This window comes from Nocardiopsis alborubida (assembly GCF_012396365.1).
Taxonomy (GTDB): Bacteria; Actinomycetota; Actinomycetes; order Streptosporangiales; family Streptosporangiaceae; genus Nocardiopsis; species Nocardiopsis alborubida.
In genome coordinates this window covers 1-56,502 of the sequence record NZ_JAAXPG010000037.1, presented here as the reverse complement: position 1 = coordinate 56,502, position 56,502 = coordinate 1, and the positions used below count along the sequence as shown (strand labels likewise).

55 protein-coding genes, 1 pseudogene and 3 CRISPR repeat arrays are annotated in these 56,502 nt (G+C 69.5%); of the genes and pseudogenes, 19 read left to right on the top strand and 37 right to left on the bottom strand.

What is annotated here, in order from left to right; all coding sequences use genetic code 11:
- Nucleotides 1-88: 88 nt before the first annotated feature.
- Both HGB44_RS27975 and HGB44_RS27970 read left to right on the top strand, forming a co-directional pair.
- Complete coding sequence (locus HGB44_RS27975; RefSeq protein WP_082768589.1) at nt 89-1,723, top strand: BCCT family transporter; 1,635 nt, start codon at nt 89-91, stop codon at nt 1,721-1,723.
- Nucleotides 1,724-2,446: 723 nt separating this feature from the next.
- Nucleotides 2,447-3,028 carry a hypothetical protein gene (locus HGB44_RS27970; protein ID WP_231972622.1) on the top strand — a complete coding sequence of 194 codons (582 nt, stop codon included), beginning with the start codon at nt 2,447-2,449 and terminating at the stop codon, nt 3,026-3,028.
- A 228-nt stretch (nt 3,029-3,256) separates the two neighbouring features.
- Here HGB44_RS27970 and HGB44_RS27965 read toward each other — a convergent pair whose 3' ends face one another.
- The 4 genes from HGB44_RS27965 to HGB44_RS27950 all read right to left on the bottom strand — a co-directional run bounded on the left by HGB44_RS27965 (nt 3,257) and on the right by HGB44_RS27950 (nt 8,548).
- On the bottom strand, nt 3,257-4,708 hold the full coding sequence (locus HGB44_RS27965; protein WP_061083000.1) for an aldehyde dehydrogenase family protein: 1,452 nt from the start codon (nt 4,706-4,708) through the stop codon (nt 3,257-3,259).
- A gap of 142 nt (nt 4,709-4,850) precedes the next feature.
- Nucleotides 4,851-6,032, bottom strand: coding sequence for an oxygenase MpaB family protein (locus HGB44_RS27960; RefSeq protein WP_061082999.1), 1,182 nt, complete (start codon nt 6,030-6,032; stop codon nt 4,851-4,853).
- A gap of 136 nt (nt 6,033-6,168) precedes the next feature.
- On the bottom strand, nt 6,169-7,530 hold the full coding sequence (locus HGB44_RS27955; protein ID WP_210752260.1) for an MFS transporter: 1,362 nt from the start codon (nt 7,528-7,530) through the stop codon (nt 6,169-6,171).
- 70 nt (nt 7,531-7,600) lie between these two features.
- Entirely contained in the window at nt 7,601-8,548 is a 948-nt protein-coding gene (locus HGB44_RS27950) for an SDR family oxidoreductase (protein WP_061082997.1), read from the bottom strand.
- 380 nt (nt 8,549-8,928) lie between these two features.
- Between HGB44_RS27950 and HGB44_RS27945 the strand changes: the two genes are divergently transcribed.
- The gene (locus tag HGB44_RS27945; protein WP_061082996.1) at nt 8,929-9,768 is read left to right on the top strand and encodes a helix-turn-helix transcriptional regulator; all 840 of its coding nucleotides are present in this window, start codon (nt 8,929-8,931) and stop codon (nt 9,766-9,768) included.
- A 22-nt stretch (nt 9,769-9,790) separates the two neighbouring features.
- A CRISPR array of direct repeats spans nt 9,791-11,284; the repeat unit is 29 nt; unit sequence GGGACCATCCCCGCGTGCGCGGGGAGCAC.
- Nucleotides 11,285-11,539: 255 nt separating this feature from the next.
- Here the strand turns inward: HGB44_RS27945 and HGB44_RS27940 are convergent.
- The 9 genes from HGB44_RS27940 to HGB44_RS27905 form a co-directional block, all read right to left on the bottom strand.
- Nucleotides 11,540-11,815, bottom strand: a complete 276-nt coding sequence (locus HGB44_RS27940) for a hypothetical protein (protein ID WP_168444183.1) — start codon at nt 11,813-11,815, stop codon at nt 11,540-11,542.
- A 208-nt stretch (nt 11,816-12,023) separates the two neighbouring features.
- Complete coding sequence (locus tag HGB44_RS27935) at nt 12,024-12,350, bottom strand: hypothetical protein (RefSeq protein ID WP_061082994.1); 327 nt, start codon at nt 12,348-12,350, stop codon at nt 12,024-12,026.
- A 346-nt stretch (nt 12,351-12,696) separates the two neighbouring features.
- Nucleotides 12,697-13,464 carry a class I SAM-dependent methyltransferase gene (locus HGB44_RS27930; protein ID WP_061082993.1) on the bottom strand — a complete coding sequence of 256 codons (768 nt, stop codon included), beginning with the start codon at nt 13,462-13,464 and terminating at the stop codon, nt 12,697-12,699.
- A gap of 79 nt (nt 13,465-13,543) precedes the next feature.
- Entirely contained in the window at nt 13,544-14,734 is a 1,191-nt protein-coding gene (gene lhgO / locus HGB44_RS27925) for an L-2-hydroxyglutarate oxidase (protein ID WP_210752259.1), read from the bottom strand.
- Nucleotides 14,734-15,825, bottom strand: coding sequence for an Ldh family oxidoreductase (locus tag HGB44_RS27920; protein WP_061082991.1), 1,092 nt, complete (start codon nt 15,823-15,825; stop codon nt 14,734-14,736). Before HGB44_RS27920 ends, lhgO begins: the two co-directional genes overlap by 1 nt.
- Nucleotides 15,822-15,944: a hypothetical protein gene (locus HGB44_RS32575; protein WP_267909150.1), complete on the bottom strand. Its 123-nt coding sequence runs from the start codon at nt 15,942-15,944 to the stop codon at nt 15,822-15,824. The genes HGB44_RS27920 and HGB44_RS32575 overlap by 4 nt, the downstream gene beginning before the upstream one ends.
- 146 nt (nt 15,945-16,090) lie before the next feature.
- Nucleotides 16,091-16,354, bottom strand: a complete 264-nt coding sequence (locus HGB44_RS27915) for a hypothetical protein (RefSeq protein WP_061082990.1) — start codon at nt 16,352-16,354, stop codon at nt 16,091-16,093.
- A 2-nt stretch (nt 16,355-16,356) separates the two neighbouring features.
- Nucleotides 16,357-17,703 carry a TRAP transporter large permease subunit gene (locus tag HGB44_RS27910; RefSeq protein WP_061082989.1) on the bottom strand — a complete coding sequence of 449 codons (1,347 nt, stop codon included), beginning with the start codon at nt 17,701-17,703 and terminating at the stop codon, nt 16,357-16,359.
- A 106-nt stretch (nt 17,704-17,809) separates the two neighbouring features.
- Nucleotides 17,810-19,159, bottom strand: coding sequence for an RraA family protein (locus HGB44_RS27905; protein ID WP_061082988.1), 1,350 nt, complete (start codon nt 19,157-19,159; stop codon nt 17,810-17,812).
- A 157-nt stretch (nt 19,160-19,316) separates the two neighbouring features.
- Here HGB44_RS27905 and HGB44_RS32760 point away from each other — a divergent pair, with 157 nt between their 5' ends.
- A complete protein-coding gene (locus HGB44_RS32760; RefSeq protein ID WP_061082987.1) occupies nt 19,317-20,075 on the top strand; it encodes an IclR family transcriptional regulator in 759 nt (252 codons plus the stop codon).
- Nucleotides 20,076-20,303: 228 nt separating this feature from the next.
- Here HGB44_RS32760 and HGB44_RS27895 read toward each other — a convergent pair whose 3' ends face one another.
- From HGB44_RS27895 to HGB44_RS27885, 3 genes are all read right to left on the bottom strand, one after another.
- Nucleotides 20,304-21,191: a glycoside hydrolase family 19 protein gene (locus tag HGB44_RS27895; protein ID WP_061082986.1), complete on the bottom strand. Its 888-nt coding sequence runs from the start codon at nt 21,189-21,191 to the stop codon at nt 20,304-20,306.
- 615 nt (nt 21,192-21,806) lie between these two features.
- Entirely contained in the window at nt 21,807-22,247 is a 441-nt protein-coding gene (locus HGB44_RS27890; protein ID WP_082768588.1) for a hypothetical protein, read from the bottom strand.
- A 403-nt stretch (nt 22,248-22,650) separates the two neighbouring features.
- On the bottom strand, nt 22,651-23,247 hold the full coding sequence (locus tag HGB44_RS27885; protein ID WP_013152366.1) for a TetR/AcrR family transcriptional regulator: 597 nt from the start codon (nt 23,245-23,247) through the stop codon (nt 22,651-22,653).
- 126 nt (nt 23,248-23,373) lie between these two features.
- On the opposite strand from HGB44_RS27885, the gene HGB44_RS27880 reads away from it, so the two are divergent.
- From HGB44_RS27880 to HGB44_RS27860, 5 genes and pseudogenes are all read left to right on the top strand, one after another.
- Complete coding sequence (locus HGB44_RS27880; protein WP_013152365.1) at nt 23,374-24,159, top strand: SDR family oxidoreductase; 786 nt, start codon at nt 23,374-23,376, stop codon at nt 24,157-24,159.
- Between the two features lie 324 nt (nt 24,160-24,483).
- The gene (locus HGB44_RS31655; RefSeq protein ID WP_210745680.1) at nt 24,484-24,639 is read left to right on the top strand and encodes a hypothetical protein; all 156 of its coding nucleotides are present in this window, start codon (nt 24,484-24,486) and stop codon (nt 24,637-24,639) included.
- A gap of 317 nt (nt 24,640-24,956) precedes the next feature.
- Nucleotides 24,957-25,874, top strand: coding sequence for a phosphotransferase (locus tag HGB44_RS27870; RefSeq protein ID WP_061083083.1), 918 nt, complete (start codon nt 24,957-24,959; stop codon nt 25,872-25,874).
- A 282-nt stretch (nt 25,875-26,156) separates the two neighbouring features.
- Nucleotides 26,157-27,851 carry a polyprenyl diphosphate synthase gene (gene uppS, locus HGB44_RS27865; RefSeq protein WP_061083082.1) on the top strand — a complete coding sequence of 565 codons (1,695 nt, stop codon included), beginning with the start codon at nt 26,157-26,159 and terminating at the stop codon, nt 27,849-27,851.
- A gap of 227 nt (nt 27,852-28,078) precedes the next feature.
- Nucleotides 28,079-28,366, top strand: a pseudogene (locus HGB44_RS27860) (IS5/IS1182 family transposase); the annotation flags it as partial.
- Between the two features lie 161 nt (nt 28,367-28,527).
- Here the strand turns inward: HGB44_RS27860 and HGB44_RS27855 are convergent.
- Entirely contained in the window at nt 28,528-28,962 is a 435-nt protein-coding gene (locus HGB44_RS27855) for a winged helix-turn-helix transcriptional regulator (protein ID WP_210752258.1), read from the bottom strand.
- Nucleotides 28,963-29,087: 125 nt separating this feature from the next.
- On the opposite strand from HGB44_RS27855, the gene HGB44_RS27850 reads away from it, so the two are divergent.
- The 3 genes from HGB44_RS27850 (at nt 29,088) to HGB44_RS27840 (ending at nt 34,132) form a co-directional block, all read left to right on the top strand.
- Nucleotides 29,088-29,960, top strand: coding sequence for an aldo/keto reductase family oxidoreductase (locus tag HGB44_RS27850; RefSeq protein WP_061083081.1), 873 nt, complete (start codon nt 29,088-29,090; stop codon nt 29,958-29,960).
- 305 nt (nt 29,961-30,265) lie between these two features.
- Nucleotides 30,266-31,269: direct repeats of the CRISPR family, unit length 29 nt; unit sequence CGGTCCATCCCCACGTGCGTGGGGCTCAC.
- Between the two features lie 929 nt (nt 31,270-32,198).
- Nucleotides 32,199-33,464 (top strand): sensor histidine kinase, encoded by a 1,266-nt coding sequence (locus HGB44_RS27845; protein WP_082768599.1) that lies wholly within the window; start codon nt 32,199-32,201, stop codon nt 33,462-33,464.
- Nucleotides 33,461-34,132, top strand: a complete 672-nt coding sequence (locus HGB44_RS27840) for a response regulator (protein WP_269458491.1) — start codon at nt 33,461-33,463, stop codon at nt 34,130-34,132. The genes HGB44_RS27845 and HGB44_RS27840 overlap by 4 nt, the downstream gene beginning before the upstream one ends.
- 81 nt (nt 34,133-34,213) lie before the next feature.
- On the opposite strand, the gene HGB44_RS27835 is transcribed toward HGB44_RS27840, so the two are convergent.
- The 19 genes from HGB44_RS27835 to HGB44_RS27745 form a co-directional block, all read right to left on the bottom strand.
- Nucleotides 34,214-34,414, bottom strand: a complete 201-nt coding sequence (locus HGB44_RS27835) for a hypothetical protein (protein ID WP_168444179.1) — start codon at nt 34,412-34,414, stop codon at nt 34,214-34,216.
- A gap of 288 nt (nt 34,415-34,702) precedes the next feature.
- Nucleotides 34,703-35,071 carry an SdpI family protein gene (locus HGB44_RS27830; protein ID WP_168444182.1) on the bottom strand — a complete coding sequence of 123 codons (369 nt, stop codon included), beginning with the start codon at nt 35,069-35,071 and terminating at the stop codon, nt 34,703-34,705.
- A gap of 237 nt (nt 35,072-35,308) precedes the next feature.
- Nucleotides 35,309-35,692, bottom strand: a complete 384-nt coding sequence (locus tag HGB44_RS27825; protein WP_168444181.1) for a hypothetical protein — start codon at nt 35,690-35,692, stop codon at nt 35,309-35,311.
- Between the two features lie 459 nt (nt 35,693-36,151).
- Nucleotides 36,152-37,643: direct repeats of the CRISPR family, unit length 29 nt; unit sequence CGGTCCATCCCCGCGTGCGCGGGGCTCAC.
- Between the two features lie 142 nt (nt 37,644-37,785).
- A complete protein-coding gene (locus tag HGB44_RS27820) occupies nt 37,786-40,341 on the bottom strand; it encodes an OmpA family protein (RefSeq protein ID WP_061083076.1) in 2,556 nt (851 codons plus the stop codon).
- A gap of 34 nt (nt 40,342-40,375) precedes the next feature.
- Nucleotides 40,376-40,789, bottom strand: a complete 414-nt coding sequence (locus HGB44_RS27815; RefSeq protein WP_061083075.1) for a hypothetical protein — start codon at nt 40,787-40,789, stop codon at nt 40,376-40,378.
- Entirely contained in the window at nt 40,789-41,301 is a 513-nt protein-coding gene (locus HGB44_RS32185) for a TadE/TadG family type IV pilus assembly protein (RefSeq protein WP_231972629.1), read from the bottom strand. Before HGB44_RS32185 ends, HGB44_RS27815 begins: the two co-directional genes overlap by 1 nt.
- Nucleotides 41,298-41,639: a TadE family protein gene (locus HGB44_RS27805; RefSeq protein WP_267909146.1), complete on the bottom strand. Its 342-nt coding sequence runs from the start codon at nt 41,637-41,639 to the stop codon at nt 41,298-41,300. The genes HGB44_RS32185 and HGB44_RS27805 overlap by 4 nt, the downstream gene beginning before the upstream one ends.
- Before the next feature lie 113 nt (nt 41,640-41,752).
- Entirely contained in the window at nt 41,753-41,956 is a 204-nt protein-coding gene (locus HGB44_RS27800; RefSeq protein WP_061083072.1) for a hypothetical protein, read from the bottom strand.
- Nucleotides 41,957-42,089: 133 nt separating this feature from the next.
- Complete coding sequence (locus tag HGB44_RS27795; RefSeq protein ID WP_061083071.1) at nt 42,090-43,031, bottom strand: type II secretion system F family protein; 942 nt, start codon at nt 43,029-43,031, stop codon at nt 42,090-42,092.
- Nucleotides 43,028-43,873 (bottom strand): type II secretion system F family protein, encoded by an 846-nt coding sequence (locus tag HGB44_RS27790; protein ID WP_061083070.1) that lies wholly within the window; start codon nt 43,871-43,873, stop codon nt 43,028-43,030. The genes HGB44_RS27795 and HGB44_RS27790 overlap by 4 nt, the downstream gene beginning before the upstream one ends.
- A complete protein-coding gene (locus HGB44_RS27785) occupies nt 43,870-45,195 on the bottom strand; it encodes a CpaF family protein (RefSeq protein ID WP_061083069.1) in 1,326 nt (441 codons plus the stop codon). The genes HGB44_RS27790 and HGB44_RS27785 overlap by 4 nt, the downstream gene beginning before the upstream one ends.
- Entirely contained in the window at nt 45,192-46,025 is an 834-nt protein-coding gene (locus HGB44_RS27780) for a hypothetical protein (RefSeq protein ID WP_061083068.1), read from the bottom strand. Before HGB44_RS27780 ends, HGB44_RS27785 begins: the two co-directional genes overlap by 4 nt.
- A 38-nt stretch (nt 46,026-46,063) precedes the next feature.
- Nucleotides 46,064-46,681, bottom strand: a complete 618-nt coding sequence (locus HGB44_RS27775; protein WP_061083067.1) for an SAF domain-containing protein — start codon at nt 46,679-46,681, stop codon at nt 46,064-46,066.
- Between the two features lie 43 nt (nt 46,682-46,724).
- Entirely contained in the window at nt 46,725-47,516 is a 792-nt protein-coding gene (locus HGB44_RS27770) for a hypothetical protein (protein WP_231972628.1), read from the bottom strand.
- Nucleotides 47,510-48,028: a hypothetical protein gene (locus tag HGB44_RS27765; protein ID WP_061083087.1), complete on the bottom strand. Its 519-nt coding sequence runs from the start codon at nt 48,026-48,028 to the stop codon at nt 47,510-47,512. Before HGB44_RS27765 ends, HGB44_RS27770 begins: the two co-directional genes overlap by 7 nt.
- Before the next feature lie 265 nt (nt 48,029-48,293).
- Nucleotides 48,294-48,824, bottom strand: a complete 531-nt coding sequence (locus HGB44_RS27760; protein ID WP_061083086.1) for an ATP-binding protein — start codon at nt 48,822-48,824, stop codon at nt 48,294-48,296.
- A gap of 5 nt (nt 48,825-48,829) precedes the next feature.
- Nucleotides 48,830-49,327, bottom strand: a complete 498-nt coding sequence (locus tag HGB44_RS27755) for a hypothetical protein (protein WP_061083066.1) — start codon at nt 49,325-49,327, stop codon at nt 48,830-48,832.
- A 130-nt stretch (nt 49,328-49,457) separates the two neighbouring features.
- On the bottom strand, nt 49,458-49,682 hold the full coding sequence (locus HGB44_RS27750; RefSeq protein WP_061083065.1) for a hypothetical protein: 225 nt from the start codon (nt 49,680-49,682) through the stop codon (nt 49,458-49,460).
- 10 nt (nt 49,683-49,692) lie between these two features.
- Nucleotides 49,693-50,223: an ATP-binding protein gene (locus tag HGB44_RS27745; RefSeq protein WP_231972627.1), complete on the bottom strand. Its 531-nt coding sequence runs from the start codon at nt 50,221-50,223 to the stop codon at nt 49,693-49,695.
- Between the two features lie 253 nt (nt 50,224-50,476).
- Here HGB44_RS27745 and HGB44_RS27740 point away from each other — a divergent pair, with 253 nt between their 5' ends.
- The 3 genes from HGB44_RS27740 to HGB44_RS27730 are packed head-to-tail and all read left to right on the top strand — an operon-like array spanning nt 50,477 to nt 51,920.
- Nucleotides 50,477-51,319 carry a helix-turn-helix domain-containing protein gene (locus HGB44_RS27740; protein WP_061083064.1) on the top strand — a complete coding sequence of 281 codons (843 nt, stop codon included), beginning with the start codon at nt 50,477-50,479 and terminating at the stop codon, nt 51,317-51,319.
- Nucleotides 51,316-51,534, top strand: coding sequence for a DUF397 domain-containing protein (locus tag HGB44_RS27735; protein WP_082768597.1), 219 nt, complete (start codon nt 51,316-51,318; stop codon nt 51,532-51,534). Before HGB44_RS27740 ends, HGB44_RS27735 begins: the two co-directional genes overlap by 4 nt.
- The gene (locus tag HGB44_RS27730; protein WP_394327828.1) at nt 51,495-51,920 is read left to right on the top strand and encodes a DUF397 domain-containing protein; all 426 of its coding nucleotides are present in this window, start codon (nt 51,495-51,497) and stop codon (nt 51,918-51,920) included. Before HGB44_RS27735 ends, HGB44_RS27730 begins: the two co-directional genes overlap by 40 nt.
- 78 nt (nt 51,921-51,998) lie before the next feature.
- On the opposite strand, the gene HGB44_RS27725 is transcribed toward HGB44_RS27730, so the two are convergent.
- Complete coding sequence (locus HGB44_RS27725) at nt 51,999-52,415, bottom strand: NUDIX hydrolase (protein ID WP_061083062.1); 417 nt, start codon at nt 52,413-52,415, stop codon at nt 51,999-52,001.
- A 541-nt stretch (nt 52,416-52,956) separates the two neighbouring features.
- Here HGB44_RS27725 and HGB44_RS27720 point away from each other — a divergent pair.
- The 4 genes from HGB44_RS27720 to HGB44_RS27705 all read left to right on the top strand — a co-directional run bounded on the left by HGB44_RS27720 (nt 52,957) and on the right by HGB44_RS27705 (nt 56,106).
- Complete coding sequence (locus HGB44_RS27720) at nt 52,957-53,490, top strand: DUF6879 family protein (protein ID WP_168444180.1); 534 nt, start codon at nt 52,957-52,959, stop codon at nt 53,488-53,490.
- Nucleotides 53,490-54,323, top strand: coding sequence for a helix-turn-helix domain-containing protein (locus tag HGB44_RS27715; RefSeq protein ID WP_082768662.1), 834 nt, complete (start codon nt 53,490-53,492; stop codon nt 54,321-54,323). Before HGB44_RS27720 ends, HGB44_RS27715 begins: the two co-directional genes overlap by 1 nt.
- A gap of 318 nt (nt 54,324-54,641) precedes the next feature.
- A complete protein-coding gene (gene fxlM / locus HGB44_RS27710) occupies nt 54,642-55,880 on the top strand; it encodes a methyltransferase, FxLD system (RefSeq protein ID WP_061083757.1) in 1,239 nt (412 codons plus the stop codon).
- 34 nt (nt 55,881-55,914) lie between these two features.
- The gene (locus tag HGB44_RS27705) at nt 55,915-56,106 is read left to right on the top strand and encodes an FxLD family lanthipeptide (RefSeq protein ID WP_017564549.1); all 192 of its coding nucleotides are present in this window, start codon (nt 55,915-55,917) and stop codon (nt 56,104-56,106) included.
- Nucleotides 56,107-56,502: the final 396 nt, after the last annotated feature.

Below are 56,502 nucleotides of genomic sequence, written 5' to 3'. Positions count from 1 at the left end.
GGCGAACAGCGGTGAAGCGATTCTGACTGGTTGATTAGTCAAGCGCAACACAGTAGTAACTGGATAGTCCACGCCCTCGACCCCGGAGGTGACCCGAGCCATCCGCTGGAACATCGACAACAAAGTCTTCTGGCCCGCGCTGATCATGGTGATCGGCTTCAGCGCGCCGTTCGTGATCGCGCCGCAGACGGGTGAACGCCTGCTCGGCAACGTCCTGTCCTGGCTCCAGTCCGATCTGGGCTGGGTGTACATGTGGTTCGTCGTCGGGCTCGCGGTACTGCTGGTCTGGCTGGTCTTCAGCAGGTACGGCCGCATCAGGATGGGCAGTCCCGACGACCGCCCCGAGTTCTCCACCCCCACCTGGCTCGCGATGATCTTCACCGCCGCGATCGGCGGCGGCCTCATGTACTGGGGGATCATCGAGTGGGCGCACTACCACGTGGATCCCCCGTTCCAACTCGAACCGCACAGCGCCGAGGCCGCCGAGTGGTCGGCCACCTATCCCCTCTTCCACTGGGGCCCCACCGCCTGGGCGGTCTTCTGCGTCCCGACCCTCGCCCTCGCCTACGCCTACCACGTGCGCAGGATCCGCCGCCTGCGCCTCAGCGAGGCCTGCCGCGGGGTGCTCGGCGACCGCGTCGACCGCTGGCCGGGGCGCCTGATCGACGTCTTCTTCATCCTCGGGATGATCGGGGCGGCGGGGACCTCGCTGGCCCTGGCCGTGCCCACCGTCGCGGAGGGCGCCTCCCGCATGCTGGGGTTCGAGCCGGGCGCCACCCTCAACACCATCGTCATCGGCCTGTGGACCCTGCTGTTCGGGGGCAGCGTCGCCCTGGGCCTGCACCGCGGCCTCAAGCGCCTCGCCAACCTCAACCTCTACCTGGCCGCCGCCCTGGGCGCCCTGGTCCTGGTGCTGGGCCCTGCGGTCTTCGTCATCGACACCTTCACCAACAGCGTCGGCATGCTCGCCCAGAACATCGTCCGGATGAGCACCTACACCGATCCCGTCGGCGGGTCCGGCTTCGAGGAGATCTGGACGGTCTTCTACTGGGGCTGGTGGATCTCCTACGGACCCTTCGTCGGCATGTTCTGCGCCAAGATCTCCAAGGGCCGCACCGTCCGGCAGATCATCGTCGGCATGTGCGGCTTCGGAAGCCTGGGCTGCTGGCTCTCGTTCGCGCTGCTCGGCAACTCCAGCATGGCGTTCGAGCTGCGGGGCGAGGCGCCCATCGTCGACACCCTGGAGTCCGAGGGCGCGGTCCCGGCCATCTTCGCCACGCTGGAGGCGTTCCCGCTCAACTGGATCATCACCCCGCTGTTCCTGCTCCTGCTGCTGGTCTTCCTGGCCACGACGCTGGACTCCGCGTCCTACATCATGGGCGCGGCCACATCCCGTGACCTGCCGAACGACGTCGAGCCCTCGCGGGCCAACCGCGTGCTCTGGGCCCTCGTCCTCGCCGCGGTGTCGGTCTCGGTGATGTCCGCCGGAGGCACCGACGCGTTGCAGACGCTGTCGGTCGTGACCGCCTTCCCGCTGATCATCATCCTGACCCTGGTCGCCGCCTCCCTCGTGCGCTGGCTCCGCGAGCACGACAGCTACCGCCTCGACGCTCGGAGCCCCGACCCCGCCGGGGCCGGGTCCGGGCCCGACCTCCGCCCCGACCAGGGGGAGGAACCGGGACTGGACACGCCTCCGTCCCCGCCTGCGGCGGCTGCGAGGTGACCCCCCGCCCGCGGTGACGCGCGGAGCGGTCCGGTGCTGGCGGCGGGCCCCCGCCCGAGGGATCGTCGGTGGTGCGGGGGCGGCGGCCGCCCCCGCACCCGCGGCCCGGATATGACGGAGGCTCTGGTTCGTGGTGGGAGGCGGTCCCCGCGCCACCAGAGCCTCCTGCACACCACGGAGTACGGTCGTCGCACGAGGGGTTCGACCGAACGGCGATCCGCCTCCCGTCGGCGGGGTTCCTACCGGGCAGGCCGCGCCGAGCATGATGTCGATCCGCCCTGGCTCGACGCGGGCCCCGTTGACCGCATCCACCACTCCTCCGGAGTTCGTGTGACGCGTTCTCAACAGCTCCTCGAAAACACTCGGCTCCGGGGCAGCACATTCCTGCACCGCACGTGTCGGGCACATCGGGAAAACAACAATCCCTTGCCTTCGCGCACTGTTCGGAGTTCGGACCTCGGAGTTCGCCCGGGCAAACGCACAGGCATTCGGCGAGGCGGGCGACAACCCCTGCCGTCCCCGGGAAACGCACACGGCCACATGTGGCCAGACAATCCGACACGATGCGTGTCCGAACGGCCACTAAACTGCGTCCTGGTTCCGCTTCGGCTGTTCCGTCCCCGCCGATTTCGGTCCTGCCGGGCACGGTACGAGCCGACCGTGGCGAAACTCCTCCCCCGGCCGTTTCTCGGCCCGCCCTTCCTCCCCACCGAAAAGGCCTCCATGCAACCCCACCCCCCACAGCCCGGCCCGACCGCCTACCCGGAACAGCTCCGCGCTCCCGGACCGGTGCGTGGCTTGGCCGTGGTGCTCTGGATCTCCGCTGCCATCTCGTTGGCCGTGCTCGTCCTCAACATGACCACCGCGCCCATGTTCGGCGTCGAGCCCGGGTACGCGTTCGGCTACTCGCTGCCCCACACCTTCATCGGCGCTCTCCTGGCCGTGGTGGCGATCCCGGTCGTCCGTGGCCGTTCCTGGGCGCGGACCATGGCCAAGGTCGTCCTCATCATTCAGATCGTCCTGCAGTCGTTGATGCTGTTCAGCGGGACCAGTGTTCTCTGGGCGCTGTTCCTGCTCCCACTGGCCGTCACCGGAGTGGTCCTGCTGCACCGGCCCCTGTCCCAGTGGTTCTTCACGGTCCGCGACCAGGCCGCCAACCAGGGGTACGCGCAGCAGCACGCGGCCTACCACCCGCACCACCAGATGAACCAGGGCTACTACCCGCCCCAGCAGTATCCGCAGCAGGGCTTCGAGCAGCAGCCGCCGCAGAACGGCTCCTGGGACCAGTACCCCCGCCAGCAGTAGTCCGTGGCGTGTCGGTGTGTGCGCCGAGCACGGCAGGGGCCCGGCCACCCCGCGCGGGCGGCCGGGCCCGCTGTCCTCCTGGCGAGCGGTGTGTTCCGCGTTCCGCGGAGTCGGATCCCTGGGTTCCGGGGCCGCACGGCCTCCAGGAGACGGGGCGGGACGGACCGCCCCTCCTGCCGGTCGTGTCCCGACGGCGGCCGCCTGACCGCACCGCCTCCGTCAGCGGCCTCAACCGGAACCGGCGGCGTCGGCGCCGAACACCAGCCCCTTGGTCTGCTGGAACTCCTCCAGCCCGTAGCGTCCGTACTCGCGGCCGATCCCCGACCGCTTGTGGCCGCCGAAGGGGACGGCGGGGTTGAACCCGGCACCGTTGACGAAGACCTGACCGGCCTGAAGCCGCCCCGCCACCTCGACGGCCTCGGCGCGGTCTGCGCCCCACACCCCGGCGCACAGACCGTAGGGCGTGCGGTTGGCCAGGTCGACGGCCTCGTGGACCGAGTCGTAGACCTGGATCACCAGCACGGGACCGAAGATCTCGTCGGTCACCAGGGCCGAGGCGGGCGGGACGTCGGAGAAGACCGTCAGCGGCAGGTAGTAGCCGCGCTCCAGCGCGGCCGGGCGGTCGGGGCCGCCGGTGATCAGGCGCAGGCCCTCCCGTTGTCCCCGGCGGACGTAGTCGCGCACGCGGTCCCGCTGCGCCTTCGAGACGAGCGGGCCGTACTCGGTGTCCGGATCGGTCGGGTCGCCCACGACGTAGTCGGCGACCGTGGCGCGGACGATCTCCTCGGTCTCGGCCAGGCGCGCCCGGTCGACGAGGATCCGGGTCAGGGCCATGCACGTCTGGCCGGAGTTGAGGAAGCCCGAGCGCAGTGCCCGCCGCACGGCCGGTCGCAGCGGCGCGCCCGGCAGGATGACGGCGGGGCTCTTGCCGCCCAGTTCCAGGGAGACCTTCTTGACGGTGGCCGCCGCCGCGGTCGCGACCTGGACACCGGCCCGGGTGGAACCGGTGAACGACACGAGGTCGACGTCCGGGTGGCCGGCGACGCGCGCTCCGACGGTCGTCCCGTCGCCCATGACCATGTTGAACACACCGGGCGGCAGGCCCACCGAGTCGATCGCCTCGGCCAGGGCGTAGGCCCCCAGCGGGGTGGTCTCGCTGGGCTTGTACACGACGGTGTTCCCGGCCGCCAGTGCCGGGGCCGTCTTGGCCGCGCTCTGGTGCAGCGGGTAGTTCCACGGGGTGATCGCGCCGACCACCCCGTACGGTTCGCGCAGCACCGTCGCACCGGGGATCGTCCCGTCCGGCTCGGCCTGCTCGATCAGGTCGGCGGCCGCGGTGAAGAGGTCGATCGGGCTCTGCGCGTGCGCTCGGCGGGACAGGGTGATCGGGGAACCGACCTCCGCCGTCTCCAGCCGCGCGATCTCCTCATGGCGCAGGGTCAGTTCGGCCGCGACGGCCCGCAGCAGCGCCGCACGCTCGGACACGGGCGTCCGGGCCCAGCCCGGCGCGGCCCGGCGGGCGGCGTCGACCACCGCCTCGACGTCGGTGACGTCCCCCAGCGTCACCTGGCCCAGGCTCTCCTCGGTGGCCGGGTTGGTCACCACGACCTGCCGCGTACTGTGCGAGCGGATCCAGCGCCCGTTGACGTAGAACATGTTCGTGTAGCCGTTGGTCTGCATCGACTTCCCTCTGCTGCTCGGCTGCTCTGGCGGGTCGGCTGCCCGGGAGTGCCCCGTCTTCCGGTTCCGGCAGGGTCCGCGTTCCGGCCGGGCCCTCGATCCGGTTCCGGCCGTGCCGGTGTGCGGGCGCTGTCCCGGCCCCTCAGTCCTCGGATCCGGTGGCGCCGCGCTGGTAGGCCGTCGGCTGGCCGGGCCGGGCCACCAGTTCGCGGGCGGCCGCCAGGTTCTGGTCGATCGCGGCCTGCCACCGCCTCGGGTCCCGGCGGCGACGGTCGCGCGCCAGGGCGAGCCCGGACAGCGCCGGTCCCAGCCACGCGTCGGCGACCGGGGCCGCGGGGATGCGCAGGTCCTGGCACATGCCGTCCCCGTGGATCCGGCGGGCGATCGCGTTCAGCGCCGGTCGGGCCAGTCCGGGCGGGACCTTGAGCAGTCCGTGCAGCGCGGAGGTCGCCGACGCCAATGTCGCGTCCGCCAGCACGGCGGAGTCCTCCGTGACCGGTCCGGTGACGGTCTGGAAGACGGCGTCGAGGCGTGCGGCGGCCTCGTTGCCCACGATCCCCTCGACCAGGCGCGCGTCGATCCCCAGCAGGTGGGCGACGTACCACCAGTAGCGGTACAGCTCTGCCAGCTCGCGGCTGCTCAGCCCGAACCCGAGGAGCTCTTCGGCGGTGTAGGCGGTCAGGGTGAAGTCCATCCAGGTCCGCCCCAGGTCGACCTGGTTGATCGGACAGCCGTCCGCCGCGCTGTCGTAGCCGCGGTCCAACGCGAGCCTGCGCATGTGCGCGTGCAGCATCCGCACCTCCAGGGTCGCCACGTAGCCCGGCTGCCCGACGCGGAGGCCGCCGGGCAGCATGACCTGGGTGAGCCACGCCCCGGTCTCCTGGATGCGCCGCTGCGCGGATTCGACCAGCCGACCCGTCGTCGTCAGCACCTTGGAGATCGACGGCGACTCGTAGACCCGGATCAGGGAGCCCGCGTTGAGCGCGATGATGTGCACCGGCGGCGGCGAGGTGTAGAACGGCATGGGGCCCTGGTCGAGCAGGGAGTCGTCCACGTAGCCGGGCACGCTCTCGGTCTGCCGCAGCAGCGCCTCCAGTGCCGGAGGCGGGTCGGTGAGGGAGGCCAGGCCCTCCCGGGTTCCCTTGCTCACCACGGGCCTGGCCTGCCGCATCCCGATCTGGTGCATCTCGGCGACGACCGCGTCGGCGAGCACGTCGCCGGTGGTCAGCGCCCACTGCGTCAGGTCGGCTCGGGTGTGGCCGAACTGGGCCAGGACGGTCGACCGCCCCGCCCGCCGCGTCGGCCACGGGCTCTGCTCGGTCATGATCTCTCCTTGGAGGACTGGTGGCGGCCGTCCGCCCGGGGTCAGGGATGTGCCCACGGGTTCTGACCCGGGCGGACGGGGCGGGACCTCGGTCCCTGGGCCTGTGGCGGCCCGGTGGTGTACCGGCCCGGGCCGGTCAGCCGTGGGCCCCGGCCCGCGGCCTGCCCGGGGAGCCGTGGGCGTCGCCGCTCCCGGCGATGTCGCTCAGCACCTCGGCGGCGGCGAGTTCGTCGCGGGCGGCGAGGCGGTCGAAGCCGTTGACGGCGGGGTAGACGTAGCGGCCCAGGGTCGCGATGAGGACCGCGCCGACGACGAGGACGCCCATCAGGACGGGCATGACGGGGTCGTAGGAGCCCAGCAGGTCGTATCCCAGCCCGAGGAGCAGCGGCCCCAGCGCGCTGCCCAGGAGGAACGCGGCCTGGACCAGGCCCAGGATGCGGCCGAAGTAGCGCGTGCCCAGGTAGCGGGTGATGAGCAGGGCGAGCAGGTCGCCCTCGATGCCGAAGGCGACGCCGATGAAGGCGACCGCGACGACGGCGCCGCCGAACGGCGGCTCCAGGAAGAACATGCCTGCGATGGGGGCGATCATCACGATCGGACCGATGACGCACGCGTGCACGCGGTCGAGGATGAGGCCGCCGGCCACCCGGCCCACGAGCGAGGCGAGGCCGAAGACGACCAGCAGGGTGCCCGCCTGTTCGGTGGTCAGCCCGCGGTCGGTCATCATCGGCACGAGGTGGACCTGGAGGCCGTAGACGACGACCCCGACCAGGCCCAGACCGAGCGCGATGGCCCAGAACTGCCGGGTGCGCAGCGCCTCGCCGACCGTCAGGCCGGGGAGTTCGAGGCTGACGTCACGGCCCTCCACCCGGGTCTCCTGGACGAGTCGTCCGCGGACGTGCCGTTCGGCGCGGGCGCGCACGAACAGGGTGACCATCGTGACCGACACCAGGACCGAGATCAGCGCCATGAGGCCGTAGGTCAGCCGCCATCCGACGCTGTCGATGAGCGCTCCGGCCAGGATCGGGGCCAGGGCCGTTCCCAGCCCGATGATGCCCGTCACCACTCCGACGGCGAGGGCGCGGTTGTTGTCGAACCAGCTCACCACCGCCCTGGTGGCGGGCACGGCCGTCCCCGCACCGAAGAAGCCCACGAAGAAGCACGGGACGAGGTAGACCCACTCGACCGGCGGCACCAGCCCGATCAGCGCCATCGAGGCCGCGAACAGCACGAACCCCGGCACGAGGATGTAACGCGCGGCGAAGCGGTCCACGAGCTGGGCGACGACGACCAGGCCGATCGCCATTCCGACCGCCGCGACCGAGAACGCCCCGGTGACGGTCGTGCGGCTGAAGCCGGTCTCCTCGACGATCGGCAGCACGAACAGGCCGATGGTGGCCAGGTACATCTGGGGGCCGACGGCGTTGGCGGTGCCGCTGCCGACCAGCACCCACCAGGGGCTCCTGGGTCTGGGCGTGCGGGGGGCGACTGTACTCATGCGGTCTCCGTGGGTTGTGGGGCGGTCGTGCGGACGGCTGCGGTCAGACGGCTGTGCCGGACGGCGACGGTCAGACGGCGACGGGGAAGGAGACCCTGGTCAGTTCCTCGGAGACCTGCCAGACGCGCGCGGCCTCCTGCGCACTGCGCAGCGGCGGGTACAGCCGCTGCTCGGACGGCGGGCCACCCAGCCTTCCGAAGCCGCTGGGGCTGTAGAGCGCGCCGCGCTTGGCGGCCGGGTCGGTCGCGGCCATGAGCGCGGGCAGCTTCGACGTCTCAAGGGTGCCCAGCAGGATCCCGCGGGCCGACAGGGCCCGGATCCGGCGGATGTACGGGGTGTCCTCGCTGCGGCCGATCTCGGGGCGGGCGGCCAGGAGGCTGGTCGGGGCCACCCCGGGGTGGGAGAGGTTGCTGGTGATGCCCCACCCGTGAGCCGTGCTGCGGCGGTCCAGTTCGAGGCCGAACAGCCCGAACGCGATCTTGGACTGGCTGTACGCGCGCATCTCGTTGTAGGAGCGCTCCCAGTTCAGGTCCTCCCAGTTGATGGAGCCGCGGCGCGCGGAGACGCTGATCTGCGAGGTCACCCGCGCCCGGCCCGCGCGCAGCAGCGGGAGGATGTGGCCGACCAGGGCGAAGTGGCCGAGGTGGTTGGTGCCGAACTGGAGCTCGTGACCGTCGGTCGTGGTCTGCTGGTTCGGGGGCCTCATCACACCGGCGTTGTTGATGAGGATGTGGATCGGCAGGCCCTCCTCACGCAGGGTGTCGCCGAGGGCGGCGACCGAGGCGAGCGAGGACAGGTCGAGGCCGCGCAGTGAGACGTTCGCGCGGGGCACCGTCTGCCGGATCCTGGCGATCGCGTCCTCGCCCTTGCGCGGGTTGCGGACGGGCATGATCACCTCGGCGCCCGCGGCGGCCAGCCGCCTGGCCATCGCCAGGCCCATCCCGTCGCTGGCGCCGGTGACGAGCGCGCGCTTTCCGGTCAGGTCGGGCACGGTGATGTCGATGGGTCGACGTGGCATGGTTGTACTCCCTCGTGTCGTGGCTGGAGGTCCGGCGTCGGGTTCCCGTCGCCGGGGCGTTCCGGAACCCCCGGTCCGCGCGGATGGTCCCGACGCGGGCGACGGCGCCGTCGAGACCGCCGAAGGCCTCGATCGCGGCGGTCTCCCGTGACCGGTCCGGGGCGGTCGGCGACCACACGTCCGCTCGCCTCCCCGGGTCCCGCTCGGGCCCTGACACCGATCCTGGGCGGACGACGCGGACCTATCCAGGACCTGCCGATCACAGGCTCACCGGGCCGCCTCTGCGCTCCGTATGGGGGGATCGGCGGGTCGTGGCTACCGCCGTCCGCGGGCGGTAGACAGGCCGTACACACCGGGCAGAACCTGAGAAGAGGGACGTCGTGATCGATCGCATCGGACTGGCGGAGTTCCTGCGCAACCGGCGTCAGGCGCTGCAGCCAGAGGACGTCGGCCTGCCGCGCGGGCAGCGCCGCAGGACCAACGGCCTGCGGCGCGAGGAGGTCGCGTCGTTGTGCCACATGTCGTCCGACTACTACTCCCGCCTGGAGCGGGAACGCGGCCCCCAGCCGTCGCACCGGATGCTCGCCTCGATCGCCCAGGGGCTGCACCTGTCACTCGACGAGCGCGACCACCTGTTCCGCCTGGCCGGACACAATCCGCCGCCCAGGGGCACGTCCAACGAGCACGTCAGCCCCGGGCTCCTGCGTGTGCTCGACCGTCTGGACGACACACCCGCCGAGATCGTCACCGAGCTCGGCGAGACCCTGCGGCAGTCCCCGATGGGGGTCGCGCTGACCGGGGACACGACGCGGCACACGGGGCCTGCCCGTAGCGCGGGGTACCGGTGGTTCACCGATCCCGGATCCCGGCGGATCTACGCGCCGGAGGAGCACCCGTTCCTGACCCGGATGTACGCCGCGGGGCTGCGTGAGCTCGTCACCCTCCGCGGCCCGGAGTCCCCCGCCGCCCACCTGGCCGAACTGCTGCTGGCCCGCAGCGAGGAGTTCCGGCGGGTGTGGAGCGACCACGAGATCGGGATACGTCCCCACGAGGTCAAGCACTTCGTCCACCCCGAGGTCGGCGCGCTGGAGCTGACCTGCCAGCGGCTGGTCGACCCGGGGCAGGCGCACTCGCTGATGGTCTACACCGCCGTCCCCGGCACCGAGAGCTACGAGAAGCTCCAGGTGCTGTCGGTCATCGGGACGCAGACGCTCAGCTGATGTCGCGCATGGTGCCCGGTCTGGGGCCATCCCCGCGTGCGCGGGGAGCACAGCTCGGCGATGCGCCGCTTGGAACGGTAGGCGGGACCATCCCCGCGTGCGCGGGGAGCACTGTCGTGGAGCTACCCGGCCGACGCGACCGACGGGACCATCCCCGCGTGCGCGGGGAGCACTTGGCGTAGCGGAGCTGGTCGATGTCCAGCCTGGGACCATCCCCGCGTGCGCGGGGAGCACCGTCTGGAGCCACTCGGACAACACCGCCGCCGGGGACCATCCCCGCGTGCGCGGGGAGCACGGCACAAGGGGAGCCCAGCACGTCACCGCCGCGTGGACCATCCCCGCGTGCGCGGGGAGCACACGGCGACCACCGCGGAGCGCACGCGGACAGGGGGACCATCCCCGCGTGCGCGGGGAGCACGGCATCCTCGCCGGCGCCCTCCTCCTCGCCGTGGGACCATCCCCGCGTGCGCGGGGAGCACGAGGTGGTGGTCCGTGTGCAGGTGCGCGAGTCGGGACCATCCCCGCGTGCGCGGGGAGCACCCCGGCCCCGAGTACGACCGGCTCGTCATCGCGGGACCATCCCCGCGTGCGCGGGGAGCACGAGTCCGGCGGCGGTGCGGGCGGCGCGCAGGCGGGACCATCCCCGCGTGCGCGGGGAGCACCTCTTACCTCTGCCCTTCGGCCGGTAGACCGGGGGACCATCCCCGCGTGCGCGGGGAGCACGCTGATCGCGGGCCTGGACCTGTCCGGTGGTGGGGACCATCCCCGCGTGCGCGGGGAGCACTCACCTACCCGCATTCAGGGAAGGGGACTGCTGGGACCATCCCCGCGTGCGCGGGGAGCACCTGACGGTGCTCTTCGGCGCGTTGTAGGTCGCGGGACCATCCCCGCGTGCGCGGGGAGCACCCTGCGCTGTCGGGCGGGTCCACGATCATGAAGGGACCATCCCCGCGTGCGCGGGGAGCACCGGGTGGGGTCGCTGGTGCTCGCGCCGGTGTTGGGACCATCCCCGCGTGCGCGGGGAGCACCCCGGCAGGAACCCCGACACCGAGTGTCGGCAGGGACCATCCCCGCGTGCGCGGGGAGCACTCCGCCGACCTGCTCATCTCCGACCCGCCCCGGGGACCATCCCCGCGTGCGCGGGGAGCACTCTTTGGCGAGCTCAACGACCACCAGCGCGCAGGGACCATCCCCGCGTGCGCGGGGAGCACCCACGCCTGCTCGCGGGTGGCGGCGCGGCAGAGGGACCATCCCCGCGTGCGCGGGGAGCACAACAGCGCCGCGAACACGGCGACGACGCCCCTGGGACCATCCCCGCGTGCGCGGGGAGCACCCTAGGTTTGATCGCTCCTCCCTCGGTCCCTCGGGACCATCCCCGCGTGCGCGGGGAGCACTTCTCCTTGCTGAGCTTCCAGAGCACGCGCCGGGGACCATCCCCGCGTGCGCGGGGAGCACGATCCAGCGGTCGAGAGAAACAGTTGGTAGCTGGGACCATCCCCGCGTGCGCGGGGAGCACAGTCAACGACCTGCGAACTTACCAGTGGCAAGCAGCCGTTTTTCCAACTTCTTCAGAAACAGACAAAACGGACGGCGCGCTCAGCCCCAGGAAGACCATGCCCGCAGAATACCGGTAGGAGCACAGCACTCCCCTGCCGATAATCCATCACCGAACTTTGATTTGTGGAATTACGGTTCCAGGGACGGGCCAGTCCCAACCAGACATCCCTCGAACAGCTCAGGGCGGTACCGCATGGGTTCGGAACGGGTGTGATCAGGAGCCACCATTCTTCCCGTTCCCGGGGTCAGCCTCCGGAACGGGGAGGGAAAGAGGGCCGGTGTGGCGGTCCACGGTGTCGAAGTAGACACGGTCGGCGCGTTCCTGAGCCCGTTCCTGCGACTCCAGACGCAACTGGAGCCGTTTGGTCTCCTCCCGCTCGCGGGCAAGGGCACGCTCATGGGCGTTCTGGAATCCCTGTCCGATGCCCCAGACGATCCACCCGCCGAAGGCCAGAAGAAACATGAACAGCACACCGAGTGCTATCTCCACCGCGCCACCTCGCTTCTCCGCACCGCAGAATCCACCTTACGACGAGCGCCAGCAGCACACCCTGGACCGACAAGTACGCGGGCGGCGGCATCAAGCAGTGCCTCAAGGTTCGCCATCGCGCGACCTTTCGCGCGGCCGGGCCCGTACGCGCACGAGGAAGGGCCGCTCCCCCACCACTGTGGGAATGGCGGTTCCTGGTCGTGTCCGGCTACTGCTCGGCACTCCGCAGGTCCACCACGACCCAGTCCCCGGAGTCGTTGACGACGGTGCACGTGTAGTCGGTGTGGGAGCCGCCCTCCGTGTCGTAGCTGCCCACGGCCTCGTACGTCCACCACTCTCCGTCGTCGTTGGCGGTGGCCCTGACAAAGGTGACGGACTCCGTGGTGGCGGAGACCTCCGGCTGGCGCTCGACGTGGTCCTCGCACATGGCCCCGGCCGCCTGCGTCTCGCTTTCGTCCGTGGGCTCGGAGCTGCCGCACCCGGTGACGGCCAGAGCGACAAGGAGGAAGGCTGAGGTGAGACGGATGGGGTGCATGGTGCTCCGATCCGGGGATGTGCAACCAGAGAATAGAGCCCGGTTCTCCCGGACGCCCGGCGAGTGGCCCTTACCGCCGATCCGGTTCCGTGGCCTCTCTCGCCGGGCGGTGCCGTAGGCACGCCAATCCCCCGTTTCCCGCCGACGTCATCGCGGACGTGTGTGGAACGTCGGAGCGGCCCGGAGCCTCCTTCATGCCCGCTGTCGGAGCCCTGTCGCGGCTCGTTCGACCTGTGCTCACCTGTGCCCGTCCTACTCGGAACGCGTGGAGCCGAAGACCTCCCCACCCCGTCGGCGCGCCGGAGGCGGGTTGTCCCTCACTCCGTCCGTGCGGTGATCGCGGTCGTCACACACCGGCGGGCGACGGCGGCGCCTCAAGGACGAAGAAGAGGAAGCCGATCCTGGTCGAAAGGGCATGGAACTCGTCGGGGAACAGTTCACGGGCGGCCGGGTCGGGCTGCGGCTCACTGATGGTGCGAAGGCGGAATCCGGCGGCGCTGAAGGCGTCGGTCATCGCGTGCAACGGCCTGCGCCAGAACCTCAGCTGGACGGGCTGCCCGCGGAACGTGAACTCGTCGGAATAGCTGGTGGTCGCGAAGTAGTCGGGTCGGGGGTCCTGTATCGCGTAGTCCACGAACGGGTGCTGCACCGACGCGATCAGCCGACCGCCGGGCCTGAGCACGCGCCGCATCTCGGCCAGCGTCGGCTCCCAGTCCTCCAGGTAGTGCAGCACCAGCGACGCGACCACGTCGTCGAACGCACCGTCGTCGAACGGGAGGGGGTCGCTCAGGTCGACCACGCGCAGGTCCGCGTCGTCCCCGAGCCGCCGCCTGGCCAGCGCCAGCATCCCGGCGCTGGCGTCGATGCCGGTGACGTCGGCGCCGCGGTCGCGCAGAGCGGCGGACAGGGGGCCCGCGCCGCATCCGGCGTCCAGGATGCGGCGGCCGGTCACGTCCCCGGCGAGCGCCACCATCGCGGGCCGTTCGTAGTAGGCGTTCTGGATGTTGTTCTCGTTGTCCGCCGCGTACGCCTCGGCGAAGCTGTCGTAGTCGTTCGCCCGGGCCGGATCTGTGGGCTGGGCGGGAGTCTGGGGCGCATCGGTCACTCGGTCCATCGCTGGAGCCTAGTGCTCACGCGATCCGCCGGACAGGCCCCGGACTCCTGCCCGCCCGAGGAGGACAGGCGAACCCCGGTCAGTCGCCGGAGACCGTCCTCTTGGCGATCATCTCTCCGATGGGGAGTGCGGAGGTCGCGGCGGGAGAGGGCGCGTTGAGCACGTGCACGGTACGGCTGGTCTGCTCGATCAGGAAGTCGTGGACCAGGGAGCCGTCTTTGCGGACTGCCTGGGCGCGGATACCCGCCTCCTGCGGAAGGAGGTCACCGACCTGGAGCGAGGGACAGTACTTGCGGCATTCCTGCAGGTAGCCGCGCTTCCAGAGGGAGTTGCGCATCTCGCGTGCACCGGTGGCGACGTTCGTCTTGGCGAGGTGCCAGATCCCCGGGAAGCGGACGAGGTCGACGATGTCCCGGCCGCTCACGCTGAACTTGGGGTAGCCCTCGCGGGCCAGCCCGAGGACGGCGTTGGGGCCGACCGTGACGTGGCCCTCGATGGTGGGGCTGAGATGGACGCCGAGGAAGGGCAGGTCGGGGTCGGGCACGGGGTAGATGAGGTGCCTCACCAGGTCCCTGCGGTGGTCGGGAAGCCGGTAGTACTCGCCGCGGAAGGGCACGATGGCGGTGTCAACGGTGACCCCGGCCAGACGGGCGAGCCGGTCGGCCTGCAAACCGCCGCAGACCACGAGTCGGCGGGCCCTCCAGCTCCGCTCACCCGCGCCGACCACCACGGCGTCGAGGGTCTCCTGGATACGGTCGACCTCGACCGAGGTGCGGATCTCTCCGCCCGCGGCCTCGATCTGTCCGGCCATCGCGGTGGTCACCCGGCTGTAGTCGATGATGCCGGTGGTGCGGACCAGCAGCGCCGCGAGGCCGTTGACGTTGGGTTCGCGCCGCCGCAGTTCGGCCCGGTCCAGCGTCTCGACGTCGATCTTGTTGACCGCGGCGCGCTCGGTGAGGGCCTCCAGCCGTCGGAGTTCGCTCCGGTCGGTGGCCACGAGCAGTTTTCCGCACACGTCGAAGGGGATGCCGTGCTCGGCGGCGAAGTCCTTGGTGGCCTGTGCGCCCCGGCGGCAGAGCTCTGCTTTGAGGCTGCCGGGCTCGTAGTAGATGCCTGCGTGGATGACGCCGCTGTTGTGGCCGGTCTGGTGGGTTCCCAGGCTGGCGCCCTTCTCCAGCAGCAGCAGGCTCGCGCCGGGTCGTTGTTCGAGGATCTTGAGGGCGGTGGCGACGCCGACGATCCCGCCGCCGACCACGGCGTAGTCGTACATCAGTTCCCCGGGAGGGGCGTGTCGAGTAGGAACGGGGCCCCCGCACGGTCACAGATCGAAGCGATCTTGCGCAGGAGGGTCTCGGGGAGTGGGATGCCGCGGTGGCCGCGATGCTCGCGGCTGCGCCGTTCCGGGTCGCCGGCGACCATGACGGGCTTGTCGGGGTCGGTCGGCGGGGTGGCGCGCAGGGTGTCGAGGAGTTCGTCGGCGGCGTCGAGGTAGCCGCCGTCGGGGCGCAGGAAGCCCGGGTCGAGGGCGAGGAAGAAGTGCCCGACGTCCTCTGGCTCCCCGGATGGACGGGTGGCCGCGAGGTCGGCGCCGGACAGGGCCGCGCTGAGGATCTGGACCATGACGGCGAGTCCGTAACCCTTGTGCCCGCCGGTGGCGGTCTGACCGCCGAGCGGGGTGAGCCCGCCCTCCACGCGTTGGTGGATGTAGCTCATCGCTTCGGCGGGGTCGGTCACCTCCCCTCCCCTCTCGTCGACGACCCAGCCGGGGGGCATGAGCTGGTCACGCAGGTCGTAGACCTTGACCTTGTTCGAGGCGACGGTGCTGGTGGACATGTCCAGCAGGAACGGCGGATTGTGCCGCGCGGGGGCGGCGAAGGCGATCGGGTTGGTGGTCAGGCGGGGAACCGCTCCCCCGGTGGGGACGACGTTGACGATCTTGGCCGAGGTGGTGACCAGGCCGATCAGACCGGCTTCGGCGGCCAGGGCGGCGTAGTGGCCGGCGGCGCCGAAGTGGTGGGAGTTGTGCACCGACACCACGCCCACACCGGCGGTCCGGGCCTTGTCGGCCGCGAGGTTCATCGCCATGACGGCGGCGGGGTGGCCGAGGCCTCCGCCGGCGTCGACCAGGGCCATCGCGGCGTTCTCACGCTCGACGCGAGGACGGGCGTCGAGCTTGACGTGTCCGGCGGCGCGCAGCTTCTCGTAGGCCATCAGCATGGAGATGCCGTGGGAGTCGACCCCGGACAGGTCCGTGTGCACCATGACCGCGGAGGTCGTCTCGACCAGGTCGTCGGGCATGCCCCAGGCGGTGAGGACGGCGGAGATCTGGGCGCCGACGGTGCGCGCGTCATAGCGGTTCACCCGCCGTGCCTCCTGTCGTGGGCGCAGGTCGGCAGGGCCGTGGAGGCGGTCGCGGGGCCCCTGTCGGTCCGGTGGCGCGAGGCGCCGCGCACCGACGGGTCCGGGGTCGGTGTGTGCATCATGCTCCTCCGGTCGGAGTCGTTCGCGGGACGGGTGCGGGACGGGGTGGCGAAGGCGGGCGGAGCCTCGGCCGGAACGGCGCAGTGCGCGCTCCGGTGGGCCCGGGGTGTTCCCGCCCCGCCGGGGCCAGGCCCGTGGGCGGGCCTCAGACCTCTTCCTCGCTCCTGTCGTCGGCCTTGGCCGGGGAGAGGTAGCTGCCGATGAACCCCAGGACACCGAAGGTGGCCGCGGCCGCCACCGTGGGCATGAAGAAGGTCTCCGAAGCTCCGCTGACCCAGGCGGGGCGTTGCAGGAGCACCCCCGCCATCTGTCCGATGACGAGCAGCGTCCCCAGGAAGAAGCAGGCGATCAGCCCGAGTTTGAACAGGAACAGGACCAGCGCGAAGGCGCGTTCTCTCACGTGGGTCATGGTCAGCTCCCCAGAACCGGTAGGGCGCCCCAGCCGATGAGGCAGCCGATGAGGAAGATCGGGATCATGTAGTAGACGATCAGCGGGATGAAGGTGCTCTCCGGGCGCGCCCCCGTCAGTCCGGCCGCCACGAAGATCGATCCGGAGGCGGGCGGCGACGCGCCCTCGGTGGAGGCGAACACCAGGATCGCGACGACCGCGAGCAGGGGGTCGGTCCCGACACCGACCAGCGCCAGGAAGGAGATCTGGCCGACCGCCGTCAGCGTCGCGGTGGAGGAGAGCGGACCGGCGACCAGCGTGATCACCAGTCCGACCACCATCACCATCAGGACGCGGTTCACCGGCAGGGCGTCGAGGAGCGCGTTGACGTCCTCGGCCAGGCCCAGGCGGCCGAGGATCTCGCTGGCCGCGATCGCGAAGAACAACAGCGCACCGATGGTCGCGAACCTGGGGAGCGCGCCGTCCAGCAGCCGCGACCAGTCACGGGCGGTCCGGGGCAGTCGGTCGCGGCCGGCGAGGAGGGCGAAGCCGATGATCAGGATCGGGATCCACGTCAGCAGCGAGATGTCCCCCATGGCTCCGCCCACGGGAGTGGACTCGGCGAGGTAGGTCGCGAGCGGCCCGACCGTGACGACGATGGGGATGAGCGCGCCCAGGAAGATCGACAGCGCTCCCGCTCCCTGCCGCAGTGACGTGCGCAGGGGCACCAGTTCCCGTTCGTCGACCTTGGGCACGCCGTCCCGGTGCACGAAGTAGAGGACCAGCGCGACGCGCAGCAGGATCTGGTAGGCCGCCGCCACGATCAGGCCGAGGTAGACCTGGCCGGTGGTGACCATGCCCCCGGTGAAGCCGACCATGATGATCATGGAGGCGCTCGGGGGCACCGCGGCCCCCAGTCCCCCGTTCCCGGCCAGCACGGTGGCGGCCCGGGAGGGGGTCCACCCCGTGCGCACCATCCAGGGTCCGGTGAAGGAGCCGCTTGAGGCCGTGTTGGCGGAGTTGGACCCCGACAGGGCTCCGAAGACCGCCGATCCGACCGTGTCGACGTAGGCGGGTCCGCCGCGGATCCTGCCGAAGACGGAGTTCAGGATGGCCAGGATCTTCTGGATCAGCCCGGTGGTGTCGATCAGGTAGGCCATGAACACGAAGGCCAGGGCCGCGTAGAGGACGTCGTGGGTGAGCGCGTCGGTCAAGCCTCCGAGCAGGTAGGCGGGCGCCTGCGATCCCGCGAAGAGCGCGGTGGTGATCAGCCCGAGCAGCATGGCCTCACCCATGTTGCGCTTGAGCACGACGTTCCAGACGATGATCACCGTGATGAAGGCTGCGAGGGCTAGGAGTGCGATGGGCATGGGTTGACCTTCGGGCGGGGGGCGGTACGGGCGGGGGGCCGTCCGGCGTGTCGACGAACGGAGCTGGGAGCCGTGCGGGGGAGGCCGTCCGGTGCGGTGGGGGCCATCAGCGTTCCCCCCTGATGGCGGTACGGCGGCGCTCCTCGTCGGCGACGACCTCTTCGGCCGCCCGCAGGGTCTGCTCGGCCTCCAGCCGGGGGACGATGAACACGCCGTCGTCGTCGGCGACGACGACGTCACCGCTCTGGCAGACCGCTCCGCCCACCGCGATGGTGCGCCCGATGTGACCGGGTCCGTCCTTGTAGGGGCCCGCCGGGGACACTCCCGCGGCCCAGACCGGGAAGCCGAGTGCTCGGATCTCCTCGGTGTCGCGGACCGCCCCGTCGACCACCATGCCGCGAACACCCCTGTTGATGGCGCGTTCGACGATGAGCTCGCCGAGCAGCGCGCGAGAGGTGTCGCCGCCGCCGTCCACGACCAGGACGTCGCCCTCCTCGGCGACGGCCAGCGCCTGGTGCAGGGCGCGGTTGTCGCCGGGACGGGTGGTCACGGTGAGCGCGCGGCCGGTGAGGCGGGCCCCGGGCCAGACGGAGCGGATGCGTGAGGAGACGAAGCCGAGCCGGTCGCGTCCGTCGCCGATGGCCGCGGTGGGGACCCCGGCGAAGGCGTCGATGATCCGGCGGCTGTCCTCGCTGGCGGCCCGTGCCAGGGCCAGGTGGCGGTCGGCCGCTCCGCGGCTGACGGGTGCGGCCACGCCGATCCCGTCGAGAAGGTCGATGCTGGCCTGGAGTTCACCCGCCCGCCGGAGGGCGTGGACACGGGTGCCGTTGTCGAGGCGCTCCAGTCCCTGGAGCCCGTCGGCGAGCGCGTCCGCGACCTGGGTGCGCATCCAGTCCTCCTCTCCCGCCGCCCTGCCGGCGTCCACCGCCTCGGTGATGAGTGCGCCCAAGCCCTTCATGAAGACGCTGCGCAGCAGTTTCCGCCGTGAGGCCTCGCCCACCTGTCCGCCGATGGCCTCGGCGTCGGAGCCGACGGCGCCGAGCAGCCGGGCGGCGTCAGCGGAGGGCGGGCCCGAGAGCAGCACGTTGGCACCCGCCCCGAACCGGAGCACCGAACCGATGATCGCACCGTCCACGACCTGCGCGGACGCGCCGATGACGCGAGCGACCCCGGCCTTCGTCTCGGGCGCGGCGGCGTTCATGTCCACGTAGACCGTGTCCGGCCGCAGGCCGGGCAGCGCGGCCTCGGCCGCGGCGACGGCGTGGGCCCCCGTGACCAGACTCAGCACCAGGTCGGCTCCGGCCACGGCCTCCCGCTCCGAGGAGGCGCGGGTCGCGCCCCGCGGGGTGGGGGTCCCGGTCTGCGGGTCGAAGCCCACGGTGGTCCAGCCGGCGTCCGCGAAGGCTGTGGCGTAGACGGCACCGGCTTCTCCGAGCCCGAGCACTCCTACCTGCATTTTCACACTCGCTATCACTAGATGATAAACTTTATTGCTAGGTGGAAGACAGTGTGACCTGCACCGCCATGTGATGTCAACCTCCTGGAGACCGGTCCGATACGTTGGGACGGCCGGTGGGCCACCGGAACACCGCAGCGGCAGATGAAGGCGAAGAGTGGCGAACACAGCGGGAAACGGAAACCAGGGGCGCACGCTCGACCGGACCCTGGACGTCCTGGAGTGCCTGGAACGGGCGCGTGGACCCATGCGGCTCAGCGACGTGGCCCGTGAGAGCGGCCTGCACGTGGCCACGGCCCAGCGCATCATCAACCACCTGGTGCGGCGGGGCTACGTGCAACAGCACCGGCTGGGCTACTCCTTGGGCCCGGTGGTCCTGTCCCTGGCACACGCCTTCGTGGTCAACGACCACCTGAGCACCGTGGCGACACCCATCCTCACCGAACTGTCGGCCACCACCGGCCTGACCTCGTCGGTCTTCGTCCAGTCGGGCCGGGAGCGCATCCTGGTCGCGCGTGTGGACGGCGCCGAACCGATGCGCTACCAGTTCCCCATCGGACGCCGCGCCCCCCTCGACGTCGGCGGCGGGAAGGTCCTGCTCAGCGCGTGGGACGACGAGGAGCTCGACCGCCACCTCTCCGGGTACGAGGGGATCCGGCTGGCCTCAGGCCGAGACCAGGGAGCCGACGATCTGAAAAGGGAGATCCAGCGCATCCGGGAGCTCGGTTACCACTTCGCCGACTCCGAACGGGAACTCGGCGCCCTCAGCCTGACGCACCGGGTCCACGACTCGGAGGGGGCCATCGTGGCCGCCCTCAATCTCGTCACGACCTCCGAGAAGACCAGTGTCGACGAGCTCCTGTCCCTGCTCCCGGAGCTGTCGAGGGGGGCCGGCGCGATCGGCGCCAGGATCTGACCGGGCTGTGGCCGTCCGGTCCGAGGCCGAACTCCGGTACGGGCGAGGCGCTTCGTCGCGGGCGCGGCGGAGGCTCTGGCATGCGACGGCCGGACGCGGCCTCTTCACCGATCACCCGCGGTGCGGCCCACCGCACCCGAGAGACCGGAGCGGAGGCGCACCCGGCCGCGGTCGCCGGGCGCACCCCCGCTCGGATGCACTCCGCGGGCGCTCCACCACGCCCGGGGATCAGCAGCTCAGGTTCGACCCGGTGGTGGTACCGAGGATCTGGGTGAACTGCGTGAACTTGTTGATGCGGCTCTGGACCTGGGCAGGGTTGCCGCCGTCGCACTCGTGGGCGCCGTTGATCGAACGGATGGTCTCGCCGAAACCGTGGCCGTTGACGATGGCGTTGTGCGACGTGATCGTGCCGGGGCCGGTCTGGGTGTTCCAGTACCAGAGGCCGGTCCGCCAGGCGACCGAGGCGTTCTGCTCGACCAGGTAGGGGTTGTTCAGCAGGTCGATGCCGAGGGCGTCGCCAGCGGCCTTGTAGTTGTAGTTCCAGCTGAGCTGGATCGGACCGCGTCCGTAGTAGGCGGCCTGACCGGCCGGGCAGCCGAAGGGCTGGTTCCAGTCGCAGTAGTGCGGGTAGTTGGCCTCGTTGGTCTCCCTGATGTGCACCAGCCCGCCGGTCTCGTGGCTGACGTTGGCGAGGAAGGCGGCCGCCTCCCGCCTCCTCACCTCGGTGCTGCCGGTGTTGGCGAAGGCCGGGTAGGAGCTGAGGGCGGCGGTGAGGCCGCTGTAGGTGTAGAAGGGGTTCCGGTTCGGGAACATCTGGTCGAACTGGGCCTCAGAGACGACGAACCCGGTGGGGTTGGGCTCCCCACCGCCTCCGTCGTCGCCGCAGGCTCCCTGGTCGGTCCACACGTCCGAGGTGCCGGGACGCTCGTTCTGCGTCCACCACTTGGCGGTGTAGTTGCGGCCGTTGTAGGAGACCTGCCCGCCGCCGGTGTAGACGGCGGAGGCGCTCCAGGCCGCCGCGCAGGTGGCGGCCTGCGCGACGGTCGCGGGGAGGACGATGAGCACAGCCGCGAGCGCGCCGAGCGCGGCCAACTGACTCAGGAGACGTCGGATCACGTGATCACACTCCTAGGGTGCGGCGCGACGTCCGACCGCGCGCCGCCGGGGGTGCCGTCACCTAAACAAGGGTGGTCTAGACCTGTCAAGACCAGTACGACGGATCGTGAGCACAAGGTGACGGAAGGGCCCGGAACGGCGGACCGGCACCGGGCTTCGGGCTTCGGCTCCGGGCCGCCGAGAGTCCGTCCTCACACAACGAACGCACGGCGGGCACCTTGGGCACCCCACACCCCACAGGTTTCGAAGAGCGCTGACGGAAACGCTGACAGCGGCACCGGCCACCACTGTCAGCGCCCCGCACGCCTGCCCACGGCGGTTTCCCTGGCCCCGGCCTGACGCCCTCCGCACGCCTGGGCTCAGGCGCAGCGCTCCATGGCCTGGAGGATTTGAGCCCCTCGTCTACCGCTGACACGACGATAACCCAGAGGGCTCCATTCACCTGCGGAAAGGCTCGCGAACTTTCGGATGGAACCCGTGAAGCGACAACTTCCAGGGAGTCCAACGCCACGGGCTGTCCTCCTTCTCCAGTACCGACTCCGCGGATCCTGTGGGCAGCCCTTCGGACACGAAGAACGGCCCTGGCACACACCAGGGCCGCTCCGTCGAAACAGCTCACGCCCTCCGCCTGGACCCGCCCAACGGGACCGCCTCGGCCAGCCCGCCCTTCCTCGCGCGTTCAGGGATGGACACCACGCGGTATCCGGCCTGCCCGAACCACCTGCCGCACGAGAAGTGCTCTCCCTCCCGCCGCGGCCGCGTCCCGAGCGCCTCGGCCAGGCGCACGACCTGGTCCTGTTGGTGACCGTCGCATCCCTCGGGGAAGTAGGTGATCTCCACCCGGGTCATCTCCCCCACCGGCAGCTGCGGGTGGGCTTCCAGGTAGGCCACCAGCGCCCGCAGGTCGGCCAGCAGCGTCTGACGCTCCCGCTGGCCCGCCACCGGCACCACGGGCTCCTTCACCCGGCGGCACCGGCCCCGGCCCTGATCCACCTTCGCCGAGCACCAGCGCTCCCCGCCCCGGCACCAGCCGTTGTCCTCGTCCCACGCCCACATGGGCACGCCCCTTCCTCGGATGAAGTCCCCTTCACCCTCCAAAGAAGCCACCCCCACCCACCGGATTGGACACCCCAGCAGCAGGAACCTCTCGCCCTGGCCCTCCCCCACCCAGGCAAACGAGTAGCAAGACGCTATGAGTCGGGGCATCGGAACGAACATGCTGGACCCGCTCTGACCTGCCCTGTCAGCGCCCTTCACCCTGTTCGCACGCTTAGCCGAACACCCTGACGAACAGGCTCGACCAAGAAAGCAGGCGAATTCCGTATCGCCGGTTGACCTCCGTGTGCGCGGAACTCGGTCGGTGGGGTTGTTCGCTGTTGCGGGCCAGCACGTTGTTGACGGTCGCCAACGATCCGATGAGCGTTTCCCGTAACCGTGGGCGACCACTCCGGGTGCTCTTTTAGACGTTGGGCTTCAGCGACTGCTGGCCAACGCCGGTCAGCAGTGTGTCCACTACGAGCGTTGCCAGTTCATCCACCTCTCGGGCGTCGGTGGGCTGGGTCTGTGCGGCTTCGTGGATCAGCGCGTAGTACGTGCGCCGAGCCCATGTCAGGTCGGTGTCGGGCCGTATGGCGCCTGTGTGCTGCAGCCGCCGGAAGAGGCGGTCGCACTGGTCGAGCACGTCCGCATGTACGCGTGCAGCCTCGGAGTCCTCAGGCTTGATGGCGTTCATGGCGAACCCCCAGCCGATCTTGACCCGGAGCACATTTGCGGTCACCTGATACAGCGCGACCAGCGGCGGAGCGGTCTCGGGCCGGGCGCTGGTGACGGCGTCGTGGAACTGCTGAGTGGCCCAGGCTGTCATGGCATCGACGAGGGCCTCGCGGCTGGTGAACCGGCGATGCACGGTCGTCCGAGCGACGCCCGCAGCCTCCGCGATCTGTTCCATGGTGGCTGCGGGATTGGCGCTCAGCACGCGTTCCGCGGCCTCGAGGATCGCCTTCGCTGTCCGCTCGGCGTCTGCGCGCATAGGCCGTACTCGCCTCTCCTGCTCCATGTGACCTCCTCCTCATGCTCCCTCCAGGCTACGTGACAGTCGCCACTCCCACGCAACTTGCAACATCACTGTCGCAGCTCTTAGCTTAGTCGCATCACTGATGATGCAATTGAACTTGGAGGCCTCATGGATCTGCAGATGGACGGCAAGGTCGCTGTCGTGACCGGCGCAAGCCGAGGAATCGGGTTGGCCACGGTTTCGGCCTTGATCGGCGAAGGAATGCGGGTGCTGGCAGCAGCACGGACGATCACACCCGAGCTCCAGGCCACGGGGGCGCTCAGTGTGTCCGTCGACCTGTCCACTCCCGACGGCCCTGCTCAGCTCATCGAACGGGCGGAGGCAGAGCTCGGGCGGCTCGATGTGCTGGTCAACAACGTCGGGGGCGGTGACGGCGGTGGCCAGACCGGCGGCTTCCTCGCCTTCACCGATCAGCAGTGGAGCAGCGCGTTCGACTTGAACTTCCTGGCGGCAGTCCGCACCACGCGGGCCGCACTGCCGCATCTTCTGGAAAGCCGCGGCGCGATCGTCAATATCTCATCCAACGGTGCCCGAACCCCGCATGCCGGCCCGATCACCTACACCACCGCCAAGGCTGCGCTTACCGCCTTCGGGAAGGCAGTAGCGGAAGAGTTCGGCCCGCAAGGAGTGCGCATCAACACAGTCTCGCCTGGCCCTGTCCGGACTCACATGTGGGAATCCTCGGACGGCTATGGAGCTGAGCTCGCCGAGTCCCTGGGCCTGAGTCGGGAGCAACTGATGAACAACCTCCCCGCGGCCATGGGGATGGTCACCGGCAGGCTCGTGAAGCCTGCGGAGGTCGCTGACCTTGTTGCGTACCTCGCTTCACCGCTCGCAGGCAGCACCACTGGGGCGGACCACATCATCGACGGGGGCGCGATCAAGTCTGTGTGACGCGCCAACGTCCTTCATCTAGCCGTCCGCCCGACGCTGTGCGAGCCGGTGATGCGCAGGCATGACCAGCGCATACCTGCGCATCACCGGCGAGCCTCGCTGTTCGCACCCGGTCATGGACAGCCTCGTTTCTAGCCGCCGCCGACATCCGCGCCTTCTTTACCGCCTACCGCTGACCCGCCGAAATCCCCAGCCCCGACCAACCCCTTTCCGTCACGGCAGGCCGCCGTCGACTTCCTCGGCGGCGGGGCAGTCGGCGAAGGCTGGGCAGCCGGGCTGGAGGAGCGTGACGGCGGCTGATGGCCGCGTTTCGACCGCGACGTCATGGTCGACTCACTGGCCGAGAACGCCCGGCGCTCCTTCTGGGACGAGTGGACGAAGATCGCATGCCCGACCCTGGTCGTCCTCGGCCGGTCCGGCATCACCCCCCGCGGGAGATCGACGACATGTTCCGCCTGCGACCGGATACGACAGCCGTGAGCATCCCCGGCACAGGACACGACGTCCACCTCGAACGAACCGACACGCTGCGACGGATAATCCAGGAATTCCTCCGCGACATTCCCGAGCACCCCGCCCACAGGCGCGCCTGACCCGGAGACGCCGTGCCCGCGCCGAAGTGTCGGCGCATGACCGCCTGGCGAGGCTTCGTCGTCGGCTATCGCCCCTGATCAGCCGAGGTCACCCGCCTTCGGGTCCACGCTGGGGGCCCGAACGCCGCGACCACCGTGACAGTCGGACAGCGTTGTCGTGATCGGACGGCGTTGTCGTGATCGGACCCCGTAGGGTTGCTCCGCATGACCGAGATCGAGATCACCGCGGGTCTCATCCGCGCCCTGCTGCGGGACCAGCACCCGGACCTGGCCGAACTGCCCCTGCGCGAGGTGGAGGGCGGCTGGGGCAACCAGATGTGGCGCCTCGGGGACGAGCTTGCCGTGCGGATCCAGCGCATGGACACCGACCCCGTCCCCCAGCTCAAGGAGCGCCGGTGGCTGCCGCTGCTCGCCCCGCACCTGCCGCTGCCCGTCCCCGTCCCGGTACGCGATGGTGCCCCCTCCGAGCGATTCCCCAAGATGTGGACGGTCATGACGTGGGTGCCGGGCCTGCCGCTGGACCGCGGGGCGATCACCCGCGGAGAGCACGCGGCCCACACCCTGGCGGCCTTCCTCCGGGCGCTGCACGTGCCAGCGCCCGCCGACGCACCGGTCGACACGGGCCGGGGCGCACATCCCAAGGACTGCGCGGACGGCTTCGACCAGTTCTTCGACTCCCTCGACGCTGACGCGATCGGCGCCGACGCCGCCAACGTCCGGGCCGTGTGGGACGACGCCGTCGCGGCCCCCGCGTGGGAGGGTCCGCCGGTGTGGGTGCACGGCGACCTGCATCCCGCGAACGTCGTCGTCGCGGACGGGACGCTGGCGGGTGTCGTCGACTTCGGCGACCTGTTCGTCGGCGACCCGGCCTCGGACCTGGCGGCCGCCTGGGTACTGCTGCCGATGGGCGCAGCCGCACGCTTCTTCGCCGCCTACGCGGAGGCTGACGAGGCGACGATCCGACGCGCCCGTGGACTGGCCGCGCTCAAGAGCCTCTTCCTGATGCTGATGGGCCAGAACGGGAACCGCGGCCTGCCCGGCGGCAAGCCAGCGTGGGGCCCGGCGGGACGGGCGGCACTCGACCGGATCCTGAGCGAGCCTCTGACCCGGGTCCACGAGTAGACCGGCGGCGCACTTCGACGGCCCTGGCCGCGGCCGGGCTGTCCACACACGCCGTCGCACGTGCGTGGGGCTCACCACCCGGCACGGAACACCGCCGGTACCGAGCGGCCCCGAGGGCCGCCGCCCACAGTTCCCAACAGGTACGAAAACCATTATGATACCCAGCGTGACTATTCAGATCCCCTCAGCGCTTACCAGGGTGTGGACACAGGCGGACCCCCTCGCTGGAAACGTTTCACGGGTGCGAGTGCGCACTCCTGCGGTCACCGCGGAGGAACAGCGATGAGCGGGTACATGGGGACGGGTCCCCTGCTGGTCGCGGAGCGGGGCGCCGACGCCGGCCTGGCGCGCGCCTTCGAGGTCTGCCGCAGGATCCACACGGGTGCGGACCACTTCTCTCCGCGGGTCGTCGATCTGCTGCCCGCCCACAAGCGCCCCTACGCGCACGCACTGGTCGCCTTCGGGATATGGGCCGATCGGCTGGCCGACGAGGGGGAGGTATCCGAGCGCGGGCCGGCCCTGGCCCGGTTCCGCGCCGAGACCCTGGCCGCGCTGGCCGACGGACCCGGCGCGCCCGTCCGCCTGCCGCCGGTCCAGCGCGCCATGGCCCACACGGTGCGGGCGTGGGACATGCCCGCGCCGGTGCTGGAGGAGCTCCTCACCACGCTCGAACAGGACAGCCGCCGAACGCCCGGCTTTCCCGGCTTCGCCGACCTGCGCGGCTATCTGCGCGGTATGAGCGGCACCGTCGCGGAGCTGCTCGGCACCGTCTTGGAGCCGGTCCGGGAGGACACCCCGGAACTCATGTCGCTGCTGGGCGAGGTCCTCCAGTACATCGATATCCTCACCGACCTGCCCGAGGACCTCGAACAGGGCCGCTGCTACCTGCCCCGCCAGGACCTGGAGCGGTTCGGCCTGGACGCGGACGGCCTGAACGGCGCGCTCGGCACGGACGCCTGTCGGGAACTGATCGCCCTGCAGGTGCGACGGGCACGCGGACTGCTGGACCGGGGGCAGGAGGTGGTCGATGCCGTGCACCCTTCCAGCCGCCCCTTCCTCGCCTCCTTGCTGGCCGGGCTGCGAACGGGCCTGGACGAGTGCGAGTACCTTCCGGCGAACCGGCCGGACGCTCCGCCGCGAACAGCCGTTCCCGCCCGGTTGTCGCAAACCCGGGAGACACCCGCCGAAGTCCTGCCCGTCGACTCCGTGCCGCGGCAACAGCGGTCGCCCGTCCCGTCCCCGGACTCCGAGGACCCTCCCGCCGCGGTCCCCGAGCACGTGGCCGTGATCATGGACGGTAACCGGCGGTGGGCCTTAGCACTCGGACTGGCCGCGGTGGAAGGGCACATGGCCGGAGAGGAGGCGATGTACCGTCTGGTGGACGCCGCCGGGGACCTGGGCATCAAGTACGTGACCACCTTCGCCTTCTCCACTGAGAACTGGTCGCGCTCTCCCGAGGAAGTGTCCTCCTTGTTCAGGATGTTCGCCCGGCGCGTCACGGGGATCACCGGGCGCCTGCACGCACGGGGCGTCCGGATACGCTGGTACGGCCGCCGCACCAGGATCGAGGCGGCGCTCCGCGAACGGCTGGAGTGGGCCGAGGAGCTCACGTCGGGCAACAGCGGGGTGACGTTCACGTGCTGCCTGGACTACGGAGGCCGCCAGGAGATGGTGGACGCGCTCAAGCGCACGGCGGCCGAGGCGCTCTCGGGGCGGCTGGACCCGACGCGCATGACGGAGTCCGACCTCGCCGGGTACCTCTACGATCCCACTCTGCCCGACGTGGACCTCCTGATCAGGACCGCCGGCGAGCAGCGCACCAGCAACTTCCTGCCCTGGCACACCGCCTACGCCGAGATCGTCTTCGAGGACGCTCTCTGGCCCGACTTCGACCGCTCCCACCTGGTGCGTGCCGTGAACGCCTACGCGGAACGGCGCAGGAGCTTCGGCGGCACCCTGAACGAGAAGAGCGCCTGACGCTGCACGTGGCGGACGCGCACAAGGCCTTCGGGACGAGGCGCGTGTCCTGCGCGGGGTGAGCCTGCGGGCCGCGCCCGGAGAACTGGTGGGGGTCGTCGGCGGGAACGGAGCGGGCAGGGGCGAGCCACCCGGAATCTGAGGGGTCCTGTCCGGATCACTCCCCCGGGGCGGAGGCGAGGTGGTCGTCCTGGGGGCCGTCCCCACGTACGCGGGGCTCACTCCACCGGCCACCCCGCAGGCGCACACCGGGCAAGCCGCACGGCGACAAGGGATACGACTACGCCCACCTGCGTCGACGTCTCCACCAGCGGGGGATCGTCCACCGCCCGGCCCGCTAGGGAGTGGAGTCCTCACAGCGGTTGGGACGGCACCGGTGGCGGGTCGAGCGCCCCATGGCCGGGCCGGCCGGATGTCGCCGCCCGCACCGCCGCTACGAGCGCGAAGCCGACCGCTTCCGGGCCTTCGCCGGCATCGCCCGCACGCTGATCCGCTACCGCCGGATCACCAGATGAGGCGGGCTCGTCGTCGGCGCGAGGGCGGCCGATCTTCGGCGCCGGCGGCAGCAGGGCTGGACGATCTCCCAGAGCTCATCGGGCAGCACACCGTTCACAGCACGTGACCACGCCGGGCTTAGCGCCGCGTCGCGGGGCCTGGGACGAGCTCTGGGCGGGTTTCAGCTGTGCGCGTCGTACTGGTCGCGGTTGGCCTGGACGGCGTCCATGTTCCCCTGTGCCCAGGTTCTGAGCTGGCGCGTGGTCTGGTGGAGCGAGAGGCCGAGGTCGGTCAACGCGTAGTCGACCGTGACCGGGACGGTGGGGGTGACAGTGCGGGTGATCAACCCGTCCCGCTCCAACGAGCGGAGGGTTTGGGTGAGCATCTTCTGGCTGACCCCCGCGATGAGGCGGGACAGCTCCGAGTACCGAAGGGACCCGGGCTCTCCGTCGCCGCCGGGGCTGTCGCCGCCGAGGGCACACAGGATCAGCACGACCCACTTGTCGGAGAGCCGATCCAGGAGCTGACGGCTCGGACACACGGCGAGGAACGCATTGTAGGCGTTCTTGTCCTGGTCCCGTCTTTGGGCTGCGGTCGTTGTCGCCACGACGATCATCCTTCACGCGGGGAGGTAACGCACTTTGAGGTGCGTACTTCCTAGAAGAGAGTTGCTCTCCAATACTGATGCATGCGGGTGTGAGGCACCACCCCCGACTGCAGACACCGGAAAGGCACAACGAGATGACCACGACCCCGACCACGCTCCCCGGCGGCACCTGGAACCTCGGCGACCGCACCGTCACCCGGTTCGGGTACGGGGCGATGCAGCTCGCCGGCCCCTGGGTGATGGGTCCTCCCGCCGATCACGACGGTGCGATCGCGGTGCTGCGCGACGCCGTCGAGCAGGGGATCACCCATATCGACACCAGCGGCGCTTACGGCCCGCACGTCACCAACGAGCTGATCCGTGAGGCGCTGCACCCCTACCCGGACTCGGTGCTGATCTCGACCAAGGTCGGAGCGAACCGCGACGCGGAGGGCGGGTGGCCCACCGCACGCACTCCCGATGACCTGCGCAAGCAGGTACGAGAGAACCTCGAATCCCTCGGCGTAGAGACCCTCGACCTGGTGAACATGCGTATGGGGGACGCGACGGGGCCGCAGCCCGGCTCGATCACCGAAGCCATGGAGACCCTTGTCGAACTCCAGCAGCAAGGACTGATCCGTCAGCTCGGGGTCAGCAACGTCACCACCGAGCAGGTCGCCGAAGCCCGCAAGGTCGCGCCGATCGTGTGTGTGCAGAACATGTACAACCTCGCCAACCGGGGGGACGACCCGCTGATCGACGACCTCGCCGCCGACGGTATCGCCTACGTCCCGTTCTTCCCCCTCGGAGGGTTCACACCTCTGCAGGCAGACGCCCTGTCGAACGTCGCCGCGCGGCTGGACACCAAGCCGATGGCCATCGCTCTCGCGTGGCTGTTGCAGCGTTCGGAGAACGTCCTCCTCATCCCGGGCACCTCCAAGGTGGCGCACCTGCGCGAGAACATCGCCGGTGCAGCCCTCTCGCTCTCAGAAAAGGACGTCATCGAGCTGGACAGCATCGGCCGCTGACGATGCGAACGGCGGGCAGCATCATGCAGCCCGCCGTTCCGGCACAGCGCTCCCGGGCAGAAGCACTATTCGCCAGCTGGAATGCAGGTACGTCTTCGTGGAGAACGTGGAAGCCCTGCGCTGGCGAGAGCGAGAGCGAGGGCGAGGGCTACACCGAGTACTCAGCGTCCTGGCCCAAGACGGGTACGACGCGCGATGGACATGCCTACACGCCAGTGGCGTCGGTGCTTCCCATCGCGGAGTAGGGATCTTCCTCCCCGCCGAACCTGTTGCGCGCACGTACTCCTCGGTCTAGTACGGGATGGCGGCCCATTCCCGCGTGCGCGGGGCTCACCTCAACATCTCTGTGGCCACCTCCCCGTGCGCCGGTCCATCCCCACGTGCGTGGGGCTCACGTGGTGGACATGCCGCGAGCGCAGGACACCGCCGGTCCATCCCCACGTGCGTGGGGCTCACAACTGGTTGCGCTGCCAGATGTCCCACACGGCCGGTCCATCCCCACGTGCGTGGGGCTCACGACGCGCTGTACGCGGGCGTGGCCGTGCGCACCGGTCCATCCCCACGTGCGTGGGGCTCACACCCGCTCTACCGGAGCGGTGAGAGCGAACTTCGGTCCATCCCCACGTGCGTGGGGCTCACACACACTCGCCGCCCTGAGAGGAGTACGACGACGGTCCATCCCCACGTGCGTGGGGCTCACCTGTTCTCTCTGTTCGAGGAACACTCTCCGGCCGGTCCATCCCCACGTGCGTGGGGCTCACAAGGCCGCCGCCCGGGAGTTCATGACCAAGCTCGGTCCATCCCCACGTGCGTGGGGCTCACGGAGCAGGGGCCTGGGACTCGGCAGGGGTCTGCGGTCCATCCCCACGTGCGTGGGGCTCACATGGGGGCGGTGAACCCGATCTCCTCGTCCCCCGGTCCATCCCCACGTGCGTGGGGCTCACAGACCAACGACAAGGCGAAGGTCGTGATCCCGCGGTCCATCCCCACGTGCGTGGGGCTCACGGGCGGGGTAGGACACGGCGGCCTCCTACTCCGGTCCATCCCCACGTGCGTGGGGCTCACGCGAAAACCATGACCTGTGAGGTGACCTGTGGCGGTCCATCCCCACGTGCGTGGGGCTCACGGGTGGGTGCGCCATGCCTGTTCCCGATAGGCCGGTCCATCCCCACGTGCGTGGGGCTCACAGAGCCCTCTCTGGGTGGGGCGGCGGCCGGTTCGGTCCATCCCCACGTGCGTGGGGCTCACCGCTTGCGGCGGGTGTCCAGGACCAGCTCCGGCGGTCCATCCCCACGTGCGTGGGGCTCACGCTTAATGACCTGCGACAACGCGGGACGTTATCTCCGCGAGACCTACTAACCAGTCAAGGAATGGCTGGCCTCGGCCATCCCTCCAAAACCCCGCGAAAAGCCCCGCCCCAACGCCAACTCCACCTCACACCATGCTCTCATGACCGCTGGAGCACACCAGGATGGCCACCGGACCCCCAATCTCCCCATTCCCGCCGAGGACCCAACCCACATCGACCTCTGCCTCTGAGAGCCCCTATCGCAATGACTTCAGGTGCCCCCAACAGATGAGCGCGCAGCCCAGCCCGAGCAGAGCCATGTGAACGTCAACGCGAACCTCCTGCCCAAGGCTGTTTCATTCTCGGCGTGCAGTGACGTTCGTGCTGGTCATGGCAGCCCGATCACATCCAGAGGATGACTGAACGCCTCATACGGCACATACCGGATCGCGTCGGGCAATGTGCCCTGGCCCAACCAGCCCAAGAACACCCAGGCACGAGCGCGCAACGCGGGCAGGTTGTCGGGTGCCTTGTACCGGGAATGATGGAGGATTCCACCCCTGCTCTGTGTTACCCCGCCAGGAAGCCTTCCCAAGGCGATCTAACCGACGATCAAAAGGTGCACAACCGTTTCCCCACAGTGTGCACTGTGTTACTGGACACGCCAATCCCCTGCTCAAGACCACCCCAGAGCGCTACATCGGGCGAGCCCGCTCCCTTGGCACATTGACACTGCCACCCGAACTGCCCTACCGCTGCTCCAACTCGAACAAGGCCGCGCCGATTGACCAGAGCGCACCCAAGGGAACCAATCGTTATCCAGAAGAGGCTCAAGACCTCGCTGGAATGGTTGACGCAGGGACACGGCCAGCGCTACGCAAGAAGAGGACCCCCAGCGGGAGCACAGGACCCCATCAAGGATTTTAGGACTCTATGGTAATCTGCATTTTATGCCCACTCCGTCTCTCAAGACGTTGATGTTCTCGGGCCATAGCTCGGGAGATACCTGCCCCCTATCCCTGAGGGTTCTGTTCTGGACGTCCATTCTCATCGCACTGGCATCACGCTCCGTTTCCGCGTACACCCAGGGCCACTTCGTTCCAGATCAGTGGATACATGGCAACTGGATATTCTTTTCCCTTCTTGCTTTCTATGTCCCCGCCATCGCACTCTGGCCTTTCCTTCCCTGGAAACCAGAGGAGTCGTTGACGCGCAGATCCCTGTCCTTCGTCTTCCTGGGATCTACCGTTCTCCTCTTTCCGGTACTCGACTTCGGCCACTACTTTATTATTGTCGTTTCTGTTGCACACGCCCTGTACGCGCACAACCTGCTGGCCGCGCTCGCCGTCTGTCTCGCGTTCGGTCTGGCGAACTTCGCCACAGGAGCGCTCCATCCATTGATGCCGACCTCCTTGGCGGCAACGAACGGTGCCCTGCTCCTGGGGTACTGCCTCGGTGTGCTCATCGTCGTTGCGTCCTTGCTGTCCGCCGGTCGCAGGGCACGACAGACCCGTGAGCTACTCGGGGAGCTCACCGAGGCCCACCGCAAACTGCGGCATTACTCTTCGAGGGTTCGTGAACTCGCGGTTGAGGAGGAGCGCGGGCGCATGGCCAGAGAGATGCATGACAGCACCGGTCACTACCTCACCGGCATCAAACTCTGCCTGTCCAGTGCACGACGCTCGGCGGACGGGCTCCCAGAGGTGGTCCGTGAGGAAATCGATGACGCGTATCGGCTGGCCGGGGAGGCGTTGGTCGAGACCCGCCGCTGGGTTCGCGCTCTCAAGCCCCTCGGTCTGGAGCAGCTCAACGGGCCTGAGGCTCTACAGGGGCTCACCACAGCGTTCAGGGACACGGGCGTGCACACCGAGTTCCGTCTCGTCGGTACGTGGCCGGACGATATGGACGGCGAAGTCGAACTCGCGTTGTACCGCACCGTGCAGGAAGGGCTGACCAATGCACTGCGGTACTCCCAGGCGGACAGGATCACCGTGGATGTCAGAATCAGGGAGGGCACTGCGGAGGTCGATGTCGTCGATGACGGAATAGGAGTCGCCGAAGGTCACCGGGCTTCGGGCTTCGGCTTGTCCTCGCTGGAGGAACGTCTCATCTCCTTGGGCGGAAACCTCCACACGGGCAACCGACCCGAAGGGGGATTCCGCCTCTCCGCCCGTGTCCCCTGCCAGCCCGCCTACCTCATGGAGGAGACGCAGTGAAGCATGAGGGACCGGTGCGAGTCCTGATCGTGGACGACCAAGCCCTGATGCGCCGCGGCCTCGCCCGCCTTCTGACCCCGGAGGAAGGCATTGAGGTCGTAGGGGTGTCCGAACACGGGCAAGCCGCGCTGGACCTCCTCGCCTCGTGTGACGAGGAGCGCCTGCCGCACGCCGCGCTCGTCGACATCCACATGCCGGTCATGGACGGCATCACCCTGCTGAAACGGCTCCAGGAGTCGTACCCCTCGATCAGGCCCGTGGTCCTCACGGCGTTCGAGGAGGACGAGTACCTGTTCGAGGGGCTGCGCTCCGGGGCCAGGGGCTACCTGCTCAAGGATGCTGAGCCCGAGGAGGTAGCCGACGTACTGCGTCGGGTCGCGCGCGGGGAGAGTGTCCTCACCGGTGCGGTCGCGGACCGTCTCATCAAGGAGGTGAGTTCGCCACGCGCACCAGCCGCACCGCTGGCGACACCCGACCCGGGACCGTTGTCCGCACGCGAATTCGAGGTGGTCGGGCTGATCAGCGAGGGCGAGGCCAACCAGGGCATCGCGCGGCGTCTGTTCATCACCGAGGGCACCGTCCGCAATCACGTGACGAACGCCCTCCGCAAGTTGAACCTGCGCGACCGCACTCAGCTCGCCCTCTGGTACGGCCGTCACCGCGCATGACGGGGAGGCGGGTTCCCGTGCCCAGCCGCCGCACGACCCGGGACGGGTACCGAGGTGGCCGTGTCGTCCTGCGCGCCATGGCTACCAGACCGCCAGTGTTCCCCAGAGCGCCCCGGCCCGCACCACTGAGGACACCAGGACCGACAGTGTGAACACAGGGACGTGCAGCCAGCGCCACTTCCCCGCCTCGACCGGGGCCGCGCGCCAGTGCCAGACGCCCAGTACGGCACCCGCGGCGGCGATGCCCGCGCCCAGCGCCCAGACCATTTCTGGCGTGCCCATCCATCCACCTGGGCGTTGGCCTCAGCAGGGGTGAGTCCGGCGCCGGCCAGATCGAAGTCCTGCCACGGGGTGAAGGCCACCTCACTGCGCACGCGGTATCTGGCGAAGTCCACCGAGCGCTGGCAGAAGCCGCAGTCCCGGTCTTACAGGAACAGGCCCGCTGCGGGGACACGGCTCATGTCTTGGAATCTGTTCATCGCGGTCATCCACCTGTTCCGGTGAGGCCCGGAGAGAGTTTCGTCGGCACAGGCACAGGGAGCCGGGGGAAACGGTCCGTTCCGGTCGGCATCACTCTCCTCCCCGCCCGGAGGAGTTCCCACCTGAGGCGTGATCGCGCCGGGCCATACGATCGCGCACTGCCCAGGAGCTCGTGAGCGCACCCGCGGCAACCGTGGTCAGACCCACGGCGGCGGCCACGAGCAACACCCCCATCTGGAATCCTCCGTCCTCGATCAGGAAGAGAGCAACTCCACCGACGGCCATGGCGATTCCAGAGGTCGCCAACCAGGGAGCGGCTCTGCGGTGCACCTCGTACCAGGCCTCATCGCTGCCCGCGGTGAAGGTGGTCCGGATACCGAGATAGGGGTTGGGTCGCAACTTGCCCCTGGCTCCGGCGTAGGCGGCGACGAGGAGCAGGGCCGCAGTAGCGAGGACCACAATGGAGGTCCATACCAGCGCACCTCCCTCCATCCGCTCGACGGCGGCTGGAACGAGTTGCCCAGACGTTCCGGGAAGGTTCCTGAAATCCACGTGTTTTCTTTCCCTTCTGGAGTGACCGTGTATTCGCGGCGCTCCGCCGCTGAGGAGGTTTCCCCTTTCCATCGCCCTGCGTTCTGGAGAGCCTGTCGGATACCCAGCGGGGCAACGTGTCGCCGGGGCGTACCGTGTAGAGGATCAGCGCCTCTGAAACACGACGACAGGCGGGGCCACGGCGACCGCGACGAAACCACAGGGGGAGTCCGGCGTGACCTGATCGTCGTCCCCGGCGATCTCGACCATGAGGTCGGTGCCGTCCTCCGGTGCCTGCTCGACCTTGAGGGGGGAACCACTCGTCAGGCCTTCGGTGATTCCCTCAACCGCTTCGGGGTCGGTCTCGGTCATCAGATCCACGACCTCCTCGACCATGGTGTCGCAGTCTTCCTGGCTGATCTCCTCCAGAAGCACAACACGCAGAACGCTTTCGGCAAGCGGTCCGGCGCCGGAGAACACCGCGCTGGTGACCACCTCAGGAGAACTCGCCAGCTCTGACGGACCCACCGCCTCCTGGGCGTTTGCCACGTCTGGGGTGGACAAGGTGACCGCAGAAGCCGTCAGAGCTGCGATGAATCTCTTCCTTACTGCATGCCTCTCCGAGGGAAATGTAAAAAAATCCCTCAGCTATCAACCCAAAGAAGAAGACAGAAATAATATAGACACTGACCACCAATCGGTCAATATGCAAATAGTTGAATTTCGCACAGTTGGACACAGGGCGCATGACAAATGTCATACACCCTGATCTTTGGTTCTTTTCCCGACAACTGTTGGCGGACCCTGATTGAGCTTTGATTGTTCGGTTCAGGGCGAGCGGGGCTCCTGGTAGGAGTAGTTCTGGGAGGCTGCTATGAACGCCACCGGGCAACAACACCGCCGCGTGACCACCGCCACCCTGTTAGAAGAGGACAGCCTGCTCGGCAGCCAGATCGCCGACCTGCTCGGCATCACCACACGCTCGGTCAACAACCGGCACCATGCCTAGGGTCCATCCCCGCGTGCGCGGGGCTCACGCGGAGGGGGTCAGCACGGCCCAGTGGCAGGCCGGTCCATCCCCGCGTGCGCGGGGCTCACTCCGTGTGCCCTAGCCGCTCGTCCATGAGTACCGGTCCATCCCCGCGTGCGCGGGGCTCACGCCGGTGAGGAACAGGTCGGCGGTCTCGGGGTCGGTCCATCCCCGCGTGCGCGGGGCTCACTGCTCGTGGTACTGGTGGCGCACGGCCAGACTCGGTCCATCCCCGCGTGCGCGGGGCTCACCCGACCGCGCCATCGGCACCGCCGCGCGCACCGGTCCATCCCCGCGTGCGCGGGGCTCACCTCCCCTAGGGCGGCCTCGTAGACCTCGGCGGCGGTCCATCCCCGCGTGCGCGGGGCTCACTCCGCCACCTGGTGGACGTGCAGCGTCCGAGCCGGTCCATCCCCGCGTGCGCGGGGCTCACGCCGGTTCGAGACCGTCCTGCACCTGTTCCACCGGTCCATCCCCGCGTGCGCGGGGCTCACCTGGTTCTCGTCCTCCAGGGCCCGCGTGTGGGCGGTCCATCCCCGCGTGCGCGGGGCTCACGGCAGCCGCCCATCTGACCTGGAGGCGGGACCACGGTCCATCCCCGCGTGCGCGGGGCTCACTTCTTGTCGGTGCCGTTCTTGCGGGCCTGGGCCGGTCCATCCCCGCGTGCGCGGGGCTCACTCCCCCTCGGCCTGGCCCTGGTCGTGCTGTGGCGGTCCATCCCCGCGTGCGCGGGGCTCACGGCCGCCTCGATGTCGTTCAGGTCCTCCAGGGCGGTCCATCCCCGCGTGCGCGGGGCTCACGTCAGGGCTGGGGAGTCCCGGGGGCCGCCGAACGGTCCATCCCCGCGTGCGCGGGGCTCACATCTCCCCCGAGATCCGCTCATATTCGGCCTGCGGTCCATCCCCGCGTGCGCGGGGCTCACACACCTAAGAACCTCAGAAGCTAGTCACCTAACGGTCCATCCCCGCGTGCGCGGGGCTCACTCACCGGCCGCCGGGGTGTCCCCGGGGGCCGTCGGTCCATCCCCGCGTGCGCGGGGCTCACCATGGCGGCGTGGTCGATGTTGATGCCCTCGGCGGTCCATCCCCGCGTGCGCGGGGCTCACGGAAGTCGTCCAGGCTCCAAGCGCGCTTGCCCGGTCCATCCCCGCGTGCGCGGGGCTCACGTTAACCGAAACTCCGACATCATGTTCTGCGCCGGTCCATCCCCGCGTGCGCGGGGCTCACGGTCAACAATCCTCTGATCCTGCATCCGTGCGCGGTCCATCCCCGCGTGCGCGGGGCTCACCCGTACTGTCCACCCAGGCCGTCGTTGGCGCTCGGTCCATCCCCGCGTGCGCGGGGCTCACAGAGCCCTCTCTGGGTGGGGCGGCGGCCGGTTCGGTCCATCCCCGCGTGCGCGGGGCTCACGCGGGCTTGGCAGCCGCCGGGACCCGCGTGCCCGGTCCATCCCCGCGTGCGCGGGGCTCACGCTTAACGACCTGCGAAAACGCGGGCCGTTATCTCCTCGCAATCTATGCGGAGAGCTTGCTTAAGATCTCTCCAACGCCCGTTCCGCGTCCATACTCACACAGTCGGCGCCCAGCTCCACCAGCATCCCAGCCAACGAAACCTCAACGACCGAGCAGCTCCTGGAAGAGCTTGCTCGTGGTGACGCTGGGACGAGCGCGCATGGCCTTGAGCCGCTCGCTGAGCTCTTGGTAGGCACGCTCGACCGCGTCCAACCGCCCCAAAGCCGCCTGGGTCCGCATGATCTCCTGGTAGACGGCCTCGTTCAGGCCGTCGGACTCCCTCGCCCGCTCCAACCAGACCAGCCCCTGCTCCGGCCCCTCATTGGCCTTGGCGAGGCTGACAAAGCAGTCGGCAGCGGCTCGACGGTAGGCCTGGCGCTTCTCCTCGATCCACGGCAACTCCACCTCGGACAGCAGCTCGTGCGTGTACTCCGCCGCCGCGATCCGCAGATACGCCAGACGCTGTTCCGCGTCCCGGGTCGCGCTCGCGGCCCTGAGCGCAGCGTCGAAGCACCACACGTCCACGTCAACGGCTTCGCGGAGAATCCGGTACCGGCCCGAGGTGACCTCCAGGATCTCGGCCTCGCCGTCCCCCAACGCCTCGCGGATCACGCGGCGCGCGTCGCTGGACGCGGTGTTACGAAGGCCTCGGGCCTTGCTCTCAGCGGAGTGGGAGAACAGGGCGTCGGTGAGCGCCTCTGTGCCCATCCCGTCCGGGTGGAGCGCCAGGAGGGCGAGCATACGGCGCGTGGAACCGCGCATGCGTGCCCCGACATCGGCGTCGTCCAGCACGACCCTGGGCTGAGGCCCGAACAGGCACAGCCGCAGCCGCGGCTTCACCGAGCCCTCCCCCTCCTCGGAAAGTTCGGGTTCCTCCACCGTCGGCAAGCATGAAACGTCCTCCTCTTCTTCCTCAGCCTCTTCAGCTGCTGACAGCCCCTCTGTGTCAGTGCCGAGACACACCGAGAAAGCAGCCGCGTCCATGTGCGACAGGCGAAGGCCGTCGTACACGGTGGTCCCGCCCCCGTCCGCGTCGGTGACCTCCACCGTGTCGAGGGCGTCGCAGCGGACCGTGGGCGAGGGCCATCCCTCCCCCAGAACCAGGACAACGGTGCCGCTGTCGGTCGAACCCCTGGTCACCATGTCCAGCCGGTCGCTGACTCGCCCCTCCTCGGGAGACTCCACCACGAGCAGCGTCCACGAGGGAGTGGCAACGGCTTCCTCCTCGTCCTCCAGGCGCACGGCGCTGATGTAGGCCAGCTCGGTCTCGGTGATCGCCGACGCGGTGTCGGGGCACACCACCAGACCGGGGACATCCGTGTCTTCCGGCGCTCCCGCCCGCGCCAGGACGTCCTGGGTGGTGATGACCGTGGTGTGCTCCTCCTCCAAGGCCCGACCGATGACGGAGGCGCACACTCCCGCCCCATGGGTTCCGGTCACGCTGAGCCCGTCGCGTGCGCTGACAGCCAGGCTGTCGGCAACCCTCAGATATCCCCCTGCCGAGACCAGTTCCGTTCCGGCGCTCTGGAGGACCTCAACGCCGGAAACCTCCTCGGGCTCGGGTACGGCCAACTCCCCACCCGCCAGCGGATCGGCCCCGCCCCGACGGACTTCACGGCGTCGAGGTGCGGTGAGCCGTCCGCCGACCGCTCCGGCGATCGCACCCGCGGCGGCTCCGACGAGCATGCTCGTACCGGAGAACCCTGTGTCCTCCCCTTCACCGGATGTGAGCGCGCTGTCAGCCAGGTCGTCCATCGTTTCGCTCTCGCGGCCCTTACTCTCGGAGTCCCTACTCTCGCGCTCCCTGCTCTCGCGGTCCCTCTCCTGTTCCTGCTCCGGGGGCGGACTCGGCTCCCGTTCGCTCTGCTCCGCCGAGCTGTCAGCAGCCGCGCGGGGCTGGGTGGTCAGCGTGTACGCGATCTCCGCTCGCCGGTCCGCGGCCTGGCCCAGGTCGGGGTGGTTGCGCGGCTGCCCGGAACCCGCGCCTTCGGTCGTGATGGTCCACCCCTCCCCCAGCTGTTCGGTCAGGAAGGCGGCGACGGACTCGGCCCGGCGTTCGGACAGCGCGCGGTTGTACGCGTCGGGGCCGTTCGTGTCAGTGTGCCCGGTGACGGTGACCGCCTCCCCCGGATCTCCGAAGAGCTGGAGGAGTTCGACGGTGGGCAGCAGTTCCTCCGTCATGGTGGGTGTGAGCTCGGCGGAGTCGGTCCCGAAGCCCGCCAGCATCCGGGTGCGCTCCAGCACGTGGGCCGGTTCCTCGCCTTCCTCGCCGCGCGCGTCCTGTTCGCCGGTTGTCAGCGCACTGTCAGCCGGTGCCACCGAGGCGACAGCGGGCGCGGACACGGCGACGGAGGTTCCCGCGACCCCGGTCACCGCCAGGCGCAGCAGTCCGATCCTGGGCACCCGCCCGCGCAGGAGAGCCGCCGCGTCCAGGAGCACCAGCCCGGTGAAGGTGCCCCACAGCGCCCAGAGCAGCACGAGTGTCAGCGCCTGAAGGACCACGGTGGGCGGCGTCGCGCTGATCAGTGTCAGCCACAGGTGGTCCCAGGACATCCCGTCCAGCTGCGCGGGCCACTGCCAGCGCTGGAGCAGGACGGGCGGCGCGACCAGCAGGGCGAGTGTGGCCGCGCAGGCCAGGACCTTTCGAACCGGGTGCATGTCGTCCCCTCTTCCAGCGTTGTCCCTCGGCGTCTCACGGGGTCGGGGTGTGCGCGGTAGCGGTGGCGCGGGAGGCAATCTCGACCTCTCCGAGCACCACGAGCAGAGTCGGGCGGTAGGCGGTCGTGACGGTGACCGTGACCTCGTCAGCGCTGACAACCACGTCCACTCCCACGGCCGCGTTCGTGCCCGCACCCGCTCCTGCACCCGCGAGCCGGGCGTGGTCCTGGGCCGCGCTGCGCGCCTCGTTCCGGTCGAGGGCGAGGGTGTCCGTGCGCAGCAGGTCAGCGTCCAGGTGCTGGGCACCGGCCCGGGCGGCCTCGTGGGCGAGGGTGGTGGTCCGGGTCTTGGCCCATAGCATCTGGGCGCCGTCGTGGACCAGGCCGAGGCAGGCCAGGAGGGTCGCGGCGATGGCGATGACGAACGCGCTCGGGCTGCCTCCGCCCATCAGGGTTCCTGCTCTCGGTGGACGTCCAGGACGGAGACGGCCGATCCGGTGACGGTGCGCCGCTCGCCGACCTCCAGAACGCGCAGGTCGTCGCGGTGCACGGTGCACACGACCTCCGCCCGCATCGCGCGCAGATTCCCTTCCGTGGTCGGCCGCAGCCGCACGGCGGGTTCCTGGCAGGCGCGTCCCCAGCCGCCCACGCTCTCGGCGACGGCCTGCTCAGCGGCGTTTCGGGCTTCGTTCCGGTCGGTGTGCAGGGAAGCGGAGCGCGCGGCGGCGTGGGCGAGGGCGTCGGCTGCCAGCGCTGTGGTGTAGTTGCGGCCGGTCAGGGCCAGCAGGAGCAGGAAGGCCAGCACGACGGGAACGATGAGGACCAGTTCGACCGACGCACTCCCCCGGTCCCGCTCCCGCTTCAGTCCTCGTTCCCGGGCCCGCTCCCGTTTCGGGTCCCGGGCCCGGTTCTGCTCCCGCCTCGGATTCCGGTCCCGAACCCGCTCACGAGGCGCTGTCACCGGGCCGCTCCGTCGACGTGCTCCGTGGGTCCGGACAGGGTCGTGCTGACGGACGGGTTCCATCCGGGGACCAGGCTGATCGCGGTGCCGTCCACCCTGGTGCTGGTGGTGGCGTCACCCCGCTCCACCCGGACGCGGACGTCCCGCAGGACGGTGCCGCCCAGGTCCTCGGCCAGGGCGTGTCCCCGCGATCGTCCTTCTCCGGCGCTGCCGCCGAAGGCTCGTGCTGCCGCAAGCGCCTCGGTGGCCACGGCTTGGGCGCGGTGGTGGGCGTGCGCCCAGAGCCCGTATTGCAGGATGCCCAGCAGCATCACGAACATCAGCGGAATGACGAACAGGGTGTCCGCACCGCCTCTGTCATCCCGGCCGTCCCGAGCGCCCCTGCGCTCCCGAACATCCCGGTCTTCCCGACCGCCCCTGCCGTCCTTGCCGTCCCTCCTCGGTCCATACCTCACGGTGTGACGCCCAGGTCGACGGACTGGGCGCTCTCGATGATCCTCGGGGTGAGGATGCCGCCGACCGCCGTGGCGATACCGATGGCGACGACGAGCATGAGCACGTACTCCGTGGTGGTCGATCCCCGGTCCGCGGCGCTGCCGTGACGGCGCCTGCCGAGGACGAGTGCGGTGAAGGTGCGGCGCAGGGCCTGGCGCATGTGGTTGCCCCTTTTCTCGGTGGCCGGTGTCTGTCAGCCGGTGGTGAGCGGCTGGCGTGCGGTGGTCGGTGACCGGCGCCCGCTGACAGTGGACAGCGAACGGCTGACGCGTCTCGAATGCCGGGATCTTTGGTCAGAACCCGCTGGTCACGTGCGTGGCGGCGGGGTAGCCCATGAGCAGCAGAAAGCCGAGCACCAGCAGCATGACCGGCAGGGTCATCCGCTCGGTGGCCTCGTGGGCCTGCGCTTCCAGGGCGGCGAGGCGGTGGGTGCGCAGGGCGGCGGCCTTGGCGCGGACCGAGGCGCGCACCCGGGCGCCGTCGGTCCCGGCGATGCGGATGGAGGAGGCGAGTTCGTCCAGTTCGCGCACGCCGGTCCGCTCCGCGAGGTCGGACAGGGCGTCCCAGGGCGGTCGGGTGCGCAGGTTCGCCTCGTGCAGGCAGCGCCGGATCAGGTCGAAGGCCGCTCCGTTCCCGCGCCGGGTGGCGGCGGTGAGTGCTCCGGTGACCCCCGACCCTCCGGCCAGGGCGACTCCGACGAGGTCGGCGATGACCGAGGTGGCCGCGCCCAGCCGGGCGCGGCTTCGGGCCGCCCTGTGGCGGCGCACGAGCGCGGGAGCGACCAGGCACAGCACCAGGCAGGACGCCCCGAGTCCCAGCGCGGCGGGAAGCGGCATCGGTGACGCGGGCGGCACGGCGGTGGCCAGCAGGAACAGGAACAGGGTGGCTCCGGCGAACGCGGACACGGTCACCTCGGCGCGGTGGCGGTCGGTGTCGATGCCGCACACGGCCAGGTCGCGCCGGGTTCGGGGACCTGGCCAGCCGAACCGGGCCAGTACTCCCCCGCCGGCCCGCGCCAGGCTCGCGGCGGTGCCCACGGCCCCGGCAATCCCTGCCTTCTTTCTCTCCCCCGCCCGCCCCCATGCGCGTTCCCCTTCCCGCCTCTGGCCCCCTTCCGGTTCCAGGTCCGGCGGTGGAAGGAGGTCGGCCAGGCCGGGGCGGCTCAGCACCCGCGCCGTCCACCACAGTCCGGCTCCCACCGCGGCCCCGCCCAGGGCCGCCGCGAACACGCTCATATGCGCTCCTCCTGCTCGTGGGCTGACAGCACGCGTTCGGTGCGCGGCGGCTCTGACAGGCGCGTCAGCCACCACAGCGCTCCCGCCCACACGGTTCCGACCAGTGCGAGCACGAGTTGGCCGGTGGTCGAGCCGAGCGGAGCGAAGTAGGGGCCGTTGAGGGCGGCCATGCCGATGACCATGGCGAGGGAGGCGGTGGTGATGATGCGGACGGAGGTGCGGGTGCGTGCCCGGGAGGTGGAGGTGCGCACGAGCATGGACGCGCGGTCGCGCGCTGCCTCGGCCAGGCTTCCCAGGAGGGTGCCCAGGTCGGCGGCGTGCCGGTGGGCTGCCATGGACAGCGCGGCGGCCACCAGGTCGGCGGTCTCGTTGTCGACGCGGTGGGCGAAGGCGGTGAGCGCGTCCTCCAGGTCGTTGCCCGCGGTCAGGTCCGCGGCCAGTCCCTGCACGTCACCGCGCACGGCCTCGGGGGCGATGGCGCAGGAGGTCCAGATGGCCTGTCGGAGCCCGGAGGAGGCGCTGATGAGGTCGCGCAGTTGTTCGGTCCAGCCCGCGACGGCCTCGATGCGGGCGATCTCGGCGGCGGTGGTCCGGTCGGGTCCCAGAACGGCGGGCAGCCACCAGGCGGCAGCGGCGGCCAGGGCGGCGGCGACGGGCCAGCCGGTGATGCCCCAGGCGAGCATGCCCGCGCCGAGGGTGGCGGCCGCCCTGAACACGGCGTCGCGGCGCACGCTGACCCGCGGGCGCAGGAGCCTGGGGGCCGCCGCGAGCACGGGCCAGAGCAGTACCAGGCCCAAGCCGACCGCGGCGCCGCCCAGGCTGGCGGCCAGGACGGTGGTCACCCCGCGTCCTCGAACAGGCTGGCCGGGTCGAAGCCGACGCGGACGAGCTCGCGGGTGTACTGCGGGCTCAGCGGGGTGGTGAACCCGCCGTGTTCGCGGGCGTAGACCTCGTTGGTGACCACCCGGGGCCCGTCGACGCCGACGATCTCGCGGATGCTGCTGACACGTCCGCCGCCGTGCTCGTCGGTGTCGATGTGCACGGCCAGGTGGACGGCGGAGGAGATGAGGACGCCGCTCTCCTCCAGGGTCAGGCGTTCGCTGGCCTGGTTGGCGTAGGTGGCGAGTTTGGTGAGGATCTGCTCCGAGGAGGAGGCGTGCACGGTGGCCATGGAACCGTCGGTGCCCATGGTCATGGCGTGCAGGAGCGCGACGGTCTCCTGTCCGCGGGTCTCGCCGACGATGACCCGGTCCGGGGACATGCGCAGCGCGTGGCGGACCAGGTCGGCCAGGGTGATCTCCCCGGCTCCCTCGGTGTTGGGCGGCCTGCCTTGGAGGGCGAGGCAGTTGAGGTCCTCGTCGGCGTCCAGCCTGAGTTCGAAGGCGGCCTCGACGGTGATGACGCGTTCGGCGGGCGGGATGTGGCGGGCCAGGGCGCGCAGCAGCGTGGTCTTGCCCGATCCAGTGGCGCCGCCGATGACGAGGTTGAGCCGGGCGCGCACGGCCGCGGTGAGCAGGGAGCGCACGGGGCGGGTGAGCATGCCCGAGGCGGTGAGGTCGGCCAGGGTGAGTTCGCGTTCGGGGTGGCGGCGGATGGTGACAGCCGGGCGCCGGGAGACACCCATGACGGCGGAGAGGCGGGCGCCGCCGGTCAGCTCCATGCTCAGCAGGGGCGCGGAGGCGTCGAAGCGCCGTTCTCCGCCGGGGGACTGTCCCGCCAGGCGCCGGACCAGGGCGACGAGTTCCTCGTCGGTGGAGGTGACGGGCGCGCGTTCCTCTCGGCGGCCGTCGCCGAGGTCGACCCAGACGCGGGTGCCGTTGATGTGGATGTCGCGCACGCCGGGTTCGGCGAGCAGGAGTTCGAGGGGACCGAGTCCGCAGACCTGGGCCAGGGCGCGTGCGCGGACCCATTCCTCCTCGGGGCCGGTCAACGCGCGGGCGGATCCGGTGAGGGCGCGGCAGGCGTACTCCTCCAGCAGGGCCGCGAGCACCGCGTCCGCGCGTTCGCGCCGGCTGCGGTCGCCGCCGCGCGTCGGGGCGTCCGATTCCTGTCGGACCAGGGTGTCGGTGACGCGGTCGGCCAGCCGGTCGGCGGTCTCGGCCAGGTGCGGTGCGACGCGGTGACTGCTCGGGGCGGCCAAGCGGGAGGCGTCGGAGGTGCTCACGCGGCGAACGCCTCCTCGAAGCGGCGCAGGGTCGCGGCGGCGTCCACCACGTCGTCGACCTGTTCGGCCAGGCCGCGGGCGGCGGCCAGCAGCGGCATCCACTCGACGCCGTCGGGGTTGTGGCGGGTGTGCGACCAGGCGGCCATCCGCTCTCGCAAGCCCCGCGGGCGGGAGTCCTCTCCGCGCAGGAACGCCGCGCCGGTCGGGTCGTGCGGCAGCCGGGCCCACACCCGGCAGCCGGTCTGGGCGGTGATCTCGCCGCTGGAGAAGCGGGAGCCGTGCACCGCCAGACCGACCGCGGCGCCCTTGCCCGACAAGGATTCCAGGACGTCGCGGCAGCGCGAGACGCGGTGGATCTGCGCGGCGTCGTCGCCCGCGACGGTCAGCACCACGGCGTCGGACAGGGTGAGCAGGTGCGCGCCCGCGGTCCCCGGGGCCACCCGGCCCAGGTCCAGGACGGTCAGCCCGCCCCGCAGGACGCGGGCCCGGTGCGCGAGCGCGGTCACCACGGCGGAGGCCTCGTGCGCCGTGGTCGGCGCGGCCAGGGCCCGCAGCCCTCCGGGGAGTTCGGCGGCGTGCGCCAGCAGGGCGCGCCGCGTCCCCTGCTCCCCGTCCGGGTTCGGGTCGGAGGCGGCCCGGACCGACGCCGCGAGCGAGACCAGCCCGGGTCGGCCGACAAGCCGGTGCCACACGGCCAGGTCTCCGCCGCTGGCGTCGGCCTCCACCAGTACCGGAACAGTGAGCGGACCCGTGGGCCACACCGCCGCCAGGGCGGTCGCCAGGGTCGTGACCCCAGGAGCTCCCGAGAACGAACACACCGCGATGATCATGCTCTCCCCCTTTCGTTCTTGCTCTGTCGTCCTACGGCCTACGGCTCGGCCATGAGCACCAGGCGCGTGCCCGGCGCGTCCACGGCACGGGCCGCCCCGGCCGCGTCCTCGTCCACCACCAACAGCTCCACGACCCGCGCGTCCGCCGAGGCCTCCTCGTCCCCCAGCGAGTGCAGGCGAGCGGGGAAGGGGTCGCCCTCCTCGGCGACCACCAGCAGCAGCGCGTCCTTGCCCGCGGAATCCGGGAGCATCCCCGGAGTGGTCTCCACTGCGACCACCGCCTGTCCCGGCGCGGGCCAGGCGGAGGTGTCGGCGATCATCGGGCCGGTGAGCACGGTTCCGGCCGAGATCGGTGCCGCCGCCCGACCGCGCAGGGCCTCGGGGACCGTGACCAGGTCCAACTCCTCCACACCGAACGCGGACACGACCCGTAGGTCGGCGATGTCGAGGCCCTCACCGGCCTCCACATCATTGACCGCGACCAGGACCGTCGCGGGCTCCTCCTCCCGGGTGGCGGCCCAGGCGGCGATGACGCCGCCCAGGACCATGGCGGCGATCCCGGCGAAGGGCCGCTTCCAGCCGCGGCGGCGGACGGCGGACAGCCGGGGCTTCCCGGTCTTCCGGTCGCCTGAGTGGGGTTTGGTCAACGTCGTCACGCCCTGTGCTCCCGTCCCTGGTACGTCGAGGTCCCTGCTGTGCTCAGCCGTCGGTGACCAGCGCGTGGACCTCGCGCACGCGGACGCTGTCGGATGCGCTGGTCGTCAACGGGTCGAGGGTGCCTCCGCCGCCCGCGCTGGTGGTCCACTCCACCGTCCAGGACACCGTGGCGGCGACCGGGAAGCGGTTGTCGGGCTGGTTGCGGGACGTGCGGGTGTAGGCGTGGCCGCAGTCGGGTGAGGGCGTCTCGGCGTCGTGGCGCGCGGGGTCGAAGGCGGTACCGGGTCCGTCGCAGTAGAGGACCGTTCCGTCGCCCATGTCCCAGCGGAGCTGCTGCGGCACGGCCGTCACGGTGACCGAGCCCGCGGAGACGGAGGCGGTCGCGCTGACCGGTTCCCAGTCGGCGCCGTCCACCCACAGCCATACCGGGAAGTGCACGACCGAGTCCTCGGCGGGTGAGGAGGCCAGGGTGGGCGCGGGCAGGCTCATGGAGGCCCGTGCCTGTTCGGCGGCCTCGCGCGGGCTGACGGTTTCCCCGCCGCCGCCCGGGCCGGACCTGGTCGAGGCGACGCAGGTCCAGCCCGGTTCCGCCCGGTCCATCTCCACGCACGGGTCCTCGGCGGAGAGCGTGGCTGTCCCCCCGTCGTCGGGTCGGGGCGCGCCGCCCGACGAGCCGCCGCTGTGCTGCCCGGATTCAGCGAAGGCGGAGCAGCCAGATGCTTCGCAGGAGGCGTTGCCTTTGAAGTCGATCTCGCTCGGCGGAGGAAGCATCGGGGACACGACGGTCACGGCAGGAAGGACGGCAGCGGCGAGGATCGTCGTCGGAATCAGCACGAGTCGTCTCCCCACACCTGTAGCTGGACCACCCGCCAGGAGAAAACGTCGCGGTTCACCCTGGCGTCCACGCGTACGTTGTCGGACCTTGGCTCGGCCTCTCCGACGACCTTCCAGTCACCGGCTCCCTGACAGTCCCTGATCACGATCGACCTCGGTTCACCATCAGGCTCCGCGGAGACCACCTCAGGAGCCGGAACCGGCTCGCCCTCCATGCCTTCACCAGCGTCAGCGACTCCCTGAACACCTTGCTGTGCCAGTTCGAGCGCCTGGTCGACGGCGTACTTCTCCAGGTCCGGATGGTTCGGGTCCATTTCCGCAGAAGCGAGAACGATCGCGTCCCAGAACCGCAGATAGGTGTCGACGGCCTCTTCTTCCGGGGACTTCTCCGGGGCTTCCGTTTCAGGTGGCATGGTTGCGGATTGAACGACTGGTTCGACTGCCTCGTCCGCTTTGGCCGTACACCCGGTGAGAAGCATCGCGCTCGACAGGAACAGCAGGAATCCACGCACCACAGAGGGCTCCCCGGAGTGATTTTTCTGTCACTCTCCGTGACAGAGATGAAGGTAGCCGCTCGTCTGGCCTGCGCACAAGTGGTTTCGGACGACCCATCAGAGAAAAACTGTCGGTAAGCTCACGCCTCTTCGATGTCCAACTCGCCTACCTGCGGAAACACTCTTCCTGCGGCCAGCGACACCAGCAGAACGGCTTCCAGACATGACGGTGGGCGGCGCCCGTGACAGGCGCCGCCCACGGCGATCCAGGATCAGAGCCCAGTCAGCGGTTCATGACGAACCCCGGAAGCCCGGAGGGGCGTTCGTCGGGTGGCACCGGGAAGGTCGCCCAGACCCCGAGACCCAGACGAGCGTTGCCAGGACCTACCGGGTAGTGACCCCATGCCTGAGCAAGGGAGTCGACGAGCATCAGGCCGCGCTGCCCCTCGGCCCACGACCACTCGTCGTCCGACCGGCCGTCCGGGATACGAGGAAGGCTGATGCCGCCTCCTTCGTCCACCACGGCCAGCCACAGCGTTCGCTCGTCCAGGAGGGCGAGGGCCCGCAGGAACTCTTGGCCCTCGGGTGCGTACTTGACGGCGTTGGCGGCCAGCTCAGCCGCGCACAGCAGCACGGTGTCCACCAGGTCGGGCTCGAACCCTGCCAGGTCCGCGCGCAGGTCGGCGCGGACCTGACGGGCCTGTGCCAGGTCCGAGGGGTAGACACGGTGTTCCCACCAGGTCGACGCCCGCCGGGGCGGGGACGGAAGCGGTTCCGAAGCCGGAACCGGGACAGGAGTGAGCGTCCTCGTCATGGTGCTCACCCGACCCTGTCGAGGTAGACGCGGATGACAGCGGCCAGGTCGCTGAGGTCGTCGGTCCGTTCCCCGACGGGCTCGGCCAGCAGGTCACCGACCGGGATTCGCGGGAACGGCGGCATGTAGGGGCGAACCAGCGTGCCCGCGTCTGAATCGAGCGAGGGAGAAGCCTCGTTTCCGGGACGAGGTCGGGGTGCCTGTGTGTGGCGGTCGCTCTGCCCACGCGAGGAGGTCGGGACCGTCCTCGTGCTCCGCACCTGGTCGCTGGGGAAGCCCGTCAGCTCCTGGACAGGGCGTCGCTCAGCGGGTACGAGGGCGGGCGGCAGTTCTCGGCGGCGGGGCGACGGCGTGATCGCGGTCTGCTCCGGCCCGGGGCGTCGGTGGTGTTGGGGGACGAACATGTAGGCCAAGGCGATGGCCAGTACGGCGGCGGTGAGCGCCCACACACGCCCGGCCAGACTCTGGCGGGGCCTGCGGTGCCTGCCGATAGGGTGTTCCACGGTCTTCCTCCTGGTGTGTTCAGGTGGTTGATCGCGCCCCGGTCCGGTGGTCCTACGCACCGGTCGGGGCACCTTGTTTTCTGTTGTGTGGGCGGGTGTCATTGGCCCCGGGTAGGGCTGCGCTTCCCGCTCACGGTCGAAGGGATCGAAGTTCGCGCTCGGTGGCGCGGATGGCCGCGTCCAGCAGTTGCGGTGTGGTCGCGCTCAGCGGCGGAACACGATGCGGGCCGAGGTGGAAGGCGAAGAAGCGGCGCGAAGCCGGTCCCCACAGCACCCACCACCAGCGTTGGTGGAGTTGTTCCAGCAGGCGGGCGGCCTCGTATTGGGTGGCGTCCTGGCTTCGTTCCCACGCCATTCCGGGCTGCTCAGGCCGCGACGGCGTCGTCGAGCTCAGGGACGGGCGCGTAGGGGTCGATGTGCGCCCACACCGTCAGGGGCGTACCGGGCTCGCCGTTCCAGCCCCATTCCACGGACAGACGGTCCACGAGGCGAAGACCCCGCCCGCACACCGCCAGAGCGTCGACCTCCGGTGACAAGCGCGGAAGGCAGACGGTCTGCCCCGGGCGCGGTCCGTCGTCGGTGACCGCGATACGGACGAGTCGGCCGGACAAGTGCTGCATCTGAACCTTCACCCGGCCACCAGGAGCGCCGGAGGCAGTGTGCGTCCAGGCGTTGGTGACCAGTTCACTGACCACCAGCACCAAGGGAAAGGCCAGGTGCGCCTGAACCCGCGCGCCCCGCTGACACCAGCTACGGATCTGCGGCGCCTGGGTCACCTCCGACCCGAAGAACGCCGTGCGAACCCCGGTGCCGCCCCTCCCTCGACGCGGCAGTCCACCCCCGTTCGGTTCTCCCTCCACCGCCCGCCTCGGCCGCGGTACGCCAAAACCATCCATCGTGCTTCCTCCAAGTGTCAGAAGTGCATGGGGTGAGCGAAGAGAGACGCTGACGAGAGCACACGGCGTCCCCACAGGTGGAGGCTCCTACGCCGCTGTCCAGCGATGTGTAGGCTCAATGCAACACAAGCTAAATGAGGCCGCCTCATTTGACAAGGGCAGCGTCTAGTATCTGCATCAAAGTCGCAATAGTTCACTTCAGACCTGGAAGACTGTCAGCCAGGTGTCAGCAGTCACAGCAGAGGAGAAACCCATGGCAACCGGCGTGCCTGTCCGACGGCGTTACCTGGCCATCCAACTCCGACGCCTGCGCAACGCGGCGAAGCTGACACAGGACGAGGTCTGGAAGAACCTGGGCTGGAGCCGCGCCAAGATCCAACGCCTGGAAGCCGGCAGCTTCCAGCGCCTGAAGGCGGGAGACATCATGGCGTTGTGCCAGCTCTACAGCGCGCCGAGCGATGTCGCGGAGGAGCTCATCCAGATCGCACGGGATTCGCGGACCCACAAACCCTGGTGGCTCCAGTACGAGGACGTCCTCCCCGGCGCCTTCGTCGGTCTGGAAGCAGAGGCCACGATGATCCAGGAGTTCAACATCGGCCTGGTACCCGGCCTACTACAGACCCCCGCCTACATCTCCGCTCTGTTGGCCTCCGCCGTCGGAAACACCAGCGACCAGGCCGAGCAGAGGTTGAAGAGCAGGCTCGAACGACAGCGCAACATCCTGGAACGCCAGGAGCCTCCATTGATCTTCGTCGTCATCGACGAAGCTGCCCTGCGGCGTCAGATCGGCGGGCCCGAGGTGATGCGTGAACAGACCCGCCACCTGCTGGACGTCGGCCAGCGCCCCAATGTGGAGATCCAGGTGCTCCCTTTCTCTTCCGGGGCACATGCCGCGGGCGGCCTTCCCTTCACCATCCTGAGCTTCAGCGATGGCAACAACGCGGACAGCGTGGTCTTCCTCGAATCACGCGGTGACGGTTTCTACCTGGAATCCGAGGCCGAGATCAACCGCCATAGGCTGGTGTTCAGTCGTACCCAGGGCAGCGCGCTCTCCGTTCCGGACTCCACCGCCTTTCTGGAACACTTGAGCGCATGAAGCGCGAACCGGAGACGAGGTCCCGCATGGACATGAACACCGCACGGTGGCGCAAGTCCAGCCACAGCAACCCTGACGGCCCCCAGTGCGTCGAGGTCGCGGACCTTCCCGGTGCAACGGCTGTGCGCGACACCCAGAACCGCGAGCTCGGCCACCTCGCCTTCACCACCCCCGAGTGGTTCGGGCTCCTCAACACCCTCAAGGCGCTGAAGTGAGTCGCCCCTCCCAGGAAGATCAGGTTCTGCCTACGGCATGGGTGAAGTCGAGTCTCAGCACCAACCCTCAAGGGTGTGTCCAGGTCCGGGTCCCGTATGTGGGCGTGATCGAGATCGGTGACACCAAGAACCCTGGCGGTCCTACGCTCACCATCCCCCACGCCGACTGGGAGTACTTCCTCGACCAGGTCGTGAGCGGCAGAACCATCTTCAGACGCCTGCGCGCAGCGTTCCTCCCCGACGGCGGCTTCACCCTCACCGACACCGGAATCCCCGGCTCCCCCACCCTGAGCTACACCAAGGCCGAATGGGACGCCTTCCACGCAGGCGCCCTGGCCGGTGAGCTGAAGGGCGAGCACCCGCGCGGCACCCTCGTCTCCGCATAGACGGCGGCAGCTGCCGCGTCTCCAAGGCTTGGCGCGCCTCGGACAGCAGCCAGAGCCAGCGGACGGAGGGCGTGGCGATCACGTTCGCAGCTGCGCGAACCAGGCGAGGACCGACCGCTTGTACCCCTCCGGCATCGTCAGGTGGGGGACCTCGTCCTCGGTGAACAGACCGGCTTCCTTGTGCTCGCTGGAGACCACGACCGGGGCGTCCGAGTCCACACGGCAGCCGTAGGTGACGATGAAGACGTGCTTGTCGACCTGGGTGATGTGGTACATCCACGAATCGAGGATCTGTGCCACGGTGACCGGCCAGCCCGTCTCCTCCTCGATCTCCCGGGCCAGGCACTCCTCCGGGGTCTCCTCCAGCTCGATCTTGCCTCCGGGAAGCTCCCACTCATCGCGCTCATTACGCAGCAGCAGCACACGCCCGTCACGGACGACAACGCCCTTGACTGAGACGGGGAACGCACGCGGAACATAGGGGGTGCCGGACACGGGAGGACTCACTTTCGACGGGGGTACGGGCTCGGTTCACCTCCGCGTGCGCGGAGCTCGGGAGCAAACGACCCGCGAAAACGCAGCGCGTTACCGTACCGCAATCTACGTTGCAGGCGGACCAGCCACCCGGCTCCTGCCTGGTCCGCATCCATCCTCACACGACGAGTGCGCGAAATAGTACAGATGTCGAAGCTCTGATGTCGTGTTTGAGCAGATCAGTGGCATAAGAGCTGGATACAGAAATCGTCCCTGAACGACATGAGGGCACTAAAAAAATTCCAGATCAGGAATATTCGAATTATTCCTGGACGCCGGTGCGCTGTACGCGTAGATTGCGGTGCACAACCCCCTACCGCGGAGGTACGACCGTGGACATGGTCCAGATCGCCGGTGACTGCAAGGGCGACGACTGCCCCAAGGTGGTTCACCACCGACAGGAACTCGATCGTCGTCCAGGGCGATCTGGTGACGAGTGTGACCAGCCCCGAGGGAGAGGCCCTCGTGGAGATCCCCCGAACTGTGTGGGAGGAGGCCACCCGTGCGCTTGGAAGGTGACGCCTGGCGCGAGTTCTTCGACGCCTTCAGTGACTACGCGTTCCGGTTGGAGACCCTGCCGGTCTATGGGGTCACCTCCGAGGACGAGGAGTTCAAACGCTTCCTGGCTGGCGAGCCACGCCCGGACGAGGAGCTGACGGACTCCCCATGGCTGCACAGAGTCCGAAGGTTCACGACATCCGGACGCCGCGTGGAGCGCGTTCACGTGGTGACACAGCCGCTGTCGGACTACCTGCGCTACGAGATGGAGTGGGGGTACGACTTCAACATCGTGGCGGGCGAGGATGTGCGGATCATCGAGACGGAGACGCCTTCGGATCTGCCGTTCGCTACGCATGAGGACTTCTGGCTCTTCGATGACACGCATGTCGTCCTCATGCGGTACGAGGACGACGGAACGCAGATCGACCGAATCCTCCTCGAAGACGTGGACGTCTCGGAGTACATCTCCCGCAAGGACACCGCGCTTCGGCTGGGGACTCCCTACGAGCATTACAGGGCACGACTGAACACCTAGTGCTGGAACCAGAGAGCATCGACGGGCGCCGCGGAGAACTGTCCGAGGCGCTTCGTCGCGTGCGCAAAAGAGCCGGATTCACCGGTGAGCGTCTCGCTGCCAGAGTCGGAATGAGCCAGAGTAAGATCTCGAAGATCGAGACCGGAAAGCTCGTCCCCTCTTCGGTCGATGTCGAACGGATTCTCCGTGCAGTCCAGGCGACACCGAAGGAAAAAGAGGCGATATCCTCTCTTGCGCGAGTCGCCAACACGGAGTACCAGAACTGGCGTGCATCGCTGCGTCGAGGCCTGCACCACAAACAGGCGGAACTCGCCACGCTCGAAGCGACCTCATCTACCTTCCGTTATTTCCTCCCGGCCATGATCACGGGGTTGCTTCAGACACCGGAGTACGCCAGAGCGAGTCTGGCGAGCCTGCCCGGGGACCACACACGTGCTCTGATGAGGCGCTTCGAACGCCAGTCCATCCTGTATGACACGAGCAAGGATTTCACCTTCCTTCTGACCGAGCAGGCTCTCAGATGGCCCCTCTGCCGTCCGGGAGAGATGTCAGTGCAGCTCGAACGGATCGCGGCGCTTTCGGAACTGTCCAACGTCAGGATCGGTGTGCTTCCGCTGGACCGAGCCACGGTGCCTGAAGGTCCACTGTCCACGTTCACCGTCTACGACCAGACCCTGGCCACTGTCGAGACATTCACCGGAGCGCTGCTCATCCGCTCCGCTCAGGATGTGGCCCTCTACGTCGAGACTTTCCGCCTGTTCGAAGAGAACGCCCTCTTCGGCACTCAGGCGCGAGGTTTCCTGCGTCAGGCTGCAGAGGACTTTCGCGAGTGACTTATTGCCTGGGAACCATACCTCGGCCGCTCGGCCACCATACCTGCTGAATGATTTTATTCCATGACGGGAAACTCGTGGTTTCCCTATCGGGGCGTGTATATGATCTGGATCGGTTCGCGGCCATGACGAAAGAAAAACTGATGCCGCAAACGTGGTCGAAACAGGCATCCTTCACCTCCCGAGAGGGGCCGGGCTCCGCGTGCCTGTCTTTCGCCGCGAACACACAACCGAGGAACGAGGGGACATGATCGAGAACGTCAAACAGAGCGCAAGGGCCAGGGTGAGCCTGTTCCTACGACGCCGCCCGGAGTGCCGATGAGCGACCACGCCACTGCCCAGACACCTACCGCCGACGAGCTACGAGCCGCAGTGGTGGACCAACTCGTCCAGGACGGTTTCCTCACCAGTGCGGTGGTACAGAAGGCGATGCGGACCGTACCGCGCGAACGGTTCGCCCCCGAGGCTGCGCTGGAGGAGGTCTACGCCCCCTACGACGCGGTGATCACCAAGAGGGACGAGCACGGGGTCTCGTTGAGTTCGGTGTCGGCGCCACAGATCCAGGCGATGATGCTGGAGCAGGCCGAACTGGAACCGGGCCACCGGGTGCTGGAGATCGGTTCGGGTGGCTACAACGCCGCCCTGATCGCCGAGATCGTCGGCCCGACCGGTCAGGTGACCACGGTCGATATCGATGCGGAGGTCACCGAGCGGGCCCAGCGCTTCCTGGCTGAGACCGGTTACTCCCAGGTGCGGGTGGTGTGCGCCGACGCCGAGGACGGGGTTCCCGAGCACGGCCCTTACGACCGGATCATCGTCACCGTGGGCGCCTGGGACATCCCGCCCGGATGGGTGGCCAACCTGGCCGAAGGCGGCCGGTTGGTGGTGCCGCTGCGCATGCGCAACCTGACCCGGTCCATCGCCTTCACCAAGGCGGACAACCATCTGGCGGGATCCGACCCCCGGGTGTGCGGGTTCGTGCCCATACAGGGGATCGGTGGGCACGCCGAGACACTGCTACTGGTCAACGGAACCGAGGAGATCGGACTGCGGTTCGACGACGAGGCTCCGACCGACGCTCACCTGCTGGACAACGCGGTGCACACCCCGCGGGTGGAGACCTGGACCGGGGTGACGGTCGCTCCACAGGAACTGATCGGCACCCTGCAGCTGTACCTGGCCACGACGCTGGCGGGGTTTTGCACCATGGCCGTGGATCCGGACCTGGACACCGGTCTGGTCTCCCCCAACAACCCGCGCTTCTCCATGGCCGCCGTCCAGAGCGGCAACTTCGCCTACCTCGTCACCCGTCGCACCTCCACCGGCGACGTCGAGTACGGGGTCCACGCCTTCGGGTCCGAGGGCGAGGCATTCGCCAAGACGGTGGCCGAACACGTACAGGCATGGGGGCACGAGCAGCGCGGCGGCCCGGGGCCGCGTATCGATGCCTACCCCGCGTCCACTCCCGACGAGGAGCTCCCCGGCGAGCACGTCATCACCAAGCGGCACACCCGCATCACGTTCTCCTGGCCCTCGGCGAACACCGCACAGGGCTAGGTCAACCCCTACGAGAACAAGGAGAGTGATCCACATGATGGGTTCCACCAACGGCGGCACCGCCCTGGCCGAGCGGCCGGTCGAGGACGACTTCGCTCTGGACGTGCGCGTCGTCGTGGCCGCCCACCCCGTCGGCAAGCTGCAGTGCAACACCGGTGACGGCTGCGGGAACACCTGTGCCGGAACCGCTTCCGCCTGCAACTCCTACGTCGGCGACCCCTTCTGACCCCTCCTCTTCACGGGTGCGTTGGGTGGCTGCTCACCCGGCTCCTGACGCACCCGCTCCTTTCCCCTGTCGTGTGTGTACGGAAGAAGGCACCGTGCCCAAGCCCCCTACCGTGGGGTATCGGTGGCCAGGAGCGGCACTCCTGCGCGCCGGCACCGCCCCCGGGAACCTGTCTGTCCCCCACCCTCCAGCAAGCACGGAAGATCCTGTGTCCGGGCAGAAGTGGTTGTCGGCTCTGTGGGAGAGCCCGCAGGTCCGCAACGCCCTGAGTGTCTCGTGCCGGGTTTATTGGAGGCTCGGAACCAACGCTTCGCCTTCTGTTGCCCCGGCCTGCTGCCGGTAGAAGCCGTCCTCGAACTCCGCTGGCGGGACCAGACCGATCTCGCCGTGCAGACG

What these genes read in the sequence shown, in the direction of transcription:
- HGB44_RS27970 (WP_231972622.1), top strand. Translation starts at nt 2,447, where the DNA reads ATGCAACCCCACCCCCCACAGCCCGGCCCGACCGCCTACCCGGAACAG.
- HGB44_RS27965 (WP_061083000.1), bottom strand. Translation starts at nt 4,708, where the DNA reads ATGCAGACCAACGGCTACACGAACATGTTCTACGTCAACGGGCGCTGG.
- HGB44_RS27960 (WP_061082999.1), bottom strand. Translation starts at nt 6,032, where the DNA reads ATGACCGAGCAGAGCCCGTGGCCGACGCGGCGGGCGGGGCGGTCGACC.
- HGB44_RS27955 (WP_210752260.1), bottom strand. Translation starts at nt 7,530, where the DNA reads ATGAGTACAGTCGCCCCCCGCACGCCCAGACCCAGGAGCCCCTGGTGG.
- HGB44_RS27950 (WP_061082997.1), bottom strand. Translation starts at nt 8,548, where the DNA reads ATGCCACGTCGACCCATCGACATCACCGTGCCCGACCTGACCGGAAAG.
- HGB44_RS27935 (WP_061082994.1), bottom strand. Translation starts at nt 12,350, where the DNA reads ATGCACCCCATCCGTCTCACCTCAGCCTTCCTCCTTGTCGCTCTGGCC.
- HGB44_RS27930 (WP_061082993.1), bottom strand. Translation starts at nt 13,464, where the DNA reads ATGGACCGAGTGACCGATGCGCCCCAGACTCCCGCCCAGCCCACAGAT.
- lhgO (WP_210752259.1), bottom strand. Translation starts at nt 14,734, where the DNA reads ATGTACGACTACGCCGTGGTCGGCGGCGGGATCGTCGGCGTCGCCACC.
- HGB44_RS32575 (WP_267909150.1), bottom strand. Translation starts at nt 15,944, where the DNA reads ATGCACACACCGACCCCGGACCCGTCGGTGCGCGGCGCCTCGCGCCAC.
- HGB44_RS27915 (WP_061082990.1), bottom strand. Translation starts at nt 16,354, where the DNA reads ATGACCCACGTGAGAGAACGCGCCTTCGCGCTGGTCCTGTTCCTGTTC.
- HGB44_RS27910 (WP_061082989.1), bottom strand. Translation starts at nt 17,703, where the DNA reads ATGCCCATCGCACTCCTAGCCCTCGCAGCCTTCATCACGGTGATCATC.
- HGB44_RS27905 (WP_061082988.1), bottom strand. Translation starts at nt 19,159, where the DNA reads ATGCAGGTAGGAGTGCTCGGGCTCGGAGAAGCCGGTGCCGTCTACGCC.
- HGB44_RS27890 (WP_082768588.1), bottom strand. Translation starts at nt 22,247, where the DNA reads ATGTGGGCGTGGGACGAGGACAACGGCTGGTGCCGGGGCGGGGAGCGC.
- HGB44_RS27885 (WP_013152366.1), bottom strand. Translation starts at nt 23,247, where the DNA reads ATGGAGCAGGAGAGGCGAGTACGGCCTATGCGCGCAGACGCCGAGCGG.
- HGB44_RS27880 (WP_013152365.1), top strand. Translation starts at nt 23,374, where the DNA reads ATGGATCTGCAGATGGACGGCAAGGTCGCTGTCGTGACCGGCGCAAGC.
- HGB44_RS31655 (WP_210745680.1), top strand. Translation starts at nt 24,484, where the DNA reads ATGGTCGACTCACTGGCCGAGAACGCCCGGCGCTCCTTCTGGGACGAG.
- HGB44_RS27870 (WP_061083083.1), top strand. Translation starts at nt 24,957, where the DNA reads ATGACCGAGATCGAGATCACCGCGGGTCTCATCCGCGCCCTGCTGCGG.
- uppS (WP_061083082.1), top strand. Translation starts at nt 26,157, where the DNA reads ATGAGCGGGTACATGGGGACGGGTCCCCTGCTGGTCGCGGAGCGGGGC.
- HGB44_RS27855 (WP_210752258.1), bottom strand. Translation starts at nt 28,962, where the DNA reads ATGATCGTCGTGGCGACAACGACCGCAGCCCAAAGACGGGACCAGGAC.
- HGB44_RS27850 (WP_061083081.1), top strand. Translation starts at nt 29,088, where the DNA reads ATGACCACGACCCCGACCACGCTCCCCGGCGGCACCTGGAACCTCGGC.
- HGB44_RS27845 (WP_082768599.1), top strand. Translation starts at nt 32,199, where the DNA reads ATGCCCACTCCGTCTCTCAAGACGTTGATGTTCTCGGGCCATAGCTCG.
- HGB44_RS27835 (WP_168444179.1), bottom strand. Translation starts at nt 34,414, where the DNA reads ATGGGCACGCCAGAAATGGTCTGGGCGCTGGGCGCGGGCATCGCCGCC.
- HGB44_RS27820 (WP_061083076.1), bottom strand. Translation starts at nt 40,341, where the DNA reads ATGCACCCGGTTCGAAAGGTCCTGGCCTGCGCGGCCACACTCGCCCTG.
- HGB44_RS27815 (WP_061083075.1), bottom strand. Translation starts at nt 40,789, where the DNA reads ATGGGCGGAGGCAGCCCGAGCGCGTTCGTCATCGCCATCGCCGCGACC.
- HGB44_RS27800 (WP_061083072.1), bottom strand. Translation starts at nt 41,956, where the DNA reads ATGCGCCAGGCCCTGCGCCGCACCTTCACCGCACTCGTCCTCGGCAGG.
- HGB44_RS27795 (WP_061083071.1), bottom strand. Translation starts at nt 43,031, where the DNA reads ATGAGCGTGTTCGCGGCGGCCCTGGGCGGGGCCGCGGTGGGAGCCGGA.
- HGB44_RS27780 (WP_061083068.1), bottom strand. Translation starts at nt 46,025, where the DNA reads ATGATCATCGCGGTGTGTTCGTTCTCGGGAGCTCCTGGGGTCACGACC.
- HGB44_RS27760 (WP_061083086.1), bottom strand. Translation starts at nt 48,824, where the DNA reads ATGACGAGGACGCTCACTCCTGTCCCGGTTCCGGCTTCGGAACCGCTT.
- HGB44_RS27750 (WP_061083065.1), bottom strand. Translation starts at nt 49,682, where the DNA reads ATGGCGTGGGAACGAAGCCAGGACGCCACCCAATACGAGGCCGCCCGC.
- HGB44_RS27745 (WP_231972627.1), bottom strand. Translation starts at nt 50,223, where the DNA reads ATGGATGGTTTTGGCGTACCGCGGCCGAGGCGGGCGGTGGAGGGAGAA.
- HGB44_RS27740 (WP_061083064.1), top strand. Translation starts at nt 50,477, where the DNA reads ATGGCAACCGGCGTGCCTGTCCGACGGCGTTACCTGGCCATCCAACTC.
- HGB44_RS27735 (WP_082768597.1), top strand. Translation starts at nt 51,316, where the DNA reads ATGAAGCGCGAACCGGAGACGAGGTCCCGCATGGACATGAACACCGCA.
- fxlM (WP_061083757.1), top strand. Translation starts at nt 54,642, where the DNA reads ATGAGCGACCACGCCACTGCCCAGACACCTACCGCCGACGAGCTACGA.
- HGB44_RS27705 (WP_017564549.1), top strand. Translation starts at nt 55,915, where the DNA reads ATGATGGGTTCCACCAACGGCGGCACCGCCCTGGCCGAGCGGCCGGTC.